This window comes from Mariniphaga sp. (genome assembly GCF_041687215.1).
GTDB lineage: Bacteria > Bacteroidota > Bacteroidia > Bacteroidales > Prolixibacteraceae > Mariniphaga.
On record NZ_JAWLCI010000003.1, the window covers coordinates 1 to 57,671 of the forward strand.

The 57,671-nt window shown below is 42.3% G+C and carries 47 protein-coding genes (1 of these 47 running past the window's edge); 22 read left to right on the plus strand and 25 right to left on the minus strand.

The features are described from left to right. Positions 1 to 7: 7 nt before the first annotated feature. Entirely contained in the window at positions 8 to 1,330 is a 1,323-nt protein-coding gene (omp85, locus tag ACESMA_RS02130; protein ID WP_372947108.1) for an Omp85 family outer membrane protein, read from the minus strand. A gap of 231 nt (positions 1,331 to 1,561) precedes the next feature. Between omp85 and ACESMA_RS02135 the strand changes: the two genes are divergently transcribed. After that, positions 1,562 to 3,025, plus strand: a complete 1,464-nt coding sequence (locus ACESMA_RS02135; protein ID WP_372947109.1) for a Gfo/Idh/MocA family protein — start codon at positions 1,562 to 1,564, stop codon at positions 3,023 to 3,025. 86 nt (positions 3,026 to 3,111) lie between these two features. On the opposite strand, the gene ACESMA_RS02140 is transcribed toward ACESMA_RS02135, so the two are convergent. The 4 genes from ACESMA_RS02140 to ACESMA_RS02155 all read right to left on the minus strand — a co-directional run bounded on the left by ACESMA_RS02140 (position 3,112) and on the right by ACESMA_RS02155 (position 11,479). After that, a complete protein-coding gene (locus tag ACESMA_RS02140; protein ID WP_372947110.1) occupies positions 3,112 to 4,833 on the minus strand; it encodes a PNGase F N-terminal domain-containing protein in 1,722 nt (573 codons plus the stop codon). Between the two features lie 99 nt (positions 4,834 to 4,932). After that, a complete protein-coding gene (locus ACESMA_RS02145) occupies positions 4,933 to 6,786 on the minus strand; it encodes a SusD/RagB family nutrient-binding outer membrane lipoprotein (RefSeq protein WP_372947111.1) in 1,854 nt (617 codons plus the stop codon). Positions 6,787 to 6,806: 20 nt separating this feature from the next. Next, the gene (locus ACESMA_RS02150) at positions 6,807 to 10,199 is read right to left on the minus strand and encodes a SusC/RagA family TonB-linked outer membrane protein (RefSeq protein ID WP_372947112.1); all 3,393 of its coding nucleotides are present in this window, start codon (positions 10,197 to 10,199) and stop codon (positions 6,807 to 6,809) included. 53 nt (positions 10,200 to 10,252) lie between these two features. Next, positions 10,253 to 11,479 carry an ROK family transcriptional regulator gene (locus ACESMA_RS02155; protein ID WP_372947113.1) on the minus strand — a complete coding sequence of 409 codons (1,227 nt, stop codon included), beginning with the start codon at positions 11,477 to 11,479 and terminating at the stop codon, positions 10,253 to 10,255. Between the two features lie 263 nt (positions 11,480 to 11,742). Here ACESMA_RS02155 and ACESMA_RS02160 point away from each other — a divergent pair, with 263 nt between their 5' ends. Together ACESMA_RS02160 and ACESMA_RS02165 are read left to right on the plus strand one after the other, a co-directional pair. Continuing rightward, complete coding sequence (locus ACESMA_RS02160) at positions 11,743 to 13,701, plus strand: sialate O-acetylesterase (protein WP_372947114.1); 1,959 nt, start codon at positions 11,743 to 11,745, stop codon at positions 13,699 to 13,701. A gap of 24 nt (positions 13,702 to 13,725) precedes the next feature. After that, the gene (locus tag ACESMA_RS02165) at positions 13,726 to 14,589 is read left to right on the plus strand and encodes an N-acetylmuramoyl-L-alanine amidase-like domain-containing protein (protein WP_372947115.1); all 864 of its coding nucleotides are present in this window, start codon (positions 13,726 to 13,728) and stop codon (positions 14,587 to 14,589) included. A 17-nt stretch (positions 14,590 to 14,606) separates the two neighbouring features. Here the strand turns inward: ACESMA_RS02165 and ACESMA_RS02170 are convergent, their stop codons facing one another. The 4 genes from ACESMA_RS02170 to ACESMA_RS02185 all read right to left on the minus strand — a co-directional run bounded on the left by ACESMA_RS02170 (position 14,607) and on the right by ACESMA_RS02185 (position 19,320). Then, positions 14,607 to 15,875, minus strand: a complete 1,269-nt coding sequence (locus ACESMA_RS02170) for a polysaccharide lyase family 1 protein (RefSeq protein WP_372947116.1) — start codon at positions 15,873 to 15,875, stop codon at positions 14,607 to 14,609. 52 nt (positions 15,876 to 15,927) lie between these two features. Further along, complete coding sequence (locus tag ACESMA_RS02175) at positions 15,928 to 16,788, minus strand: sugar phosphate isomerase/epimerase family protein (protein ID WP_372947117.1); 861 nt, start codon at positions 16,786 to 16,788, stop codon at positions 15,928 to 15,930. Positions 16,789 to 16,888: 100 nt separating this feature from the next. Continuing rightward, a complete protein-coding gene (locus tag ACESMA_RS02180) occupies positions 16,889 to 18,454 on the minus strand; it encodes a Gfo/Idh/MocA family protein (protein ID WP_372947118.1) in 1,566 nt (521 codons plus the stop codon). Positions 18,455 to 18,528: 74 nt separating this feature from the next. Then, positions 18,529 to 19,320, minus strand: a complete 792-nt coding sequence (locus ACESMA_RS02185; RefSeq protein WP_372947119.1) for an XRE family transcriptional regulator — start codon at positions 19,318 to 19,320, stop codon at positions 18,529 to 18,531. Between the two features lie 151 nt (positions 19,321 to 19,471). Here ACESMA_RS02185 and ACESMA_RS02190 point away from each other — a divergent pair, with 151 nt between their 5' ends. The 5 genes from ACESMA_RS02190 to ACESMA_RS02210 all read left to right on the plus strand — a co-directional run bounded on the left by ACESMA_RS02190 (position 19,472) and on the right by ACESMA_RS02210 (position 24,918). Beyond that, positions 19,472 to 19,879 carry a HEPN domain-containing protein gene (locus ACESMA_RS02190; RefSeq protein WP_372947120.1) on the plus strand — a complete coding sequence of 136 codons (408 nt, stop codon included), beginning with the start codon at positions 19,472 to 19,474 and terminating at the stop codon, positions 19,877 to 19,879. Continuing rightward, the gene (locus ACESMA_RS02195) at positions 19,858 to 20,178 is read left to right on the plus strand and encodes a nucleotidyltransferase domain-containing protein (RefSeq protein ID WP_372947121.1); all 321 of its coding nucleotides are present in this window, start codon (positions 19,858 to 19,860) and stop codon (positions 20,176 to 20,178) included. Before ACESMA_RS02190 ends, ACESMA_RS02195 begins: the two co-directional genes overlap by 22 nt. 365 nt (positions 20,179 to 20,543) lie before the next feature. After that, positions 20,544 to 21,707, plus strand: coding sequence for a DNA polymerase IV (gene dinB, locus ACESMA_RS02200; protein ID WP_372947122.1), 1,164 nt, complete (start codon positions 20,544 to 20,546; stop codon positions 21,705 to 21,707). Positions 21,708 to 21,709: 2 nt separating this feature from the next. Then, positions 21,710 to 24,649: a DNA polymerase III subunit alpha gene (locus ACESMA_RS02205; RefSeq protein ID WP_372947123.1), complete on the plus strand. Its 2,940-nt coding sequence runs from the start codon at positions 21,710 to 21,712 to the stop codon at positions 24,647 to 24,649. 71 nt (positions 24,650 to 24,720) lie between these two features. Then, positions 24,721 to 24,918, plus strand: coding sequence for a hypothetical protein (locus ACESMA_RS02210; protein WP_372947124.1), 198 nt, complete (start codon positions 24,721 to 24,723; stop codon positions 24,916 to 24,918). Positions 24,919 to 24,967: 49 nt separating this feature from the next. Here ACESMA_RS02210 and ACESMA_RS02215 read toward each other — a convergent pair whose 3' ends face one another. Then, positions 24,968 to 25,786, minus strand: a complete 819-nt coding sequence (locus ACESMA_RS02215) for an SOS response-associated peptidase (protein WP_372947125.1) — start codon at positions 25,784 to 25,786, stop codon at positions 24,968 to 24,970. Positions 25,787 to 25,926: 140 nt separating this feature from the next. On the opposite strand from ACESMA_RS02215, the gene ACESMA_RS02220 reads away from it, so the two are divergent. The 4 genes from ACESMA_RS02220 (at position 25,927) to ACESMA_RS02235 (ending at position 31,362) form a co-directional block, all read left to right on the plus strand. Beyond that, entirely contained in the window at positions 25,927 to 28,377 is a 2,451-nt protein-coding gene (locus ACESMA_RS02220) for a glycoside hydrolase family 2 TIM barrel-domain containing protein (RefSeq protein ID WP_372947126.1), read from the plus strand. Between the two features lie 189 nt (positions 28,378 to 28,566). Next, complete coding sequence (gene ffh / locus ACESMA_RS02225; protein WP_372947127.1) at positions 28,567 to 29,907, plus strand: signal recognition particle protein; 1,341 nt, start codon at positions 28,567 to 28,569, stop codon at positions 29,905 to 29,907. Between the two features lie 74 nt (positions 29,908 to 29,981). Continuing rightward, a complete protein-coding gene (folD, locus tag ACESMA_RS02230) occupies positions 29,982 to 30,857 on the plus strand; it encodes a bifunctional methylenetetrahydrofolate dehydrogenase/methenyltetrahydrofolate cyclohydrolase FolD (RefSeq protein ID WP_372947128.1) in 876 nt (291 codons plus the stop codon). Between the two features lie 100 nt (positions 30,858 to 30,957). After that, positions 30,958 to 31,362 carry a DUF3276 family protein gene (locus tag ACESMA_RS02235; RefSeq protein WP_372947129.1) on the plus strand — a complete coding sequence of 135 codons (405 nt, stop codon included), beginning with the start codon at positions 30,958 to 30,960 and terminating at the stop codon, positions 31,360 to 31,362. Between the two features lie 61 nt (positions 31,363 to 31,423). On the opposite strand, the gene ACESMA_RS02240 is transcribed toward ACESMA_RS02235, so the two are convergent. Continuing rightward, positions 31,424 to 33,307 (minus strand): ABC-F family ATP-binding cassette domain-containing protein, encoded by a 1,884-nt coding sequence (locus ACESMA_RS02240; protein WP_372947130.1) that lies wholly within the window; start codon positions 33,305 to 33,307, stop codon positions 31,424 to 31,426. 211 nt (positions 33,308 to 33,518) lie between these two features. Here ACESMA_RS02240 and nth point away from each other — a divergent pair, with 211 nt between their 5' ends. Then, positions 33,519 to 34,160 (plus strand): endonuclease III, encoded by a 642-nt coding sequence (gene nth / locus ACESMA_RS02245; protein WP_372947131.1) that lies wholly within the window; start codon positions 33,519 to 33,521, stop codon positions 34,158 to 34,160. On the opposite strand, the gene zupT is transcribed toward nth, so the two are convergent. Next, positions 34,149 to 34,973 carry a zinc transporter ZupT gene (gene zupT / locus ACESMA_RS02250; protein ID WP_372947132.1) on the minus strand — a complete coding sequence of 275 codons (825 nt, stop codon included), beginning with the start codon at positions 34,971 to 34,973 and terminating at the stop codon, positions 34,149 to 34,151. The two genes, nth and zupT, sit on opposite strands and share 12 nt — an antisense overlap. 199 nt (positions 34,974 to 35,172) lie before the next feature. On the opposite strand from zupT, the gene ACESMA_RS02255 reads away from it, so the two are divergent. After that, on the plus strand, positions 35,173 to 35,343 hold the full coding sequence (locus ACESMA_RS02255) for a 4Fe-4S binding protein (RefSeq protein ID WP_213437864.1): 171 nt from the start codon (positions 35,173 to 35,175) through the stop codon (positions 35,341 to 35,343). 54 nt (positions 35,344 to 35,397) lie between these two features. On the opposite strand, the gene ACESMA_RS02260 is transcribed toward ACESMA_RS02255, so the two are convergent. Further along, the gene (locus ACESMA_RS02260) at positions 35,398 to 36,993 is read right to left on the minus strand and encodes a YfcC family protein (protein ID WP_372947133.1); all 1,596 of its coding nucleotides are present in this window, start codon (positions 36,991 to 36,993) and stop codon (positions 35,398 to 35,400) included. 287 nt (positions 36,994 to 37,280) lie between these two features. Between ACESMA_RS02260 and hutI the strand changes: the two genes are divergently transcribed. Beyond that, complete coding sequence (hutI, locus tag ACESMA_RS02265) at positions 37,281 to 38,534, plus strand: imidazolonepropionase (RefSeq protein ID WP_372947134.1); 1,254 nt, start codon at positions 37,281 to 37,283, stop codon at positions 38,532 to 38,534. Between the two features lie 108 nt (positions 38,535 to 38,642). Continuing rightward, entirely contained in the window at positions 38,643 to 40,334 is a 1,692-nt protein-coding gene (gene ftcD / locus ACESMA_RS02270; RefSeq protein WP_372947135.1) for a glutamate formimidoyltransferase, read from the plus strand. Between the two features lie 36 nt (positions 40,335 to 40,370). Here the strand turns inward: ftcD and ACESMA_RS02275 are convergent, their stop codons facing one another. From ACESMA_RS02275 to ACESMA_RS02285, 3 genes are all read right to left on the minus strand, one after another. Further along, complete coding sequence (locus ACESMA_RS02275; protein WP_372947136.1) at positions 40,371 to 40,697, minus strand: hypothetical protein; 327 nt, start codon at positions 40,695 to 40,697, stop codon at positions 40,371 to 40,373. 23 nt (positions 40,698 to 40,720) lie between these two features. Further along, positions 40,721 to 41,191, minus strand: a complete 471-nt coding sequence (locus tag ACESMA_RS02280; protein ID WP_372947137.1) for a hypothetical protein — start codon at positions 41,189 to 41,191, stop codon at positions 40,721 to 40,723. A 170-nt stretch (positions 41,192 to 41,361) separates the two neighbouring features. Next, complete coding sequence (locus tag ACESMA_RS02285; protein WP_372947138.1) at positions 41,362 to 41,781, minus strand: nucleoside-diphosphate kinase; 420 nt, start codon at positions 41,779 to 41,781, stop codon at positions 41,362 to 41,364. Between the two features lie 113 nt (positions 41,782 to 41,894). Between ACESMA_RS02285 and ACESMA_RS02290 the strand changes: the two genes are divergently transcribed. Genes ACESMA_RS02290 through ACESMA_RS02305 form a run of 4 tightly spaced genes read left to right on the plus strand, consistent with a single transcriptional unit; the run spans position 41,895 to position 45,105 of the window. Continuing rightward, positions 41,895 to 42,929 carry a DHH family phosphoesterase gene (locus ACESMA_RS02290; protein WP_372947139.1) on the plus strand — a complete coding sequence of 345 codons (1,035 nt, stop codon included), beginning with the start codon at positions 41,895 to 41,897 and terminating at the stop codon, positions 42,927 to 42,929. Positions 42,930 to 42,941: 12 nt separating this feature from the next. After that, the gene (locus tag ACESMA_RS02295) at positions 42,942 to 43,457 is read left to right on the plus strand and encodes an FKBP-type peptidyl-prolyl cis-trans isomerase (protein WP_372947140.1); all 516 of its coding nucleotides are present in this window, start codon (positions 42,942 to 42,944) and stop codon (positions 43,455 to 43,457) included. A gap of 28 nt (positions 43,458 to 43,485) precedes the next feature. Further along, positions 43,486 to 44,019: an FKBP-type peptidyl-prolyl cis-trans isomerase gene (locus ACESMA_RS02300; RefSeq protein WP_372947141.1), complete on the plus strand. Its 534-nt coding sequence runs from the start codon at positions 43,486 to 43,488 to the stop codon at positions 44,017 to 44,019. An 18-nt stretch (positions 44,020 to 44,037) separates the two neighbouring features. Further along, positions 44,038 to 45,105 carry an NUDIX domain-containing protein gene (locus ACESMA_RS02305; RefSeq protein ID WP_372947142.1) on the plus strand — a complete coding sequence of 356 codons (1,068 nt, stop codon included), beginning with the start codon at positions 44,038 to 44,040 and terminating at the stop codon, positions 45,103 to 45,105. A 15-nt stretch (positions 45,106 to 45,120) separates the two neighbouring features. Here the strand turns inward: ACESMA_RS02305 and ACESMA_RS02310 are convergent, their stop codons facing one another. After that, positions 45,121 to 45,822 carry an SAM-dependent methyltransferase gene (locus ACESMA_RS02310; protein WP_372947143.1) on the minus strand — a complete coding sequence of 234 codons (702 nt, stop codon included), beginning with the start codon at positions 45,820 to 45,822 and terminating at the stop codon, positions 45,121 to 45,123. Between the two features lie 64 nt (positions 45,823 to 45,886). Between ACESMA_RS02310 and ACESMA_RS02315 the strand changes: the two genes are divergently transcribed. Beyond that, positions 45,887 to 46,684 (plus strand): MBL fold metallo-hydrolase, encoded by a 798-nt coding sequence (locus tag ACESMA_RS02315; protein ID WP_372947144.1) that lies wholly within the window; start codon positions 45,887 to 45,889, stop codon positions 46,682 to 46,684. 61 nt (positions 46,685 to 46,745) lie between these two features. On the opposite strand, the gene ACESMA_RS02320 is transcribed toward ACESMA_RS02315, so the two are convergent. The 8 genes from ACESMA_RS02320 to nhaC form a co-directional block, all read right to left on the minus strand. Further along, positions 46,746 to 48,395 carry a sodium ion-translocating decarboxylase subunit beta gene (locus ACESMA_RS02320; RefSeq protein WP_372947145.1) on the minus strand — a complete coding sequence of 550 codons (1,650 nt, stop codon included), beginning with the start codon at positions 48,393 to 48,395 and terminating at the stop codon, positions 46,746 to 46,748. Positions 48,396 to 48,415: 20 nt separating this feature from the next. Beyond that, positions 48,416 to 48,841, minus strand: a complete 426-nt coding sequence (locus tag ACESMA_RS02325) for a biotin/lipoyl-containing protein (RefSeq protein WP_372947146.1) — start codon at positions 48,839 to 48,841, stop codon at positions 48,416 to 48,418. 12 nt (positions 48,842 to 48,853) lie between these two features. Then, a complete protein-coding gene (locus tag ACESMA_RS02330; RefSeq protein WP_372947147.1) occupies positions 48,854 to 49,219 on the minus strand; it encodes an OadG family protein in 366 nt (121 codons plus the stop codon). Positions 49,220 to 49,231: 12 nt separating this feature from the next. After that, positions 49,232 to 50,791, minus strand: a complete 1,560-nt coding sequence (locus tag ACESMA_RS02335; protein ID WP_372947148.1) for an acyl-CoA carboxylase subunit beta — start codon at positions 50,789 to 50,791, stop codon at positions 49,232 to 49,234. Positions 50,792 to 50,829: 38 nt separating this feature from the next. Beyond that, positions 50,830 to 51,231 carry a methylmalonyl-CoA epimerase gene (gene mce / locus ACESMA_RS02340; protein WP_372947149.1) on the minus strand — a complete coding sequence of 134 codons (402 nt, stop codon included), beginning with the start codon at positions 51,229 to 51,231 and terminating at the stop codon, positions 50,830 to 50,832. 14 nt (positions 51,232 to 51,245) lie between these two features. Continuing rightward, the gene (locus ACESMA_RS02345) at positions 51,246 to 52,565 is read right to left on the minus strand and encodes an acetyl-CoA hydrolase/transferase family protein (RefSeq protein WP_372947150.1); all 1,320 of its coding nucleotides are present in this window, start codon (positions 52,563 to 52,565) and stop codon (positions 51,246 to 51,248) included. A 335-nt stretch (positions 52,566 to 52,900) separates the two neighbouring features. Continuing rightward, a complete protein-coding gene (locus tag ACESMA_RS02350; RefSeq protein WP_372947151.1) occupies positions 52,901 to 53,707 on the minus strand; it encodes a PhzF family phenazine biosynthesis protein in 807 nt (268 codons plus the stop codon). A gap of 20 nt (positions 53,708 to 53,727) precedes the next feature. Continuing rightward, complete coding sequence (gene nhaC / locus ACESMA_RS02355) at positions 53,728 to 55,194, minus strand: Na+/H+ antiporter NhaC (RefSeq protein WP_372947152.1); 1,467 nt, start codon at positions 55,192 to 55,194, stop codon at positions 53,728 to 53,730. Between the two features lie 160 nt (positions 55,195 to 55,354). Between nhaC and ACESMA_RS02360 the strand changes: the two genes are divergently transcribed. Further along, a protein-coding gene (locus ACESMA_RS02360; protein WP_372947153.1) for a tetratricopeptide repeat protein crosses the window boundary here: on the plus strand, positions 55,355 to 57,671 show its start. Its footprint extends 3,686 nt past the window's final position; 2,317 of the gene's 6,003 nt are visible here — the first part of the coding sequence; it begins with the start codon at positions 55,355 to 55,357; the stop codon falls past the right edge of the window.

The window sequence follows — 57,671 nt, forward strand, 5'->3', positions numbered from 1 at the left end:
TGATATTTTAAAAGAGATAGTTTAATCCAATGTAAAGGCCTGAATCGCCATCGCGTTCGTCGGCAGCAAAACCGTAATCCACAGCAATTACAAAATTCTGGTTCATTACAATACGCAAGCCTGCTCCGTATGAAAAGTGCATTTTTTCGGCATCATTATCAAAATATCCTTCCGGTTCAGGAATAAACCCATCAGGCGAAGTATTATCTATTTTTTTGGTCACCTGTCCGAAATCGGTGAACCCATTTAACCCGAGGTAAAAGTTGTTGTTGATAAACCTGAACCGGGCAAATTTCCACCGGGCTTCAAGGTTACCGTAGAAAAAACCATCGCCCACAATGCGGTTGCGGCGAACACCGCGTATTGACTTGGCGCCACCCATGCCTTCGGAGGCTGCACCTTTCAGTTCAGAAACAATAACCTGGGTTTGGTAGTAAAATGGTGCATGGCCGGCAATGGTGGTTTGGTAAGCCAGCCGGTAAGCCAGCGATAAATCGTTGGGAATGAGTGTAAAATATTGCCTGTGCGTTAGGCTCAGTTTGGCAAAACCGCTTTCGGCGCCCAAAAATTCAGGGGCTCCAACCAGCACGGCTTCGGTCCAGATTCCTTTCATGGGATTGGGCCGGTTGTCACGTGTATCATAAACCAAACCGGCTTTTAGTTCGGGAACAAAACCACCATCGGCTTCTTCAACCGAAATAATTCCCCAGTCCTGATATTTTTGGTATAATCCGTCCACATCGGGTAAAACTTCGTCGCCTTCTTTACCTTTGTTCAGTTTTTCCAAATCAACCTTGCCAATATTAAAATTCAGCAGATTCACGCCGGTGGCCCATTTGAGCTTTTCTCCGGAAATCTTTCCCTGCAGGTCCATTTTAAAACGGAACATTTTGCGATCGTATTTGTAAAACATGCGGGTTTTATAAGTATCATCTGGTTGAGTATCGTCAATCCAATCCGGATTTACAACGGCATCGAATCCATTAAATCCGTAGAAATCGTAAGCCTGATCAGAAAGAAAACTAATATCCAGTGAAGTTTGCAGTCCAGGAATAAGCTGGTCAGAATCGTAGTAAAACCGGTTAATTCCGCTACCTTTGGTAAATCGCGACACCTCAAAATAAAGTGAATGATTGTAATTTGGATAGCGGCTGCCATCTCCATAATTATAAAGATTTACCAGAGCGCCATACTGAAATCCTAAATCAGTATCGAAAGTAATTGTAGGCAGCGCACCAAAGTTCCAGCCTGTTTTAGTTACTTCTTCTTCCTGGGCAAAAATCTGCAAAGAAAAAAGCGATATGAAACATAGTAATCCAAGTTTTTTCATTGTAATTCAGTTTAATAAGTTGATTAATGAAAATACATATTCAAACGGTTTAAGAAAAGTGAATAAAAGTAATTTGCTATTTTTTAGCGTTCTAAGATAGAAAAAAGTAAATTCAGGCTTCGATTTTTATCTAAAAAAATGGAAGATAATATTTTAATTCCTATTTTTAAACTTTTTACATTAAGACAAAACACTTTTGAAATAAATTCAAAACTTAAAACCAGGTATAAAATGAAAACAAACAGAAGGAAATTTTTTCAGATTGCAGGAGTTGCCGGTGCAGGTGTAATTTCAGGAGGATTTGCATCGTGCAGTAAACCAACCGGAACAGAAGAATCGGTCCTGGCTGCAATTAAAGAGGCTGCAGGAAGACAGCACCCACAGCAGTTTAACATGTGTGGTTACGCCGCACCCAAACTTGAAACAGTGCGCATTGGTTTTATTGGTTTGGGAAATCGTGGTCCCGGAGCAGTAGAACGCATTTCGAACATCGAAGGAGTAGAGATTACTGCTTTATGTGATAAAAATCCGGAAGGTGTAGCGCGTTGCCAGCGAATTCTGGAAAAACATGGTTTGCCAAAAGCCAAAGAATATACCGGCAGTGAAGATGCCTGGCAAAAGTTGTGCGAGAGTCCGGATGTGGATTTGGTTTACATAGCTACCCCGTGGAGTTTGCATACACCTATGTGTGTTTATGCCATGGAAAACGGCAAACATGCAGCCACCGAAGTTCCGGCTGCAGTAACCGTTGAAGAAGCCTGGCAACTGGTTGAAACATCTGAACGCACCAAAAAGCACTGCATGATGCTTGAAAACTGCTGTTACGATTTTTTCGAATTACTTACACTAAACATGGCCCGTCAGGGATTTTTTGGTGAGGTTGTTCATACCGAAGGAGCTTATATCCACGATTTGCTTCAAAGCAATTTTGGAAAAGATTCCTATTCCGACATGTGGCGGCTCAGGGAAAACCAGCAACGAAACGGAAGCCTTTATCCAACGCATGGATTGGGCCCGGTTTGTCAGGTTCTGAACGTTAACCGTGGTGATAAAATGGATTACCTCACTTCCATGTCAACCAACGATTTTCAGATGGGAAAAATGGCTCGGGAACTGGCTGCTGAAGACGGTTTTTTTGAATCGTTTGCCACCGACAGTTACCGCGGAAACATGAATACCACCACCATTCGCACGCATAAAGGAAAAACCATCATGATTCAGCATGATGTTACCAGTCCACGGCCTTATTCGCGCATTCATCTGGTTAGTGGCACCGAAGGTTTTGCCCGGAAATATCCGCTTCCCGGGAAAATTGCCAAAGGACACAGTTGGTTTGATGCTGATGAAATGAAAGTGCTTGAGGAACAATATACACCGGAAATTGTAAAACTGGTAGGCGACATGGCAAAAAAAGTCGGTGGCCACGGTGGAATGGACTTTATGATGGACTGGCGGTTGATTGACTGCCTGCGCAACGGTATTCCACTTGATCAGGATGTTTACGATGCAGCCCTTTGGAGTGTGGTTGCCCCGCTCAGCGAATGGTCGGTGGCCAACCGTTCCAATTCGATTGACGTACCAGATTTTACCAACGGAAAATGGGAAACCAACGAACCGGTGGATGTGGAACTGAAACGGGGCGGAAATACCAGCGTGCGAGTGGCTGCCGAAGCTGAAAGTCAGTTGAATGTTTAGCAGATTTTCAAAAATCAATATAAAAAGAAAGCTATCGGGAAAACACTCCTGATAGCTTCTTATTTGTGAATCTAAAGCAAATTGAGCTATTTCTCTCCAATCAGCACTCCGGAAATATTCCAGTGGCTGAAACTGTTTCCCTGCCACTCTCCAATAGGGATTGCAATTTTCATGACATGTTTTCCTGGTTTCAGGTTTTTAAGCGGAATAAAAACAGGATTGGTGGCTTCTCCCGGGCACCAGCCTGAGCGGCTGTAATCGCTTGATGTTACCCCGTTCCAAAAATTACCCGAAGATGGATTGTACTTCCGGTAGGCGCCGCAATTGGCATTCCAGGGGATGTAGCTGTCCACAAACTGGTCATCGATAAAAATTTCATTCAGCTTTTGGTTGAACTCATCGCCACCACCCCAGCCACCATGGCCGGTTGAAATGTAACGCAGCGTAAGGTTTTCAACACCTTCGGGCACTTCGAAAGCAATTTTCAGCGAATCGTTTTTAAACATGGTTCCGTACTCCTGTCCGGCCATTTCCATAATATTCAGTGTGTTGAACAACGGATAAATCCAGGACTCTTTTTCGTTTTCCTTTTCGCGCACCACTCGGCTGCCAGGGTAATATTTCAAGTCAAGACTTACTTTGTGACCTCCTTTGTCGTAATTGCCAATAAAAACACCAATCCAGACTTCGCCTTTAAAAAGCGGCAAAAGATCTGAAATATCCTGTTTGTAATACGCTTTTTCTTCCCACTCTTGACCGTAAACCTGCACCTGCTCGTTAAAATGATTCACGCCGAATGGGGTAAAAAAGCGCACCAGTTCAACTGCCGGGGCAAAATCGGGTGTGGCAATTGTTCCGTGGTAACTTTTTCCGTTTGCCGCCTGAAATGCCGGGACGGTTTCCACGCCATTTTCCAGCGCATCGAAAAACGATATTTCCTTGTTTTCAGGAATAATAAAAACGGTTCCGGTGCGGTCGTAAGCATCTCCGTTGGAATATTGCTCCAGTTCGGCAAATACCAGATAATCGGAAGTAACCTCCGGCAGTTTCACTTTTTTGGCAATGATTGTTCCTCCGGCATATTTGTATGTTTTTTCTAATTGAATACCATCCGGATTTTCGATGGGATTTCCCCAACTGATTTGCTCGTCGTCAAAAACCTCAACAGTTGTGATAAAACTGCTGGTGAGCAAATGCCGGTAAAGCGGAGCATCTGTTTTTTCTCCCAGGTTTTCAGGGAAAATAGGTTCTGCATCCCGGTTTTTTATTTCTTCGATATTGGTTGCAACTAAACCATAATTGCCATTTCTCACTACTTTTAGAATCAAACCGTCAACAATGCCGTGGCTCATCAGCGGCGTACCTTTTGCGTTAAGTTCCGCGGTGTACCAGATTTCTATGGAATTGGAACGCAGCGAACCTTTTACTTTTTTACAGGTGTAGCCCAGTATTTCTTCCTTTTCGCTGGTTTCTTCCAATGCGGGATATTCAGAAAAAGGAGTTTGTGCGTAAATTCGTCGCCCGTCAAAAAGATCGGCAACCTGGTAGGTAAGTTCTTCTTTGAAGTCGATGTAGCTGGTTTCCTCAGGTGTTTGCGGAATTAGCTCCACGCCGGGGTTTTCGGAGAATGACCTTGATGCTTCTGTTCCCGCCACCACAATTGTATTTCCGCCCCTGTCACTAATTTCCCCGTTTACAAGGGTTTGGTAGATGATTTTTAGCTGGCCTTTGTTATTCCCGTAAACCTGTGTAAAACTCATAAAAACAAATAGCACCAGGAATGTTGTTAATTTTTTTAACGTCATCATATTATGTATTTTATAAAAAAACAAGAGCCACCAGGAAAACCGGCAGCTCTTGAATCTCTCTAAACCAATATTAAACAATAACAATTGATTTTTTAATTTTTATTTTGGACCGGCACCGTATTGCGGATTTTGTTTGTCGAACCATAATCTTTCAGTGTTCAAAATAACAGGATCCGAAGTTCCTGATGTGAATCCCTGTTCCTGAACAGCCTGCAACTGGTTTGCGTAGTTTTTGCTGTCTTCTGTAGGAGTTCCCACTGTAAATCTTCTGGGCAGTGTCAATTCGTTGCCCGAGGCAAGTAAGGGATCCCAAGCCAGGTAATTACTGTTCTTTTTCGGAATACCTGAACGACGCACTACTGCCCAAACATCGCCGGGTGTATTGGCGAAGTTGATATACTGCTGAATGTAAACTTTTTCCAGACCATCGGTACTTAGGTCATAAGCTGGTTGAGCCAGCAATGCATCAATTTCACCAGCTTTCAACTGAGTTGAAGCCGCTGCTGCTTCTGCCGCATCGAGGTAAACCGGATCACTTTCGTAGTAGGGCATCTGGTTATTTTCTGCCAGCGCATCGGCACGGCGGATTGACAATTCAACACCGCGGTTGAAATATTCCTGGGCTGTTTTTGGAAGGTTTGCACCTAACAGTTTGAATTCGGCCAGGTACAAGTTGGTTTCTGCAGCAGTTCCAAGAATAACGTGCAACGGTGGATCATTGTCTTGTAATTGAATTACACGTCCGCCCGGTTTGGTTGGATAGGTGTAATTGTAGGTTGTTCGAACCAGTTTTTCAGAGTAAAGTGAGGTTGAAGAATAGGTTTTTTCCACACCATTCAAAGAAATACGGTTTAAGGTACCCTGGTTGAAATAGATATCATTTTCGCCGGCAAGAGTAGCATCGGGAGCCAGCGGAACGCCGTGGTATCTCACCCATGGTTCACCGGGACCTTTCCAGCCTGCAAAATTACCTTCGCCATCAAATTCTACAAGTTCTTCCACATATGGAGGCAGGTCTTTTCCTGCATCAATAAATGCCTGAACAACTTCTGCATTAAAGTGGTTTTTCTCGAAAATAAAACGCAAGCGTGGATCTCTGTTTTCTACCAAAAAGTCAACGATATTTCTACCGGCATAGCCAATCCACATTGCGTTTCCTGTTCCATAATATTTTACACCACGGTTGTAAACAAAATCATCATCCAGGTTATCCATATAACCGGCAGAAGAATTAGCTACTTCCTGGGCAATCTGCATCGCTTTGGCGTTATCAATATTCACCAGGCGAGCTGCAATTTTTAATTTTAGCAGGTTACAGAATTTTGCCCATTTGGTGTAATCTCCACCATAAATTACATCCTGATTGCCTAATACAACCTGGTTTTGAGCAGTGGTAAGTGTAGCAATTGCATTATCCAATTCAGTTAACCAGGTATTAAACAGAGTTTCCTGGTTATCGTACTTAGGAGTAATAAGCGGCGGAGTTGTGTAAGGTGCCATACCAGCTTCGGTATAAACCATTGAACCGGTAAAGTCGGTAACTGTAATTGCCGGCTGAATTTGAATGGCATAAGTAATGGCTTTTAAAGATTGATAAATCGCCTTATCACTTTCCTCCATAGCATCAATGCGATGACGGACATCCATCGTTTGAGGAATCAGTCCGGAATAAATATTCTGCGATCCGTAAGGACCCATTTCAGCCATAGCAGGTCCGTTTCCTCCCTGAACCGTAGTAATTTGTGACCATGGGTAAATGTACTGGAAGTTGGAATAAAACCAGTTGGTATAATCGTTACCATACATTTGTTCAACCGCTTTGGTAATTGAATACCTCAGGTCGGGCTCTGATAAACTGGAAGGATTGGAGTTTAAGTCAGCAAATTGATCTTTGTCGCAACCCCATGCCATCAGAAAAATCAAAGCAAATATTATCTTAAATTTATTTTTCATTGTTTCCTAATTTTAATGGATTAAAAGTCAACAGATAATGTAAAAGTATAAGTTGCCGTATATGGCATTACAGAACGTTGCAGGAAGCTGGCATCACTTGTTGTTCCGCGGAAACTTTCCGGGTTCATATTATTGGGCATGGTATTGTACAGGTAGCCCAGGTTTCTTGCATTGAATCCAACATAAAGATTTTCAGCTTTCAGGCTTTGTGCCACCGATTTTGGCAGTGTATAGCCTATCGAGATATTTCTCAGTGCAATGTAGCTTAGTTCGTTATACCAGCTATCGTTAATTACACCCTGTCCCCACGAGTTGGTAAAGTAGTGATAGAATCCTGCATGTGTTGGTTCAACATGACCCGCATCAAAAGCTTCCTGATAAGTCATTCCGCCTACATTAACCTGTTGTCCGTTTGGTGCTGTAACCATTTGGCCATCAGCAAAAACTCCTTCCGGAATAATACCGTCAGTATAAGTTCTGCCATTTGTGTCACCATATTTTGAAGTCCAGGTTTCACCACCAAATTCAGGATCACGTCCTTCGAGAGAAGTATCGAGCCATCCGTAAGAAGTACCGTAGCGGTTGGCATAAGATGCTACATGACCGCCAAATCTGGCATCGAGAAGAATTGACATCGACACGTTTTTGTAAGTGAATGAGTTATCCCAGGAACCTTCAAAGTCGGGTTGAATTTTGCCAATTTCCTCTACCTCGTAACTACGTTGGTAATAGGCACCTCTTCGTGCATCACTCCATGCCAGTACAGGCATTCCGTTTTTCGGATCGTTTGGGTTGTCAGCTTCATATTTTAATGGAAGAATATCTGACATCAATACACCATATTCACCACCTTCGAAAGCAACAGAACCAATTCGGTAGTTACCGTAGTTAACATAGGTGTCGCCCAAAACTTTGTATGCTCCAAAGTCCGGATGCAATTCGGTTACAGTAGTTTTGTTGTTCCAGTAATTAAATGAGGATTTCCAGGTAAAATTAGCAGTTCTAACCGGTGTTACATCCACTTTTAATTCAAAACCTTGGTTTTTAAGCGAACCTACGTTGGTAAGCAGGTTCGAAACGCCAGATTCCTGGGGAATTGGCACTTGGCCAATCTGGTTGTTAATGTTTTCGTTGTAGTAAGCAACATCAAAACCTAAACGACCACTGAACAAACGAAGATCTAAACCTACTTCCAAAGAGTTTTTCTTTTCAGGTTGTATATCTCTGTCAACAGATGTTGTGCTTTTGGTATTGTTGTACACGAAACTTCCGTTAGAAAGTTCGTAGTTGCCAATAGAGTAACCCGGGTTTAGGAAATAGGGAGCAGTGTCGTTACCAACCTGTGCCCACGATAAACGAATTTTACCGAATGATAACCAGTCTGGCATGGCTAAAGATTCACTAAATAGCCATGAGGTACTAACTGACGGATAAAAATATGAATTGTTACCGGTTCCGTCTGAGTAAACCAGGGCAGAAGACCAGTCATTACGTCCGGTTATATCCAGGAACAATGCGTCTTTCCAGCCAAAGTTAGCCAAAAAGTAAAGTGAGTTAATTTGTTTAGTTGCACTTACACTGCCAGAGCCAATTTTTGTTCTTTTTGAGTTATCCAGGAAGAAACGTCCGGGAACAATCAGTCCACCATCAGTTCTAACACTTGTGTATGACCTTTCCTGTTTCCAAAGTTCACCACCAATCATAATATTTGATGAAATATCAGTGGTTAATTGTTTGGTAATGTTTGCAACTACTTTTCCGGTTTGGCTCAGGTCTTTGTCATGCCTTAGTTCGTAATATCCACCTTCATTGGCATAACCTGTTCCCAAATCTTTTTGCTCATAATTTACAGTATATGAGTTCATGTTTCCTTCAACACGTAGCGATAACCAATCGGTTAAATTGGCAGTCAAACCAACTATGGGTCTGATAACCTGTTCTTCGCGTGAGCTTGAATTTAAGTTATAGGAAAACCATGTTCCGTTTGAAGGAACATAAACATAATCATCTCCGTAAGCTGAACTGGGAACACCACCATGTGATGCCTGCCAAACTTCACGTTTTTTCCATTTATTTGTATCATACCAGTTTGTCCAGGTACCGGAAGTGAAAAGTTCGGCCAGGTCATTCCGCGGGTTTTGCGGATTTGATGTTGTAAATGAAATAGATGCATCGGCTTCGATCCAACTGGCCATTTTATGCGTACCGGTGAACATCAAGGAGTTCCTGGTGAATTTGTTTGAAGGGAAAACACCGGTTCTGTGGTTGTATGAATCCGAAAGATAAAAGGTGCTCTTTTCGTTTCCACCGCTTACAGCCACAGACGTATTGCTGTTAAATCCAAGGTCGTATGCATCAAGCATGTTACCTCTTGCCGGGCTGAAACTGGTTGTTGAGCCATCGTAATCAATAATATCACGACCATCGAATTTTGGTCCGAATCCCATCCATTCCCATCCAAATCCTTGTTTGGTTGGTTGTCCGTTGGCATTCAGAAAGAATTGATTACTGGAATACCGGTAATAATTGCCGTTGCTGTCTTTTTCACCATAATCAACGTAACCCGGCATTGCACCCGGACCATATTCATACTGTAAATCGGGTTGAGCAAAAGCATGGTCGATACCAAATGACTGGGTAACTTTTACACCCAGACCTCTTTTACCCATACCATCTTTTGTTTTAATTACAATAGCTCCGTTAATACCACGCGAACCATAAAGTGCAGTTGCAGCAGCACCTTTCAAAACCGAAATCGACTCGTAATCATCGGGGTTCAGGTTTTTTAGCTGGTTCCCGAAGTCGTTTGAGCTGCCCGACCAGTCAGCGTGTGCGGCTGAAACATCGTTATCCAGAATAACCCCGTCAATAACAAATATTGGTTGGTTATTTCTTGAATTTAGGACCGATACCCCACGAATTTGAATTTTTGTGTTACCAAAAAGACCACCGTCAGAAGCACCAATACTCATACCGGCTGATTTACCCTGCAAAGCCTGTACTGTGTTTACAGTGTTGAGTGCAGCAACTTCTTCGCCATCTACTTCGGTAAAAGCATAACCAATTTTTTTGGTTTCACGTTTAATCCCCAGCGCGGTTACCACTACCTCGTCGAGGCCAATGGCATCAACGGTAAGCGTTACATTCACTGTGGAGCGGTTGTCTACCGGAACTTCCATCGTTGACATTCCAACAAATGAAAATACCAAAACCGCATCTCCCGAAGAAACATTCAACGTGTAATTACCATCCACATTGGTAACTGTTCCGTTTGCCGTTCCTTTTTCAATCACTGTGGCGCCGGGAATCCCGACCCCGTCTGCATCAGTAACAGTTCCTGTTACTGCCTGCTGTGCCATTGCTCCTGCTACCAGGGCAAAGCACATGGTAAGTGTTAATAAAATCTTTCGCATAGATTTTTAATTTAAATTAGAAATTAGACTCTCTCTCTTCATCGATTATATATTTAACTGTGTAAATCACTAAAAAGCTTTTGATATAACATGGCTGTAACGCCTAATAAACCAGACTGTTCCCAAATTTCAGAAACAACAATTTTTGTATTGGAATAAATTTGTTCCAGGCAATATTTATTAAGTGATTGTTGGATGGAAGTAAGTACAAACTGGTTGGCTGCTGAAATTGGCCCGCCAAGAACAATAATATCGGGGTTTAAAAGCTGAAGTGTTACTGAAAGTCCTTTACCCAGTGCAAGTCCAACCTGATGGAGCAGGTGAATGGAAAATTCATCGCCGGCCCTGGCTGCGCTAATTACATCTTCAGGTTTTAAATCTTCAGGATGATTTGTAAACTGCCCGGTGAGTTGGGAAATTCTGTTCTCCTTTATTCCAATTTTAGCTTCCCTGACTAAAACATATGCCGATGCCACTGTTTCGAGGCATCCTCGTTTTCCGCAAATACACAGGTTTCCGTCTTCCACAAGTTGTATATGCGAAAGCTCTCCTGCAAATCCGCTGGCCCCGTTATACAATTTTCCATCAATAATAATTCCCAGGCCAACCCCGTAACTCCAGGTAACCACAATGGCGTTTTTATGCCCTTTTGCTGCTCCAAAAATATATTCGCCATAAGCCTGCATCCGGGCATCGTTGTTAACGTAAACCAGTTTCCCAAATTTATCTTCGAGGCGTTTTTTCACATTTTGGTAAGCCTTGTTTTTTATAGTAAAGTTCATTCCCTGAACTTCGTCAATCAAACCGGGCATTGTAATGCCAACTCCCAAAATTCGCTTTTCGTCTATTTTGTTATCTTTTATCAGATGTTTGGCATGTTGATGTATTTTATCTACCAGTTGATCGTCATCTATTGACGTTTCAAATTTAACAAGTGGTGTAACTGCCTGGTTGTTTGAATTGTATATGATTATTTTGGCGCGGTAACGTTCAATTTCACATGCTATAATAAATATTGAATTATTAGATAACCCGAAAAGTGTGGGCTTTCTGCCTCCGCGCGACTCTCCTGTACCTCGTTGTTCAATATATTTTAAATCGGTAAGTTCATTTAACAGCGAAATTGCTGTAGGAAGGCTTACTCCAATACGTTTACTGATTATTGGCCCCGAAAGTGTTTCGTGTTTGTACAACAGGTTCAGTATTTTCTTTTTTTGCTGATATTTTTTCAGCATGTTACCTGATAGTTCATCTTTTTTAATATCGCCATTTAGTATCATAGCACTTATTGAAAAACAGGTGCAAGTTAAATAAAGAATTTCGTTAAATGCAAATAATTATTAAAAAATTTTAAAAAGAATTTATTTTTGGCAAAATTAAGATTAAGATTTTGAGTTTTTCCGAAAAAAAATAAGTAAGACATTTCACTCTGTTATTTCATTTTAACACTTTTCAATCCTAATCGTATCCATTCTTCTTTAATTTTAATTTTAACGAACACAAAAAAATAATAGCTTTGGCTGTATATTAAAGTTCAATCACAATGAAACATGTAAATAAATTAATTCTGGCAACAACTATTTTGGCTTTATCTTATTTCAATGTGTTTGCCGATGTAAAACTTCCCAAAATATTCAGTTCCAACATGGTTTTGCAACAGGGAATTGAAATCCCGGTTTGGGGTTGGGCCGATCAGGGTGAGCGGATTTCCGTAACTTTTAACGGACAAACTGTTCGAACAAGAGCAACCAGAGAGGGGAATTGGAGAGTGAATTTGCCTGAACAGAATTATGGCGGACCTTATGATCTTATTATAAAAGGTAAAAATACCATTGAGCTGCAAAATGTGATGATAGGGGAGGTCTGGATTTGTTCAGGCCAGTCGAACATGCAGTGGAGGGTTGATCAAAGCAACAATCCTGAAGAGGAGATAGCCGCTGCCAATTACCCGAACATCAGGCTTTTTACTGTTCCAAGAGCTGTTGCGCAATCTCCGCAGGATGATATTTCTGATGGGGAATGGGTAGAATGTTCACCGGAAACCGTGGCAGGTTTTTCTGCTGTGGGTTATTTTTTCGGAAGGGATTTACATCAGGAATTAAATGTTCCCATCGGACTCATTCACACTTCCTGGGGTGGAACAGTGGCTGAAACGTGGATAAGTCCGAACACGATTAGTAACGACCCTGATCTCAAGGAAAAACTGGTTGAATTGCAGCAGATGAATTTGGAAAGCTACCGAAAAACCCGTCTCGACCAGGTGAAAGAATTGCTGGGCGGTGAAATACCAACCGAAGACAAAGGAATAGTTGACGGTGAACCGGTTTGGGCAGGCCTCAATTACAGCGACGGACACTGGCGCAGCATTAAAACACCCATGTACTGGGAAAATCAGGGATACATTGATATTGACGGGATTGGCTGGTACCGCAAAGAGATTCAACTCAACGAAGAATACACCAACGCCAACCTCACGCTTCATTTGGGAAAAGTGGACGATTCGGACATTACCTTTATTAATGGTATAGAAATCGGTCGCACCGAAAACAAATATGACGAGGACCGCATTTACACCATCGATAAAAAATATTTGAACCCCGGCAAAAACATGATTGTTGTGCGTGTGCAGGACACCGGTGGAAATGGTGGCATTTGGGGCGATCCTGAAGAACAGTTTCTTGCTATCGGAAATGAAAAAATAGATATTTCAGGCGATTGGAAGTTCCGGATTGCAAAAGCTGAAGTGGCTTCTGTTAATGTGGGCCCCAATTCTTATCCCACGCTGCTTTTTAATGCCATGATTAATCCCATAATTCCTTTCGGAATAAAAGGCGCCATCTGGTATCAGGGCGAATCAAATGCCGGGCGGGCAAAGCAGTATCAGCGCGTTTTCCCTTCGCTTATAAACGACTGGCGCAACCACTGGCAGCAGGGCGATTTTCCTTTTTTGTTTGTTTCGCTGGCCAATTACACACAGCCGCCACAGGAGCCCGGCGAAAGCGATTGGGCCGAACTGCGCGAGGCACAAACCAAAACCCTGGCACTGCCCAACACTGGAATGGCGCTGGCCATCGACATTGGCGAGGCCGACGACATTCACCCACGCAACAAACAGGATGTAGGAAAACGCCTGGCACTGAATGCTTTTAAAATTGCCTACAAAAAAAATGTGGTGCACTCAGGTCCCATGTACGATTCAGTTGAATTTAAAAATGGAAAAGCTTACATATCCTTTTCTGAAACTGGCTCCGGACTGGAAATAAAAGACCGTTACGGTTACCTGAAAGGTTTTACTCTGGCCGGCCCCGACCGGAAATTTCACTGGGCAAAAGCAGAACTGGTTGACGACGAAACAGTGGTGGTTTATTCCGAAGAAGTTTCGAATCCGGTATCGGTGCGTTACGGCTGGGCCAACAATCCGGATGATGTGAATCTTTATAACAAGGAAGGGCTTCCTGCCAATCCGTTCCGCACCGACGATTGGCCGGGAATTACCAAATAATTATTCATTCAAATTTAATTACCAATGCGAATCCTGATATTATCTGTTTTTTACTTCCTGCTGACAAGTTGTACCTTCAAAGGAAATGTGGAAACCGAAGAATTCAAAACCATTTCTACTGAAGAGGACAAGGAAATTGTAGAGCAGATTTTTGAATTGTTTGCAGACGAAAAAGGTTCACCCACTTCGGTTTTAATGGTGAAGTTGGGAACCTATTTTATGGAAACGCCTTATGTGGCCCACACACTCGAAAAAGGCGATGAGGAACAACTGGTGGTCAATCTGCGCGGACTGGATTGCACCACACTGGTGGAAAACTGTCTGGCACTAACCAAAACCATTCAAAGTGGCGAGCATACATTTGAGCAGTTTACCAAAGAGTTGAAAAACGTACGGTACCGCAGTGGAAAAATTGACGGTTATCCTTCACGGCTGCATTATACTACCGACTGGATTTTCGATAACCAGCAGAAAAAACTGGTAAGAAATCTTTCCAAAGAAATTGGAGCCACTCCCTATCCAAAGGAAATCAATTTTATGAGCACGCATCCTGATAGTTATCGGCAGTTGAAAGACAGCAGCCACCTGGTGGAGATTATTGCTCAAAAAGAAAGGGACATCAATTCGCGGCAGCATTTTTACATACCCGAAGAAAAACTGGCTGAAGTGGAAGATCAGTTGATGGACGGCGATATTGTGGGAATTACCACCAGCATTGAAGGGCTCGACATTTCGCACATGGGAATTCTGATTCGCAAAGGAGGACGGATTCATCTGCTGCATGCTTCTTCGGCAGCCGAAAAAGTGGTTCTTTCAGAAGAAACCCTGGAAGAATATCTGCTGAGCAGCAAATCGGCAACAGGAATTATGGTAGCCAGGCCGCTGTGAAACCTGGTGCCGTAAATTTATTTTCCTTCTACCTCCCTACCCATTTTATCCAGCCACTCCTGTATATTTTCTTTCGGAATTTCTAATTTTCTGTAAACAGGAGCGTAATCCGGATAACCTCCAACCTCGTTTTGACTGTCAATAATCCGGCCTTGTTTTTTCTTTACACTGTTAATAATTCGTTGGTCGATGGGATCCCGGTCGGCAGGTCGTGCCCCTGCATTGGTCAGAATGTAGTCGGTCACTTTGCCGGAAGTCATTAACCCTGCCGGTTGAAATGGCGGCGAATCTGTTTCTTTAAACGTTCCGGCAGTCAGTGGAATTCCGGAGGAATTGTTTTCGATATAATTTTCCCTAAGGAAAAGTTCTGCATGGTCTCCGTTAATGAAGGCTTTGATTTTTGTGTCGTTGCCCGGAATGAGTACATTACCTGCAATTGCAATTTTCGCAAGTGGAGGTTCAGGATGGCCTTCCCATTCACTTTTTACCCAATGCGTATGAATGGCAGCATTTCCCGGGTTGTAGATGAGGTTGTTGGCAATAATTCCTGTGGCTGCAGTTTTGAAATAAGGATTTCGTTGTTTGTTGTGGGCAAACAAATTTCGCTGAACGGTTATTTCCCGGCAATTATCATGTATCAGGCTTCCCTTGGAGTGTTCACCTTTGGCATGGGTTGAATTGCTCAAACATTCAGCAATAAGGCAGTTAGAAATAGTTACCCTGTGCGATGTATTTTCAGGTCCTTCCAGTCTTGGCCCGGAAGCACTTATGTTTTCATCAACCGACCAGGTAACGGAACAATGATCAATTAAAATATTGTAGGCATTGCCTCCCGATGTTGCAATACCGTCAGGCTCCCAGCCACTTTTTTTAGGTTCTCCGGCATCGCCCGGCCTGACCATTATATGCTGAATGATTACATCATGCGTAGTAACAGAAATTCCGCCACGGATAAAGGTAATTCCGGGCGAGGGTGCTGTTTGCCCGGCAATGGTTACGTGAGGTTTGTCAATAATAATTCTGCTTTTGCCCAGATCGATTACGCCGCCAACCTCAAACACAATTATCCGGGGACCATCCGAATTCACCGCTTCACGGAATGAACCATCGCCACTTGAATTCAAGTTGGTTACTTTTATAATTTTACCTCCTTGCCCACCTTTTGTAATCGCTGGGATTTCATTAACGGTTGTTGCATTATTGCCGCCAGTGTAATTTTGAATCGAAAAAATTAAACCCGGAAACGCCCAAAAAAGTATTACGAGAAGAACCTTATTTATCATCATAACATAACAATTTTTTATCCATGCTGCCTTTTATTTTTCAGCCAGATGCTTATTAAACTTTTTTCAGAAATTCTGCACTTGGCCCGAAGGTTTCCGGCGCCATTTCCACGTAAAAATTTTTGATGCCGCCGGTTTGGGCTGCTTCAAAAAAGTCGTCCCAGTCCACGTCGCCTTGCCCGATGGGTACCTGGGCATCTTTTGCAGATGACCAGTCGGCCAGGTGAGCCGAAATAAAACGGCCAGGGTATTTGCGAAAATAGTCAGCAGCCTTGTAGCCGATATTCACCACAGCCACCTGGAACTGCATTTTTACCAGGTCAGGATCGAACTGGTCGAGCAGGGCATCGTAAATCAGTTCATTGTCACGTTTTTCAAATTCCATGTGGTGGTTGTGAAATCCCATTTGAATTCCGGCTTTTTTGGTTTTTTCGCCAATGGCATTGAGTTCGTCGGCAGTCCGTCGGAAATCGTCAACCGAAGCATCTTTGGGCAACCAGAAACTGGCTGCCATCATTTGTTTCATGCCGAGCCCGTGTGCCCACTCAATGCGGTTTTCCAAATGATCGCGCAGTTCGCCCATATTAAAATGTGAGCTGGTGCATTTCAACCCGGTATCTTTAATAATTTTTTTCATTTCCCTGCCACTCATGAGGTTCAGCGGCTCAAAACCAGCATTGGAATACCCCAGCGGTGAACACATTTCCACCTCTTTGTATCCTAAACCTGCCATCATTTTTAACGTACCCGGAAAATCTTCAATCAATTTTTCCCGGATGGTCCACACCTGAAAACCAAACGATTCCGGTTTTTTTGAACCGAAACCGAACACATTTAACGGAAGTTGGCTCATCAGCACAGCAGCACCAATTGAAGCGCCAGTTGTTTTTATGAAATTTCTTCTGGAATAATTCATGATATTTTCTTTAAACTTTTAACATTAAACTTTGAACTTTTCCCTGTGAGATAATGCGAAGCATTAAATCGAAGATTTATTTCAAAGGGTGAACTTTAAACTAAATCTCCTCAAAACTCCATCCTTTCCTGTATTCTCGTGTCAGATAAAAATTCGCATCGGAGGCATTTGTAATTTCCTTTTTCTGCGCATTGTATTTCAGGGTTTTCCCCGACCGAAGTGCAGCCGCATACAAATTAACCGCTTCGGTTATGGGCCAGGCTTCGCGGAAACTTCCCGGAAGTTGTTCGTCACTTTTTACGGCATCGATAAACCGTTTAATTCCGGAAACCTGAATATATGGGTCGTCAATTTTCAAATCTTCGGCCAGTTTTAAATCGCCCGAAAGCACATACGGTTCGCGCACATTAAACGACGACGACATGATGATGCCTTTGTCGCCGGTGAACATCATTCCTTCGATAGGCAGTTCCTTGTTCTGTTCGTAAAATTCTGCCGGAACCGGTGGCCGCATCCCGCCGTCGTAACAAATTAAATCAACCGCAGGCCTTGCACCTTTCGCCGGGTACTTAAAACGTACTTTCGATGCAAACGGAAAAGCATAATCGTTATGCAGACGGTAAGCTGTTGCATTTTCGCGAAGTCCGCAAACATGACTCAGGTTCGGTTCAACAGCAGTCGGATTTTCCAGCTCCAGTGCTTTGAAAACCGTCCACAAACTGTAATGACCCATGTCGGCCATAGCGCCGCCGCCAAAGTCGTACCAGCCTCTGAAAACCATGTTGGTGTAATGCGGATGGTAAGGACGGGCAGCTTCCGGTCCCAGCCACAAATCCCAGTCGAAACCTTTGGGCAGTGGTGGTTTGTCAGCCGGTATTTCAGCGTATTGCGGCCACACCGGGCGGTTCGACCAGTTGTGTACCTCGCGCAGCGTTCCAATCACCCCGCCGTTTATCCAGGTTAGAATCTGTTTCATGGGGCCGTTCGATTCCCAGGGAATAAAGTGCGTAATCACATCTGACTTTTTGGCCATTTCAATCACTTCAAATCCTTCCTGCAAGCGGTTGGCTATAGGTTTGTGCATGGTAATGTGGATACCCCGTTTTATGGCTGCGGCAGCCATCACTCCATGTAAATGGTCAGTGGCCATCACTTTCACGGCATCAATGCCTTTTACTTTTTCCAGCATTTCGCGGAAATCGGCATAGGCAGCACAACCTTTGGAACTTCCCAATGCCGATGATTTGGCGTAAAAAGCATCTACAATCTGTTTCCCGTTGTCGAGGCCGCCCGGGATTTTGTTGTCTCCACCGGGTTTCCAGTTGGGATTGTCAATGGTTTTTCTGAGTTCGTTGAGCAGCCCGTTGGGACTCCAGTCGTAATACCCGATGGCTTCCTTTTGCGGGTCGCACACGGCTACCACCTGTGCCTCAGGGATTTGCAACAGGGCAGGCAATTCGCGTAATCCCTGCGTTCCGGTGCCAATGTAGGCCACATTTACCTTGTCGCTGGGCGCCACGTATTTGCTGCCACCCAAAACGTGCGCTGGTACAATGGTTAAACCTACTGCTGCCGAGGTTACTCCGCCAATAAAACTGCGCCGGTTGAGTGAAAAGGTGTTGGATGGGCTTCCGGAGGTTGAACCGGAATCTGAATTTTGGTTCATGGTATTCTGGTTTAGAATTATTAAAGATGTTTCCGGCTAAATTAGCGTATATTTTTAAAAATGACAACGCGCTTTTACAACTTTCTTTTTATCTGTTCCAGTTCCTTTTTTATGGATTTTATTTGATGATGCAAATGCTCGGTTTCGGTGGGTTCCGGTACCTCAGAAGAAATATAGTGAACGAACTTCCATACTTCGCGTATTTCAGCCAGCGGCAAATCGTAAGGGGCATATTCCGGATTGGTGGAAATCATTCGAAGCGAGCCTTTCTCTTTTAACTCATTTTTAACCTTTTTGAAAACAATTCCCTCGTTCAATGTCAAAATGATATACAGTTCATCGTTTTTTATGTCGCTCAAATCCTGTACATATTCGCCGGTTACCCAGCTTTTGTCGGGAATGGGCAGCATGGAGTCGCCCGAAACCTGGAATGTACGGTATTTTTTCTCTTTGGAAAGAAATGGCAGTTGAAAAACCGGAAGCCCCGCAATAAATTCGGGGTCGAAATAACCGGTGGTGTAACCGGCCTTTGCTTTTATTGAAACCAGCTCGATGTTGTCCTGGTTGCGGCTGTTTACGGTGGTGGTGAGCACCCGCAGCTCGTTGCCTTTTACAAACACGTCGGAGCCGTTTTCAATCAGGTACATCTGGCTCTCCCGAAGTTTCGAAAGGTTTATCCGCAACAGCGTGTCAATGGAAATGTGAAACAGGTCGGAAAGGGCAATCAGCACGTTCACCGGCGGAATAACCGAGCCGTTTTCGTAGTTGTTTACACCTGAACGGTTGATTTCCAGCACTTCAGCCAGTCCGCTTTGCGTAAGCCGTTTTCTTTTTCGTAAAAATCTGATGTTGGACGACAGGTACATTTTGTTGTTTTTAAATTATTGACTAATTTATAATCATATAATAAGATTAAGAAACAGTCAAAAATACGTTGTTTTTTTGGATTGTGCAACAGGAATGAAGGAAACAACCTGACTTAAAATTGTTATATTTGAGTTCAAAAACAATGAATTAATGAGAGACAACAAATCAAATATTGATGTTAATAAGATTGTTAAACACTGGATTGAAACATCAGACGATGACTTTAATACAATGTTGACTTTATATAATTCAAAATCATACGGGTGGTCATTGTTTCTCGGACATATTTCAACTGAGAAATTACTTAAAGCCCTCTATGTTAAGAAATTTAAAGAACATGCCCCATTTACCCATAATTTATATAGGTTGGGTGAGTTAATTGGATTGGAAATGTCGGATGAATTTTCTGACTGGCTTGACGAGATTACATCGTTTAACCTGAATGCCAGATACGATGATTACAAAAAGGAGTTTTACAGTTTGTGTACTCCTGATTACACCCAAAACTGGATTGAGAAAATAAAAATTATTCGGACATGGATAAAAGAGATGCTCTAGATATAGCTGCAAAATATGCAAATGCTGTAAAGTCAAAATATGATTTTGTAAAAATTATTCTTTTTGGCTCTTATGCAAAGGGCAACTACAATGAGGATAGCGATATTGATATTGCCGTGATTTTAAAAGATTACAGCAATCTGATTGATATACAATTGGATTTGATGAGACTAAGAAGGAAAATTGACAGTCGGATTGAGCCACATCCTTTCAGAGAAAAAGATTTCGAAGCAACCAATCCGATAGTAAATGAGATTATTAAATACGGACAAGATATTGAAATCAATGTGGCCAAATAAACAGAACCTCTGAGCAGTCGGCATGACCGACCCGTCGATGAATTTCAGCCAGCAATCAGGACTGTCAGCACTTAAATGGTTCAAACAGTCTTTAAAAGTTATGGTTGAATTGCGGACAGAAAAAAACCTTATTTCCATTTCCTTACCTTAGTAATCAGGCCAATTCATACACCCCTGACCTTATTATCTTCTTTAAGAAATCGAACCAACCGGCGAGTCTTTCTATGTTGTAATCTGTTTTACACTTCAATTTTTTGCCATTTCCAAACTAATGACTAATTTATAATTGCTAATTTAGATTGAAATATAGTCAAATTTTGTGGCAGAAACCAGAAAGATAACGGATTGGACGGGAGGAAAACAAAATGCAGTTTCAGGACAGAACGATTGTACACATGGATTTGGATACCTTTTTTGTGTCGGTTGAGCGGTTAATCGATTCAACCCTGGAAGGCAAGCCTGTTATTATTGGCGGGCTTTCCGACCGCGGGGTGGTGGCCAGTTGCAGCTACGAGGCCCGGCAGTTTGGCGTGTATTCGGCCATGCCCATGAAAATGGCGCTGAACCTTTGCCGCGATGCCACCGTCATCAGGGGCGACATGGATTTGTACAGCAAATACTCGCGGCTGGTAACCGATATTATTGCTGAAAAGGCGCCACTTTACGAAAAAGCTTCGGTTGACGAACATTACCTCGACATTACCGGAATAGACCGGTTCTGGGGGGCGCTGAAATGGACACATGAATTGCGGCAGGCCATTATCCGCGAAACCGGGTTGCCCATCTCCTACGGATTGTCAGTAAACAAAACCGTTTCGAAAATTGCCACCGGCGAAGCCAAACCCAATGGCGAAAAAGAGGTGGACCGGGCAAATGTGCAATCGTTTCTGAACCCGCTTTCCATTAAAAAAATTCCGATGATTGGCCCGAAAACCTACCAGCTTTTGCGGTCGATGGGCGTGGGCAACATTGCAACGTTGAGCGCTATTCCGGTGGAAATGCTGGAAAGCGTGCTGGGAAAAAACGGCATTGAAATCTGGCGACGGGCCAACGGCATCGATTTCAGTCCGGTGGTTCCTTATTCCGAAGAAAAATCCATGAGCTCGGAACGCACCTTTGAAACCGATACCATCGACGTGCAGATGCTGGAGCGCCTGCTCACCACCATGACCGAAAAACTCTGTTTTAAACTGCGCAAAAAAGAGAAGCTGGCCTCGGTGGTCACCGTAAAAATACGGTACGCCAACTACGACACGCACACCCTGCAACAGAAAATGGCCTACACCGCTTTCGACCATACGCTGATTGAAACGGCCCGGTCGCTTTTCCGGCGGCTTTACCAGCGACGCATGCTGGTGCGGCTCATTGGCGTAAAACTGGGCGGATTGGTGCACGGCGCCCAGCAACTGAACCTGTTCGAAAACAACGAAAAGCAAGTGAAACTGTACCTGTCGATGGATAAAATCAGGCGCCGCTACGGGGTTGAACTTATTCAACGGGCTTCGGGAGTTTTGTATAAAAAAAAGTAACTATGTATCTGAATGTCCATTCATATTTCAGCCTGCGCTACGGAACGCTCAAAATTGAAGAGCTGCTGGCACTTGCCCGGCAAAACGGCGTGGAAGTCATGGCACTTACCGATATCAACACTACCATGGGCATTCCGGAATTTGTAAAAAAAGCTGCCGAAGCGGGCATAAAACCCGTTGCCGGTATGGAAATTCGGAACGGTGATGAATTGCTGTGTATCGCTTTGGCAAAAAACAACACCGGATTTAAAGAGTTGAACGATTACATCTCCTGGCACAACCTGAACAAAAAGGAATTTTCCATCGAAGGCTGGCCGTTTAGTCATGTGGCGGTGATTTACCCGTTTGGGCTGAAAAAGCCGCGTGAGTTGAAAGATTACGAATTTACCGGTATAAAACCCGGGCAGGTGAACCGGCTCATCACTTCCGAATACCGCAATTTTCAAGATAAATTGCTGGTTTGGCAGCCGGTGACGTTTCGCAACCAGACGGGCTGGTTTCTTCACAAAAGTCTGCGGGCCATCGGGCACAACACGCTTATCAGCAAGCTGCAGCCTAGTCAGTTTGCCGGTCAGGATGAAATAATGGTTCCGTCCGCCTTGCTGAAAAGTGCTTTTGAACAGTATCCGGCCATTCTGAAAAACACCGAAAAATTATTAAATGAATGCACCATCGGTTTTGAGTTTTCTGTCATAAAAAACAAAAAAACGTTCAGTCAGTCGGCTTACGACGATAAGCTGTTGCTGGAAAAACTGGCCATGGACGGCATGGTTTACCGCTACGGAAAAAACAATCCGCTGGCACGGGAGCGGGTGCAACACGAACTGCAAATCATCGACAAGCTCGGGTTCTCGGCCTATTTTCTCATCGCATGGGACATCATCCGTTACAGCATGTCGCGCGGGTTTTACCACGTGGGGCGGGGAAGCGGCGCCAACAGCGTGGTGGCCTACTGCCTCCGGATTACCGATGTGGACCCCATCAAACTCAACCTCTATTTCGAACGGTTTCTGAATCCCAAACGAAGCAGTCCGCCCGATTTCGACATCGACTACTCGTGGCGCGACCGCGATGAGGTGCAGGATTACATTTTTAAACGGTACGGAAGGGAACACACTGCCCTGCTGGGAGCCACCTCCACGTTTAAAAACCGGTCAATTATGCGCGAGCTGGGGAAAGTGTTCGGGCTGCCCAAAGAGGAAATTGACCTGCTGGTGAACGACCCCGAAAACGACTACAATAAAAACAATATTACAGCGCTCATTACCACGCTGAGTAGTCAGATGAAGGAATTTCCCAACCTGCGTACCATTCATGCCGGGGGAATTCTAATTTCGGAAAAACCCATTACCTGTTACACTGCGCTTGACCTGCCGCCCAAAGGGTTTCCCACCACCCACTGGGATATGTACATTGCCGAAGAAATGGGGTTCGAAAAACTGGACATTCTGAGCCAGCGCGGCATCGGGCACATCAAGGAAGCCGTGGAAATTATCAGCGAAAATCGCGGCGAGGAGGTTGATATTCACCGGGTAGATAAATTTTTCGAAGATGAAAAAGTAAAACAGCAGCTCAAAACCGGTGAAACCAACGGCTGTTTTTACATTGAAAGTCCGGCCATGCGCGGATTGCTGAAGAAATTGAAATGCAGCGACTACATTACGCTGGTGGCGGCCAGCTCCATCATCCGGCCGGGTGTGGCCAAATCGGGTATGATGAAAGAGTACATCCGGCGGTTTCACAATCCCGATAAATTTGAATACATCCACCCGGTGATGAAGGAACAACTGGCCGAAACTTATGGCGTGATGGTTTACCAGGAGGACGTGATTAAGGTGGCGCACCATTTTGCCGGGCTCGATTTGGCCGAAGCTGATGTGCTGCGCCGGGCCATGTCGGGCAAATATCGCTCGCTAAAGGAGTTCAGCCGCATCGAGGAGAAATATTTTGTCAACTGCAAAAAGCGGGGGTATCCCGAAAATATTTCGCGGGAGGTTTGGCGGCAGATTGAGTCGTTTGCCGGCTACTCTTTTTCCAAAGCGCACTCGGCGTCGTACGCGGTGGAAAGTTTCCAGAGCCTTTACCTGAAAGCGCACTATCCGCTGGAGTTTCAGGTGGCGGTTATTAACAATTTCGGCGGGTTTTATTCTGCGTGGGTTTATGTGAACGAAGCCCGGCGGAAAGGCGCCACCATTGAGCTGCCGTGTGTGAACAACAGCAACAATGCCACGTGCATTACCGGCACAACCATTTACCTGGGATTTGTGCACGTGCAAAACCTGGAGCAAACCACCATCAACCTGATTGTAAGCGAACGAAACTGCCACGGTCCGTACCGTTCGCTTGCCGATTTTACAGAACGGGTGCCGGTTTCCAAAGAGCAATTGGTACTGCTCATCCGGCTGGGGGCGTTCCGGTTTACCGGAAAGGAAAAATCGAACCTGCTGTGGGAGGCCCACTTACTGCTGAAAAAACCGGCAAAAACAGCCACATCGTTTGCCCTGTTTCAGGCGCCGGCCAGAAATTTCAGCTTGCCCCAACTTCAGCACGAAAAACTGGAAGATGCGTACGACGAAATCGAACTGCTGGGTTTTCCGGTGAGCATGAACATTTTCGACATGCTGCAAACCGGTTTCCGGGGCGAAATTCAGGCTAAAGATTTAATGCACCATTTGGGAAAAAAGGTGCGGATGCTCGGGCGGCTGGTTACTATAAAATGCGTGCACACGGTAAAAAAGGAGATTATGCATTTTGGCACGTTCCTCGATTCCACCGGCGAGTTTTTCGATACGGTACATTTTCCGCAGTCGCTGAAAAATTACCCGTTCCGCGGCGACGGCATTTACCTGGTACTGGGCAAAGTGGTGGAGGAATTCGGGTTCCCTTCGCTGGAAGTGGAAAAGATGGCGAAACTGCCATACAGGCCCAGTCCCAAAGCGTGAAAATGATGAGTTCGGTTTCATAAATTTTCATAAATTTGTGATTCAACAATATTACAGGTAAATAGAAAACAATGTCACAAGAAAATTTCATAGTAGATAAAAAGGGGCGCAAAATTGCTGTTCAAATTCCGGTCAGTGTTTATGAAAAACTCATTGCTGATTCCGAAGAGTTGGACGACATCAAAGAATACCGCAATGCCAAAAAGCATAAAGGTGAACCGATTCCTTTCAACCAGGCATTTAAAGAGATTGAAAACGGGTTGGGATGAGGTATCGAATTTATATTGAACGATATGCCCAAAAGCAAATTCTGAATTTTTAAAATAATTTTCCCTGCCTCCCCAACGGGTCCTCTTTTCGGCGGTTGCGGCCCATTCCCTCCAGTTTCAGGTCTTTTTTAACGGTGGAATCGTATTGGGTGGTGCTTCCGTGATCAACCGGAATCAGCAGGTCGCGGCCTTTTTTTTTGGGGTCTTTTACGCGGATGGAAACCGGATCGGCTTTAAAATCATCGCCCGGATAAGGTTTTAGCAGTCCGAGCACTTCTTCCAGCGGAAGAGAATCGTCGAGCCATTTGTGTTCGTCTTTTTTATCCAGAATGACAGGTGAGCGGTGATGTCCGATTTCTTTTGTAATGTTGCTGGCGACGGTTGTGATAATGGAAAACGAATGCACTACTTCGCCGGTGGTGTTGTTTGCCCAGGTATCCCAGATTCCTGCGAAAGTGAACACTTCCTGGTACTTTTTGTGAATGTGAAACGGTTTGCTCAACCGCTCTTTTTCAGGCCCTTCGAAATAGCCGTTGGCAATTACCAGACACCTCTTTGATTTTATGGCCGTTCGGAAAGCCGGCTTTTTAGAAATGCCCAGTTCACCCGAATAATTCACATCGTTTTCCTTGTTCAAATCACCTTCGGAACGGGCATTAATCAGGTACATCGGATTTTTTGCCCAGTGCGGTGTCAGTCCAAACTGAAATGCCTGCAACTCGTCAGGTTTATCGTTGGTAATTACATACGCCAAATCGCCCGGCGCTACATTAAAATTATCCTGAACACGAATTTCAGTTGGATTTTTTACTCCAAACCTTTTTACAAACAACTCGATGTCAATAATTTGAACAAACCGGCCACACATAATTCATCATCTTTTTTCCAAAAAAATATGTTGTTTCAAAATTAGAATTTTCAGAAACAGTTTAAATGATTTTTTTTGAATTCTTTTTTCAATCCACTTTGAATGTTATTTTTACTCTTGAATATAAAACTTCAATGTATATGAAATCTAAACCTATAATTATGGTTCTTCTGGCAACTTTTCCTGTTTTCTTTTCAAGCTGCGACAAACCGGGAAAAGACAGTATTTTTATCAATCAACCGCGGCAGGAAGTCCTATTCGATTTTGACTGGAGATTTCACCGGGGAGATGCAGAAAATGCGCAATTAGCTGAATATGATGATTCTGCCTGGCGCACGCTGGATTTACCTCATGACTGGAGTATCGAAGACATTCCCGGAACAGATTCACCGTTGATTCCAACAGCTATTGGTGGAATTAGCACAGGATATTATCTTGGCGGAACCAGTTGGTACCGTAAAACCTTTAATGTACCTGCCAAACTGGAAGGGAAAAAGGTTAGTATTATGTTTGAAGGTGTTTACATGAACAGCGATATCTGGCTGAACGGGGTTCATCTTGGAAACCACCCTTACGGTTATACAGCTTTTGAGTTTGATTTAACTGAATTGATAAAATTTGGTGAAGAAAATGTGCTGGCGGTTCAGGTAAAAAATGAAGGTCGCAACAGCCGCTGGTATTCCGGTTCGGGCATTTATCGCCACGTTTGGCTAAATGTTACTGAGCCTGTTCATATTAAAATCTGGGGTGTGGGAATAACTACGCCGGAAATATCCGCAGAAAATGCTACTGTAAATATCACCACAGAAATTGTGAATAAAAGCGAAGTCATTCAACCAGTTGAAATAAGCGGAACTGTTTTCGATTCAGATGGAAAAAAAGTAGCTGAATTTAGCAGCGATATTGAAATAGGAGCAGGTAATGAAATTTCAGACGTTCAAACGGTTCAGGTAAATTCCCCAAATTTGTGGTCGCCCGAAGCGCCGGATTTATACCAAACGGTAATCGAATTAAAAAACAAAAAAGGCAAAATCATTGATAAAAAAGCAGAACATTTTGGAATTCGAACCATTGAATTTAGCGTTGAAAATGGATTTTTACTGAACGGCAAACCGGTTTTGATGAGAGGCGCCTGCGTTCATCATGATAACGGGCCTTTGGGATCAGCCGCATTCGACCGGGCCGAAGAACGTCGTGTGGAGCTGCTTAAAGCCAGTGGTTTTAATGCCATCCGGTGTGCGCACAATCCGCCCTCGGTGGCTTTTCTCGATGCCTGCGACCGGTTGGGAATGTTGGTTATCGACGAATCTTTTGACATGTGGCAGCGGCCAAAAAATCCGCAGGATTACAGCAATTACTTCGACGAATGGTGGCAAACAGATATTGAAGCAATGGTTCTTCGCGACCGCAATCACCCGTCAATTATTATGTGGAGTACCGGAAATGAGATTCCTGAGCGGGGAGAGCCGGAAGGTGCTGAAACCTCAAAAATGCTTGCTGAGTATGTTCGAAAACTTGACCCAACACGACCGGTAACTGCGGCTGTGAACGGACTAAATCCGGACAAAGACCCTTATTTTGCCACACTCGATATTTCGGGTTACAATTATTCCTTTGGCGGCGACCACGGGAAACAGAGTATTTTTGAAATGGACCACGAACGGGTGCCGGACCGGATTATGTATTGTGCAGAATCTTATCCGCTTGAGGCTTTTGGTGCCTGGATGGATGTCGTAAATCATTCCTATGTTTTGGGCGATTTTGTGTGGACCGGCTTCGATTATTTGGGAGAAGCCAGTATTGGCTGGCGCGGTTATCCGCACGATGAGAATTTTTATCCGTGGAACCATGCATATTGCGGCGACATTGACATTTGCGGGTTTAAACGCCCGCAGTCGTTTTACCGCGATGTGCTTTGGGAAGTGGGCGATCAGCTTTCCATATTTGTAAAACCGCCGGTTTCTTCATTTCCTGAAAAAGAAAACCGGGCAAGCTGGAGCAAATGGCACTGGCACGACCATGTGGCCGATTGGAACTGGGAAGGGTATGAAAATCAAAACCTTGAAGTGAATGTTTATTCCGGCCACGAGAAAGTGGAACTTTTCCTGAATGGTGAATCTTTGGGAATAAAAGAAACGAATACTGATAATGAGTTTATTGCAGTTTGGAGTGTGACTTACCAAACTGGCGAGTTGAAAGCTGTTGCAACAGATGGCGAAACCGTAAAAGCTGAACATATTTTAAAATCGGCAGAAAATCCTGTTAAAATTTTACTTTCTGCCGACCGGACCAAACTTTTAGCCACCGGACAGGATTTGAGTTACATCACTTTTGAATTGGTTGATGAGAACGGCATCAGAAATCCGAAAGCTGAAAATTTGCTTCAGTTTGAAATGGAGGGGCCCGGCGAAATTATTGCAGTGGCCAGTGCAAATCCCATGAGTACCGAAAGTTTTCAGCAGCCTCAAAGAAAAGCCTGGCAGGGCAGGGGACTGGTCATAATAAGATCGCAGAAAAATGCGGGTGAAATTGTTTTGCGTGTAAAATCAGATGGAATTGAATCTGCTGAAATTAATATTGATTCAAATTGACAAAGCATTGGAGTTAAAAGGGAACAGATTGTTTTATGCAAAAACTGGTATTTTTTCAATCCTGAATTAATCGATTGGACATATCAATAATTTCATTGTTTAAATGGTTGATCTGGTTTTCAAACTGTTTTGCCTTCTCACAATTTCCTTGTATTTTTGCGGCTCATTTTCAAAAGAAAATTAAACAACATGTTTGAAAATTTATCTGACAAGCTCGAGCGGTCTTTTCAGTTGTTGAAAGGACAAGGGAAAATTTCAGAAATTAACGTGGCGGAAACCCTGAAAGAAATTCGCCGTGCACTGCTCGATGCCGACGTCAATTTTAAAATAGCCAAAACTTTTACTGATGATGTAAAGGAAAAAGCCCTGGGGCAAAACGTGCTTACTGCCGTTAAGCCGGGCCAGTTGATGGTGAAAATTGTAAAAGATGAGCTGGCCGAACTGATGGGCGGCGAATCGGTTGACATCGATTTAAGCGGTTCACCTTCAGTAATTTTAATGGCTGGTTTACAGGGTTCGGGTAAAACAACTTTCTCGGGCAAACTGGCCAACATGCTCAAACGCAAAAAGGGCCGGCATCCGTTGCTGGTTGCGGGCGACGTTTATCGTCCGGCTGCAATTGAACAGTTGAAGGTGCTTGCCGAACAAATTGGCGTTCCGGTTTATACCGAAGAAGGAAACATGAACCCGGTGCAAATTGCCCAGTCGGCCATAAAAGAAGCCAAAAGAGCGGGCAACGACGTGGTGATTATTGATACCGCCGGTCGTCTGGCTATTGACGAGCAGATGATGAATGAAATTTCAGCCATTAAAAAAGCGGTAAATCCCAACGAAATTTTGTTCGTGGTCGATTCCATGACCGGTCAGGATGCAGTGAACACAGCCAAGGAATTTAACGACAGGCTGGACTTTAATGGGGTGGTGCTTACCAAACTCGACGGAGATACCCGTGGTGGTGCAGCCCTTTCCATTCGTTCGGTTGTTACAAAACCCATCAAATTTGTTGGAACTGGAGAAAAGCTCGACGCCATCGATGTTTTTCATCCCGCCCGAATGGCCGACCGTATTCTGGGCATGGGCGACATTGTTTCGCTGGTTGAAAAAGCCCAGGAACAATACGACGAAGAAGAGGCCCGCAGGCTACAGAAAAAACTGGCAAAAAACACCTTCAATTTTAACGATTTCCTGAAACAGATTAACCAGATTAAAAAAATGGGTGATCTGAAAGATGTGGTTTCTATGATTCCGGGTATGGGAAAAGCCATGAAAAACATGGACCTCGACGACGATGCATTTAAACACATTGAAGCCATTATTTATTCCATGACTCCGGCTGAACGCGAAGATCCGGCACTGATTAACGGAAGCCGCCGAAAAAGAATTGCTGACGGTTCAGGAACTAATATTCAGGAAGTTAACCGGCTGTTGAAACAATTTTCTGAAACACGTAAAATGATGAAAATGGTTTCGCAAGGCAAAAATATTCAGCGCATGATGGGCGGAATGAAACAACCCGGAGGAAGGTTTTGACAGTTTCAGGTTTCAGGTTCCGAGTTCAAAGTTTAAAGTTCAAAGAATTTACTGATTAAAATAAAAAACAACGGATGATTCTAATCGATGGTAAAAAAGTGGCAGCAGAAATGAAGGAAGAAATTGCTGCAAAGGTTAAAGTTTTAAAAGAAAGCGGGGCAAAAACTCCTCACCTGGCAGCAGTTTTGGTGGGTCACGATGGAGGAAGCGAAACTTACGTGGCTTACAAAATTAAAGATTGTGAAGCCGTTGGTTACAAGTCATCGCTTATTCGTTATGAAGATGATGTTACCGAAGATGAGTTACTTGCCAAGGTTAATGAATTGAATGAAGATCCTGATATCGATGGTTTTATTGTTCAGTTACCTTTGCCTGCTCACATTTCGGAGCAAAAAGTAATTGAAGCAATCGATCCGAAAAAGGATGTTGATGGTTTTCATCCGGAAAATGTTGGACGGATGGTTATTGGTCTTCCATCTTTTGTTTCGGCTACCCCATTCGGAATAGTTGAATTATTAAAACGATACAACATTGAAACCAGCGGAAAAAACTGTGTGATTGTTGGCCGCAGCAATATTGTTGGCCGTCCGCTGAGTATTTTAATGTCGCAAAAAGCCATAAACGCTACCGTTACCGTTGCTCACAGCCGAACCAAAAATCTGGAGGAATTGTGCCGGAGTGCTGATATTCTGGTTGCTGCCATTGGAGTTCCCGAATTTGTAAAAGGAAATATGGTTAAAGAAGGCGCGGTTGTAATCGACGTAGGTACTACTCGGGTGAAGTCTGATCAAACCAAATCGGGTTGGAAACTGAAAGGGGATGTGCTGTTTGATGAAGTTGCACCAAAATGTTCATATATAACCCCGGTACCTGGTGGAGTTGGCCCAATGACCCGCGTTTCGTTGCTTTACAATACGCTGCTGGCGGCTACGGGAGAAATTTATAAATAGTTAAAATCCTGAAATATTCAGTTTCATTGAAAACCGGGTACTTTTTATAATTATTTTTTTATTTTTGAACTTCTAACCAAAAATCGAAAAATTAAGCAGGATGGAAAGCGTTGACAACAAGGAAGAAAAGAAAAAACCAGAGGACAATTCCAAGCCAGGAATATTTTCAAAAACAATTCGTGCCGGAAAAAGGACCTACTTTTTTGATGTAAAAAGCACCCGAAACGACGAATATTATTTAACAATAACAGAAAGCAAAAGAAAATTTCTCGATAACGGAAATTTCAGGTACGAAAAGCATAAATTGTTTTTATATCCTGAAGATTTTGAAAAGTTTTCCGAATCACTTGAAGAAATTATCAAATATATTCACAAAAATCAACCCGAATTGAAATCCGAAACTTCAGAAGAAGTTTTTAAGGAAAAGACCGAAGAAGTAACTGTTGAAGTTGAATCTGAATTAACAGGCAAAGATTTTAGTGATATTGATTTTGAAAATATTTAAACTACTCTTTTTGAAAAAACAACTTGTCCCTTCCTGTCATTTTTGCGGGAAGGGATTTTTTTTATTCAAGCTCACTCAATTCCAGCCAGCGCAGCTCTTTTTCATCTAATAAAGATTTGATTTGCATCAACATATTCGACTTGACATGAAGTTGTTCGTGGCCTAAATCGCCCGAGTGTAAATCCGTTTCCAGTTGTTCTTTTTCGGCTTCAAGTTTTTCCATTTCAGTTTCCAATTGCTCCATCTCCCGTTTTTCTTTAAAAGAAAGTTTCTTTTTTGCATGGACTTCATCAGGCTTAACTTTGAATTCTGGTTTTACTTTTTTATCTGAATTTTTATCCTGAGTTTTTTGTTCCTGCCGGTTTTTTTCTTCCAGCTCGTTTCGATAAATCGTATAATTTCCCGGAAAGTCGGAGATCAAACCGTCGCCTTCAAAAACAAAAAGATGGTCCACAATTTTATCCATAAAAAAACGATCGTGCGAAACCACAACCACGCATCCTTCAAAAGCTTTCAGGTAATCTTCCAAAACATTCAGGGTGAGAATATCCAAATCGTTGGTTGGTTCATCCAGAATGAGAAAATTCGGGTTCTGCATCAAAACCGTGCATAAATAGAGTCTGCGTTGTTCTCCGCCACTTAGCTTTTCAATATAATTGTATTGCGTTTCGGGAGGAAACAAAAACCGGGTGAGCAACTGAGAGCTAGTCATCCGCGAATCGTCTTCAAAAATGATAAATTCTGCAATTTTGTTTACCGCATCAATTACGCGTTCCCGCGGATTAAAATTAATTCCATCCTGTTTGTAATACCCAAATTTTATAGTTTGGCCAATTTCAATTTTCCCTATATCAGGTTGCATGATTCCGGTAATCAGATTTAAGAAAGTGGTTTTTCCGGTTCCGTTTTTTCCAACAATTCCAACCTTTTCAAATCTTGAGAATTTATAAGAAAAATCTTCAATTAGTTTCACCCCCGGAAAACCTTTGGAAAGGTGTTCTATTTCAACAATTTTTTTTCCCAGCCGGGCAGATTTTACGCTCAAATCCACACTTTCTTCTGTGAAATTCTGGCTGGCTTTTTCTTTTATTTCCTGAAACGAATCCACTCTGTATTTTGCTTTGTGGCTGCGGGCTTTGGGCATCCGGCGCATCCATTCCTGTTCGGTGCGCAACAGGTTTTTTGCTTTGGTAACCGATGCCTGTTGCATTTCAATTCGTTCACTTCTTTTCTGTAAAAAATATGAATAGTTTCCCTGGTAACGATAGATTTGGTTGTCTTCCATTTCAATAATTTCGGTACAAACCCGGTCGAGAAAATAGCGGTCGTGGGTAACCATTAACAAAGTTGATTTTGTTTTTCCCAGGTAGGCTTCAAGCCATTCAATCATTTCCAAATCGAGGTGGTTGGTGGGTTCATCCAGAATTAGCAAATCTGGTTTTTGAACCAAAACTTTTGCCAGTGCCAGCCTTTTTTGCTGTCCGCCGGAGAGCTGACCAACCGGTTGTTCCAGATTGAAAATTTTTAGCTGGGTTAAAACCTGTTTTATTTCTACTTCTGCATCCCAGGCGCCCAGTTCGTCCATTTTTTCAGAAATTTCAGCAATTTTTTGCTGATTGTTTTTTGCCACTGCCAGTTCAAATTCTTTTACTGTTCTGAGTTTTTCGCTATCCGATTGAAAAACTTCCTCCAAAACCGTATGGTCGGGATTTAGGCGGGGAATCTGTTCGAAATACCCGATATTTATGTTGTTGGTCACGGTAACCGAACCCTCTTCAGGTGAATCTTTACCGGCTAAAAGGTCGAGTAGTGTTGACTTCCCTGCTCCATTTCGGGCAATCAGAGCTACTTTTTGTCCTTCGGAAACAGTAAACGAAATGTTCTCGAAAAGCATTAGCTCGCCCCAGCGTTTCGAAAGATTTTCAGCCTGAATAAATGGTCTCATGAACTAAATTTTGGCAAAAATAGTAAATACAAAGAAAAAAAGCCGGTCAATACCGGCTTTTCCAGGTCTGTTTAATTACTAACTTAAAACTATTTCTTTTGATGGGGAGAAACAGTTCTTAAAATAAACTTCTTATATATGACAAGACAGATGCAGAATTGTTACACCTATTTTCCAAAAAATTCATTTATTTTGACAAAAACACAAATTCATGCGTAAAAAAGAACTTTTTGAAAAAGTAATCCAATATTTTAAGGAAACAATGCCTGTGGCCGAAACCGAGTTGGTGTACAAAAATCCGTTTCATCTGATTGTTGCAGTAATTCTTTCTGCCCAGTGTACTGATAAGAGGGTAAACCAAATTACTCCCGATTTATTGAAAAGATATCCGACTCCCGAAAAAATGGCGGAAGCCGAGCTGGCAGAAGTTTTTGAATATATAAAAAGCTGTTCGTACCCCAATAATAAGGCAAAACATTTGGTTGGCATGGCGCGTAAGTTAATGGAACTATTTGACGGACAGGTTCCTGACGATGTTGTTGAATTGCAAAAATTGCCGGGAGTTGGCAGGAAAACAGCAAATGTAATTGCTTCTGTAGTTTTTAATAAACCCGCTCTGGCGGTTGATACTCATGTTTTCAGAGTAGCTGCCCGAATTGGGCTGACAACAAATGCCAAAACACCTCTGGCAACCGAGTTGCAATTGATGAAATACATTCCGGTAGAATTGGTTCCAAAAGCCCACCACTGGCTGATTTTACACGGACGATACACTTGCGTGGCACGAAAACCAAAATGTGAAAAATGTGGCCTGACTGATATTTGCAGGTATTATTTAAGATTAACTAAGTAGTAATAAACTTACCGCCATTATTGCCATTCCTCCAACAAGTCCGTAAATTCCCCAGTGATGTTCTCCGTATTCTTCGGCTGATGGCAGCAATTCGTCGAGCGAAATAAAAACCATAATGCCGGCCACAGCGGCCATGGTTGAGGCGTAAATTGCGTCGGAATTTCCTGACGTAAGAAATGGCATAAGTAAAAGGTAGGCAAGTATGGCTCCAACCGGCTCGGCAAGCCCCGAAAGGAAGGAGTACAAAAATGCTTTTTTGCGGCTTCCGGTTGCGTAATATATTGGAACAGAAACGGCAATCCCCTCAGGAATGTTGTGAATAGCGACCGCTATTGCAATGGCAATACCAATTGTGGGATCATTCATGGCCGTCATAAAAGTGGCAATGCCTTCCGGAAAGTTATGAATGGCAACTACCAAAGCAGTGAAAATTCCTGTTCGGTACAGACTATTTTTTGATTTTTTTCTTTTTACGTCTGTCAATTCTTCAATTGCATGCATTTCGTGGGGGTTTTCAAATGAAGGAATGAATTTATCGATTAACCCAATCAGAAGTATTCCCCCAAAAAAAGCTGCAATAGTGTAAAATGTACCGTTGAATTCACCAAATCCATGGATAAATGTTTCTTTGGCCTCTGCAAAAATTTCCACAAAAGAAATGTAAATCATTACACCTGCCGAAAAACCTAGTGAAACAGTTAGTAGTTTGGTATTTGTTCTTTTTGCCATAAATGCGATGGCGCTTCCAATACCTGTTGATAAACCTGCAAATGCAGTTAACATCAAGGCAAACATTACGTTAGATGTGTCCATGAAATTTCGTTTTGAACCCAAAAGTAACAAAAAGAAGGTTAATTCAACTTAATGAAGTTTTTTTTTGCCTAATTGGTTTATAATTAACAAGATATAGTGATACTGTTAAGCCGGCTGCAAATATATGATACAGGTTCTTTGTTATTTTATCAAACTTTGTACTTTTGTGGCTTACTGTTAAACTTTAAAGTTCATTGCTATGGCATATAAAATTTCTGATGAATGTATTGCATGTGGTACTTGTATAGACGAATGTCCGGTGGATGCAATTTCCGAAGGTGATATTTATGTAATTGACCCCGATCTTTGCACCGACTGTGGTTCATGTGCTGAAGTTTGCCCGGTAGATGCTATTTCTATAGACGAATAATCCGGACGACATAAAAAACTTAAGGCCTGGCTTTTTTGGAAGTCAGGCTTTTTTTTAAAATCCGTTCAAATCCATTAATACCGTTGGCAGCAAAAGCAGAAATCCCAGAATACCCAAAATCAGAATAAATGGTGCTACCCATTTTACCCACTTTTCGTATGGAATGCGGGCTATTCCCAGCACACCAATTAAAACGCCCGAAGTGGGAGTAATCATGTTGGTAAATCCATCGCCCAGTTGAAATGCCACAACGGTGGCCTGCCGCGAAATGCCAATTAAATCGGAAAACTGTGACATCATGGGCATGGTAAGCGCTGCTTTACCTGAACCTGACGGAATGAAAATATTCAGAAAAGTCTGAATGACATACATTACACTTACCGAACCAACTTTACCCAAATCTTCCATGGTTTGCGAAACATAAAAAAGGATGGTGTCGATAATTTTACCGTCTTCCAGAATAACCACAATTCCTCCTGCCAAACCTACTACCAGTGCTGCTCCCAAAATATCTTTAGCCCCTTCAATAAACGATTTGGTAATTTCGTTAGCGGTTTTTCCCGAAGCAATTCCGGCAAAAATACCCAGAGCAAGAAACAAGGTGGCAATTTCCATCACGTACCAGCCGTAGCCCATTACACCAATAATGAGAAAAACTATGGTAAAAGTGAGCAAACTTAGAACAAAGTAATGAAATGATTTTCTCAAAGTTAGAACCCCGAAAACAATAAAAAGTACTGATGCTACCGGAACAGCGGGCAGAACAATTTCGTTATTGCCGATTTTCAGATTGCTAATGGGGTAGAAAACCGAAAAGAGGATTAAAAATATTGATAGTGAAAGAAATGAAACCCATGCTCCGCGAGGAACTGACGGTTTAAATTCCATATTGGAATTTTCGTTTCGGTGCCGCCAGTATTCATCTTCTTCGTAAACCAGCGATTTTTCAGGATTTTTATGAATTTTGGCTGCGTACCTTAAAATGAATGTAAAACCAACTACATTTATTACCAGCCACATAAACAGCCGGTATTCAATGCCGGAAAAAAGCGGAATGTTGGATAATCCCTGAGCAATACCAACGGTAAACGGATTCAGAAACGCACCCGCAAAACCAAGTGCTGCGGCCACAAAACACAACGAAACGCCCACAATGGAATCATATCCCATGGAAATGGCCAGCGGAACAAAAATTATGGTAAAGGCAATGGTTTCCTCGCTCATTCCAAAAACTGCTCCAAACAAACTGAATATAAACATGATACCAACGAGAATAATGTTGTTTACACCTAACTTCCGTAAAAGCTTTGAACGTTCCCATTTTTTGGCAAATTTCAGAAATGAATAAATGCCAATATCTATTGATTTACTTTCGTTCAGAATCCAAAATGCACCGCCAATCATTAAAATAAAAGCTATAATATTTGCCGTGTTTACAAATCCATCGAAAAAAGCTGAAAATACCTGCCAGGTTTGCTGCTGACTTTCAATAAACTGAAACGAACCGGGCTTAATCACTTCCCGCTCCACGTTGTTCACCACAATGGTTTCACGTTCAAATTCACCGCCTGGAATAAACCAGGTACATACGGCACAAAAAACGATTAAAATAAAAATGATAACATAGGTGTGTGGTACTTTCTTCAGCATATTTTTTTAGTTTAATGGTCCGAAAATAATAAATACTGCCGGCTTCAGCTTCTTTTTAAGAAAGTTTGTGAAACATTGAAATATTAAAGCCATGGTGGCATTGATTTTAAAAACTAATTTGTAACTTAAAGAAATTAAAATTAAATCGATGAAACGAGCATCTCGCCATGGCGGGACAAAAGAAAAAAAATAAATTGCTCATGCGAGTTCCATGGGCCATGAAAGAAAATCATATTCTTGATGTTATAATTAATTAGATCGCGAGACATTAAATACAATTTATTCGAATGAAATTACTGCTCGAAAATATAAAAGAACTGGTTCAGGTCGAGGAGGTTCCGGTTCAGTTTAAATCTGGCAAACAAATGGCTCAGTTAAATACAGTAAAAGATGCTTTTTTGATCATCAGGGATGAACTGATTCAGGATTTTGGCCCAATGAGTAAACTAAAGGATGTTTATAAAGATGACGATTTTCTAATTGAAATCGACTGTTCAAACCGGCTGGTTTATCCGTCTTATTGCGATTCGCATACTCATTTGGTTTACCCGGCGCCACGCGAAAAAGAGTTTGTTGATCGCATTCAGGGACTTTCTTATGAAGAAATTGCACGCAAGGGTGGAGGTATTCTAAATTCAGCAAAACTCCTGCACAACACTCCCGACGAAAAACTCTATTATAGTGCCATGGAGCGTATTTTTGAAATGATTAAAACCGGAACCGGGGCCATAGAAATAAAGAGTGGTTACGGACTAAATACTAAGGACGAAATACGGATGCTAAAAATTATCAAGTGGATTAAAGAAACAGCACCTGTTTGTGTTCGTTCAACTTTTTTGGGCGCTCACTCAATTCCGGAACAATATAAAAATAACGTTTCGGCTTATGTAGATTTGGTAGTAAACGAAATGATTCCGCAGGTGGCAGCAGAAGAACTGGCCGATTTTATCGATGTTTTTTGCGATAAAGGTTTTTTTTCGGTTGAGGATACCGAACGCATTTTAATGGCCGGACTAAAATATGGGCTGCGACCAAAGCTGCATGCCAACGAGTTGGGTCTTACCGGCGGAGTGCAAACCGGTGTAAAATACAATGCACTTTCAGTAGATCATTTGGAATTTATGGGGCCGGATGAAATTGAAAGTTTAAAAAATACCGGCACCATGCCAACAATTTTGCCGGGCGCAGCATTTTTTCTGGGAATGAAGCTTTCGCCGGTGCGCGAAATGATTGAAGCCGGATTACCTGTTGCGTTGGCGTCTGATTTTAATCCGGGTTCTTCGCCCAGCGGTAACATGAATTTCATTTCGTCGCTGGGGTGCATCAATTATAAAATGCTGCCTGAGGAGGTGATAAATGCCACGACCATAAATACGGCCTATGCCATGGGAATCAGCGACCGATTGGGGAGCATTGCCCGTGGGAAAACTGCAAACCTTTTTATTACTTCCGAAATGCCGGGAATTGAATATCTGCCATACTCATTTGGCTCGAACCTGGTGGAAACAGTTATTCTTAACGGCGAAGTGCAGTCGTTTTAGTTTCTGCTGAATTTAATCATATCCTTTCCAGAATCAGTTTTTTATTTTTGATTTCTGAATGAAAAGGGTAGAATGTTTTGTTTTTCCCAAATTTTAAATTATCCTGAAATGAAAAAGATACTCGAATGTGTTCCAAATTTTTCAGAAGGAAAAGATTCAAGAATTATAAAGGAAATAACGGATTCCATTGAAAGTGTTGAAGGTATAAAACTGCTTGATGTAGATCCGGGAAAAGCTACAAACCGAACAGTAGTAACTTTTGTAGGTGAACCTGAGTCAGTTATTGAAGCTGCGTTCAGAGGAATAAAAAAAGCAGCTCAGGTTATTGACATGAATAAACACCACGGCGAGCATCCGCGGTTTGGCGCTACTGATGTTTGTCCGCTGGTACCGGTGGCCAATATTTCTATGGAAGAAACCTTGGAATATGCACGAAAACTGGCCGAACGGGTGGGGAAGGAGCTTTCCATTCCGGTGTATTGTTACGAATTTGCAGCTTTTACCGATGTTCGCAAAAGCCTGGCAAACTGCCGCTCAGGTGAATACGAAGAATTAAAAGAAAAAATTTCAACAAAAAAATGGAAACCGGATTTTGGTCCGGCCGAATGGTCGGAAAAGATTGCAAAAAGCGGAGCAACAGCAATAGGTGCACGCAATTTTCTGGTGGCCTACAATGTAAATTTGAATACTACCTCCACGCGCAGAGCAAATGCCATCGCTTTTGATGTACGCGAAGCCGGACGCGTAAAACGTGAAGGCGACCCGATTACCGGAAAAATTGTAACCGATGAAAACGGCGAACTGGTGCGAATTCCCGGAACATTGAAAAAAACGCGTGCCATTGGCTGGTTTATTGAAGAATATGGCATTGCACAAATTTCGATGAATCTGACTGACATTACGGTAACTCCGGTTCATGCGGTATTTGACGAAGTAAGCGAAAAAGCCCGTGAACGTGGAATTCGCGTAACGGGTTCCGAACTGGTTGGTTTAATTCCGTTGCAGGCCATGCTCGATGCCGGAAAATATTTCCTGCGCAAACAGCAACGGTCAGCCGGAATTTCAGACGAGGAAATCATTAAAATTGCCATTAAATCAATGGGTCTCGACGAGTTGCATCCATTCGATCCGAAAAAGAAAATAATTGAATATCTGATAGAAGAAAATACCAGCGAAAAGCTGATTGACAAAACCGTTCAGGGGTTTGTACACGAAACTGCTTCCGAATCGCCTGCGCCGGGTGGAGGTTCGGTTTCGGCGGCAGTGGGCGCGTTTGGGGCTGCCCTTGGAACCATGGTGGCCAATCTTTCAGCACACAAACGTGGCTGGGACCACCGCTGGGAAGAGTTTTCCTTTTGGGCAGAAAAAGGGAAAAAATACCACGATGAACTGCTGAAATGTGTGGACGAAGATAGCGAAGCATTCAATGAAATTATGGCTGCATTTGGGCTTCCAAAATCGAATGAAAAGGAAAAGGCAGAACGTAAACAAGCCATTCAAAAAGCAACCAAACAAGCCATGGAAGTACCGTTGAAAGTAATGCAATTGGCTCATGATTCGCTGGAGGTGATGCAGGCCATGGCAGAAAAGGGCAATCCCAATTCGGTTTCCGATGCCGGCGTTGGTGCACTTTGCGCTCGCACTGCCGTTGAAGGTGCTTACCTGAACGTAAAAATTAACGCCTCGGGCTGCGACGACAAACCATTTGTGGAAGAAATTCTGAAAAAAGCAGAATCGTATTTGGTTTCAGCCAAAAAGAAAGAGGCTGAGATTTTAAAACTGGTGAAAGAAAAAATTTGATTCTCTGATTTTCCAATGTTGTCCTTTCCGGGCATTTCAAAACGCTGATGAAATGGCCTTAAAAACAGCTTTTTCAAGTACATTGATTGCTGCATTTGCTGCATTTTGAGCAATGGCTTTTGAAATAACCTGCAATGCATTTAATTCAGCCTCAAGTATCAGTTTTTCATCTTCGAGCCTGCTTTTAAATTTTTCCTTGCTCAGTTCGCCGCTAATGCGCAACTGGGCCAGCAATCCGATTCTTTCTTTTCGGTTTTGAAGAAACTGAAGGGTTACTGATTTGGTTTCATCCCAATTTTCTGCTACAGTATCTTTTACTGCTGAACCCATGTCGGCCAAAACGGTATGTATATCGAAACTCATAATTTTCTTTTTTTATTATTGATTTATTGAGGCGGTTTTGTTACCAATTTTTTTCCTTCTTCTGCCACCTGCATGGCGAAAAAAAGATCGGCAAATGTTTGCCTGTTCAGCCTGATTAGTCCGTTACTCAAGGTGTTGTCTGTTTTATGTTCTTCCTTATATTTTTGCCAAAGTTCGAGTGTAATTTCACAAATTCGGGTGGAGTTCCCGTTCAATGGTTTAATTTTGTTCTGGTTCAGTAAAGAATTTATTTCTACCTCAATTTCAACATATTGCCCGGCAAATTTATCATAACTTCTTCCGTTGTTTTCTGCCGATGTGGTTTCATACATCATTAGAAAAAATTTATCAACCTGCTTTGCTGTTTTTTCGATATTTTTTGAAATTTCAGCATTATATTCGGGCAGTAATGTTACCCGGCACGAGAATAAAATTAACAGACTAATTGTAAAAAACAACCTGATTTTTAAACTGTTTTGATTAAGTGGCTTCATTTCAACCGTATTCAAATGTTCATTAATAAATCACTACAAATTAGTTCTTTCATTTGAGATTTTCAATACCTGAGGGACTGGAAATTTGGAATAATGTAAAAATTGCGTAGCAGGATGTCTGAATATCATCTTTACTACGCAATTAAACAGAGAAAAAAATATTCTGAAAATTAAAATCTTTCCATTTTTGAGAAAAAGAAATCGGCCTCAATAATGGCATTTTCATCACTGTCTGAACCATGCACAGCATTTTGTTGCAGGCTGGTTCCGTACAATTTGCGAATGGTCCCTTCGGCTGCGTTTTCCGGATTGGTGGCGCCAATAAAATTCCGGAAAGCTTCCACAGCATTTTCTTTTTCAAGAATCATAGCCACAATGGGCCCTAAACTCATAAACTCAATAAGTGAGTCGTAAAAGGGTTTACCTTCGTGCACAGCATAAAATAGAGCTGCCTGGTCGCGTGTTAACCGGACCAATTTTAAAGCTTTAATTTCAAATCCGGCTTCATTAATCATTTTAATAATTGCGCCCGTGAAATTCTTTCTGACTGCCGTGGGCTTAATCATAGTGAACGTTTGGTTTCCTGCCATTTTATAAAGTTTTTTAAAATTTATTCCTGTTACAATATTAACAAAATTTGAGGAAAGATGCCTTTGCACGCGTGGCAGATTTCTTATCTTTGTCCATTCAAATTTTAGAGGTTTTGAAAAACACTGGAAATGAGATTTTTACATCTTTGGAAGCTTTAATTAAAGTTCCAAAGCAAAAAGTGACGTTGGTAACCCATGAGAACCCCGACGGTGATGCCATTGGCTCAGCGATTGGGTTGGGGGAAGTGTTGAAAAATTTTGGTCATGAGGTAAAAATCATTGTACCCAACAGTTATCCGGAATTTTTGCATTGGTTTTCTACTGACATAGAAATTGTGGTTTACGACAGAAAGAAAAACCGCGGAAAAGCTATTTTACAGGAAACACAAATTTTGTTTTGCCTGGATTTTAACGAAGCCAAACGCACAGCCCGAATGGAAAAAAAGGTGCTCGAATTTTCAAAACTTAAAGTGCTTATCGACCACCATCCATACCCAACTGATTTTTGCGATTTGATGATTTCAGAAACGGAATACAGCTCAACTGCCGAACTGATTTTCGATGTAATTCAACTAATTAATCTGGGTGAGTTTATTAATCATGATGCTGCTGAGGCTTTATTCGCAGGAATTATGACCGACACCGGTTCTTTTGCCCACAACATTTCGCGGCCAAATACATTTCAGGTTGTTGCTAAATTAATGGAGTGGGGAATTGATACCGAAAAAATTCATGCTGCGGTTTACCATAATTTTTCTGCCCATCGCATGAAACTGTTGGGTCACTGTTTAGGCGAAAAAATGGAAGTATTTCCTGAATATCGTTCTGCTGTTATTTGGCTTTCGCAAAAAGAACTGGAGAAGTTTGAATTTCAGCCCGGAGACACCGAAGGGTTCGTAAATTATCCGCTTTCAATAAATAATATTGTATTTAGTGCGTTCTTTGTTGAAAAGAAAGACCACGTGAAAGTCTCGTTCAGATCAAAAGGGAATTTTGAATGTAATGCCTTTTCGCGCGATCATTTTTCCGGCGGTGGACATAAAAATGCTGCCGGTGGTGAAACAAAACTATCACTTGAAGCGGCTGTTGAAAAGTTCACGCAACTTTTAGGCGACTATAAGCATCTGCTATTGGAAACAACAATTTAGAAAAATAGAAAAATGAAGATAAAATTATTGATGAACCTGCTAATCGCAGTTATGGTAGCCCTGGTTATTTCTTCGTGTTTAAAAACTGAAGATGAAAAAGTTTACACTGCTGCTGAAGAAATTATGCTTAGAGAAGCTTATCTGGATACTTTGGCAGCAAGGGGTCACGATATTGACACCCTCGAAAATGAAATCTATTATGTTATGATGGATGATGAAAGCGAAGGCGATTTGGCTAAGGCAGGTGACACTTTAACTATTGGCTATGCCGGGTATTTTATTGATGGCGTTTTGTTCGATTCATCAGAACTGAGCAGCACAAATGGTAAAATGACTTTTATACTTGAACATGAAGAACACCGAATGATTCCGGGATTTGAAACAGCAATGAAGGTGTTGAATAAAGGTGCCCGTGCACAGTTTATCATTCCTTCTGAACTGGCATACGGAAGTAGCGGGAGTGGACGAATTCCTCCATATCAAACCCTGATTTTTGTAATAAAAATGTATGAAATAAAACCTTCGTAGTTTTATTATTTATTAAACAAGGAAACAGATGAAACGTATTATAACATTATTTCTTTTAGCAGTTGTGGCTTCAGCTTTTTTCTCATGTAAAGAAAACAGCCTCGAAAAACAGAGACAAAACGAATTGAAAAAGCTGGATGAATTTATTCGCGCACATTATGCCGAGGTGGATCGCAAGCCTTCCGGATTGTATTATATTGAACTGGAAGAAGGCACCGGAGATTCAATTAAAATGGGCGATCAGGTTCAGGTTTTTTATGAAATTCAAACACTTGACAGCTTAGGTACAATTGGAACAGGAAATTATGAACCCCTTCAGCTAACTGTACTTCCGCCAACAGAATTGCCATCAACGGCCACCTACGTTAATGAACTGAAAGCGCTTCATGAAGCGTTAACATATATGAAAAAAGGCTCCAAAGCACGTCTGATATTCGATTCTCAACTTGGTTTCGGGCAGTATGGTTCGTATGGTTTTTCTGGTTTCACTCCACTGATGATGGAAGTAGAAGTCTATAAAGTTTATCCGGCCGAGGTTCCTGAAGAGGAAATTACAGAATAACCGGTTGAATTCTTTCTCATGCACAGGACTGAACTCCTGAAAAAACTGCTGCCCGGGTTTATTCCGCTTTTCGTTTTTATTGCAGCCGACGAAATTTGGGGAACCAAAACCGGTTTGTTTGTTGCCGTTGGAGTTGGTGTTGTTGAAATGATTTGGGTAGCTGTTCGCGAAAAACGATTCGACAAATTTATTCTTTTCGACACGGTTCTTCTTGTTGCACTTGGTGCAGTATCCATTTTGCTCGACAATGATTTGTTTTTTAAACTAAAACCCGGGCTCATTGAACTTATTTTGGTAGCTGTTTTTGCGGTTTCTGCTTTTTCAAAAGTGAATATTATTGGTTTGATGGGAAAACGCTACCTTAAAGACGTTCAGCTTAATGAAGTGCAGGCAGCTCAAATTCGAAAAAGCCTGAAAACACTGTTTTTTGTTTTTGCAGCACATACCATTCTGGTTTTTTATGCCACCTTTTTTATGAGCAAAGAAGCCTGGGCTTTTATCAGCGGCGGATTGTTTTACATTTTGTTTGGCGTTTATTTTTTTGTTGAGTTATTCAGACAAAAAAGGAAACAAAAAGCTTTGAAGAACGAAGAGTGGGTTCCACTGGTTGACGAAACGGGTAAAATTACCGGACAGGCGCCACGAAGTCACGTGCACAATGGCAGTAAACTTTTACATCCGGTGGTGCATATGCACGTGTTAAACCGAAATAAAGCCATTCTTCTACAAAAACGACCCGAGTCAAAACTCATTCAACCCGGAAAATGGGACACTGCCGTTGGAGGACATATTTCTGCCGGGGAAAACCTGGAACAAGCTCTGCAAAAAGAGGCCTGGGAAGAAATCGGGTTGAAAAATTTTTCTGCAAAACTGCTTCAGGTTTATAAATGGGAATCGGATGTGGAAGCTGAATTGGTTTATCTTTTTGTAACGCAAGATTTTAAAAATTACACCGTCCATTCTGATGAAGTTGTTGAAGCCCGTTTCTGGACTAAAAATAAGATAGAAAATCAACTGGGACAAAAGGTTTTTACGCCAAATTTCGAGCATGAATTTCAGCTTCTGAAAGAAAAAGGATTGGTTTAATTTCTGGTAATTTTTTCAGCATCCTAATAAAAATATAGCTGGCTGTTTGTGCAAGTCAGGCACATTCCCTTTCCACTGACTGATAGTTTTGGTGGCAATAAATTCATTTTCGCCGGTGAGATTGGCTGCAATACAAAGAAGGGTAGAGGTGGAACATGTTTTCAGTAAATCGGTAATGAGTTGATTATTGCGGTATGGTGTTTCAATAAAAATTTGAGTTTGCCCGTTACTTTTTACCAGCTTTTCAAGGTTCGAAATCGCTCTGGTGCGTTCGTTTGCCCTTACCGGAAGGTACCCGGAAAACGCAAAATTCTGGCCATTTAAACCCGAAGCCATCAGGGCAAGCACAATAGACGACGGCCCAACCAGCGGTACTACTTTGTATCCTTTCTGATGCGCAATTTTTACTATTTCGGCTCCCGGGTCAGCAATTCCCGGGCAACCAGCTTCTGAAATAACAGCCACATTTTCACCCTGCTCCAACGGTTTTAAAAAAGCGGGAAGTTCATTTTGGTCAGTATATTTGTTCAATTCAAAAAATGTTAACTGGTCAATATTTATTTCCCTGTTCACTTGTTTCAGAAATCTACGGGCTGTTCTAATATTTTCAACAATATAAAAACGGGTATTTGTTACCAACTTAAAAACCTGCGCCGGCAGTACATTTTGCCAGTCGTTTTCACTTAAAACATTGGGTAGAAGATAAAGTGCTGCCATTTGAAAATTTTTGGTAAAATTAAAGATAATCGTGGTTTAGCCAACCTTTTGCTAATTTTGCAGCATGTTAAGCCAAAATAAATATGAGATTGAAGCAATTCTGCTTGGTACCGGAACTTCGCAGGGAGTGCCTGTAATTGGCTGCGATTGTCCGGTTTGCCAGTCGGAAGATGAAAAGGACAAACGCCTGCGCTCATCGCTGTTGCTAAAAATTAACGGACAAAACTTTGTGATTGACGCCGGGCCTGATTTCAGGCAGCAGATGTTACGGGAAAAAGTAAAAACGCTTAGGGCAATTCTGATTACACACGAACATGTTGACCACATATTTGGGCTGGATGATATCCGGTCGTTTAACTGGCTTCAAAAGCATCCTACTGATATTTATGCTGAAAAACGGGTTCAGGAGTCCATTAAACGAATTTTCGATTATGTTTTTGCCGAACATAATTATCCCGGAATTCCCAGGATGATGCTACACGAATTAACCAATCAGCCATTTCAAATTGACGGAATTGAATTCATACCAATCCGTTGTTTTCATCATAAACTGCCGGTTTATGGGTTCAGGGTTGGAAATCTCAGTTACATTACCGATACCAACTTCATTCCTGACGAAGGTATTGAAAAACTGAAAGGTTCCCGAATTCTGATAATTAATGCGCTACGTGAAAAAAAGCACATTTCTCATTTTAATCTTCTTGAGGCCTTGGATATTATAGATAAAATCAAACCAGAAAAAGCTTTTTTAACACATATCAGTCATGAATTTGGAACCCACGAAAAAATTCAATCCATGCTACCCGAAAATGTTTTTGTAGCTTTTGACGGGCAAAAAATACAATTGAAGGATTTTGAGTGAACAAAAAAGTCATGTTCACAAGTATGAAAACATGACTTTTTTGAAAATCTTCTCCCAGGAATTACATCAAAAAACTTAACAAAATACCCGCTGCAACAGCCGAGCCAATTACACCCGAAACATTGGGCGCCATGGCATGCATAAGCAGGTGGTTGGTTGGGTCTTCCTTTAAACCCATGTGCTGAACAACGCGCGCACTGTCGGGCACAGCAGAAACTCCGCTGGCGCCAATCATGGGGTTAATTTTGTTGTTTTTACTCATAAATACGTTCATGAGTTTGGCGCCTAAAACACCTCCTGCAGTTGCAATCACAAATGATGCTGCACCCAACGCAAATATTTTAATGGATGAAGGTGTTAGAAAAATATCAGCCTGGGTTGAAGCACCTACCGTTATACCCAACAAGATGGTAATTACATCAATCAGCGCATTACTTGCTGTATTTGCCAACCGCTTGGTAACGGTAGATTCTTTCAACAGGTTTCCGAAAAACAACATTCCCAGCAGTGGTAAAGCCGATGGCGCAATAAATGCAGTGAGCAGTAACCCCACAATGGGGAATAATATTTTTTCGAGTTTTGAAACCGCACGCGGAGGCTTCATTTTAATTCTGCGCTCTCTTTTAGAAGTAAGTAGTTTAATAACAGGCGGTTGAATTACGGGAACCAATGCCATGTATGAATACGCTGCAATGGCGATGGGGCCAATCAGGTTTTGCACTACCTGTCCGTTGGCCATCATGTTCATTCCGTTTGCCAGTTTCGATGATATAAAAATAGCTGTCGGACCATCTGCTCCACCAATAATTCCAATTGCACCAGCTTCTGGTGGGGCAAATCCCAACCAAAGCGCCCCCAAAAATGTGAGGAAAATACCTATTTGTGCAGCGGCACCAAGTAACATCAGTTTTGGGTTTGAAATGAGCGATGAAAAATCTGTCATGGCGCCAATTCCCAGAAAAATAAGCGGCGGATACCAACCCTGAACAACTCCCTGATAAAGGATATTTATAACTGAACCTGGTTCGTAAATACCAAGTTTCAGGTTGAAATCTGCTACCTGGAACATGGGAATATTTCCGATTAGAATTCCGAAACCAATAGGCACGAGCAGCAGAGGTTCAAATTCGTACCGGATTCCCAGATATATAAAAACTAACCCAACCAGAATCATCATCAGGTGTTTCCAGGTTACGTTGGCAAAGCCCGAAAATTCGTAAAAATTGAAAAGACCTGATATTGCACCGCTGTAATTTTTATACTCGAAACCATCGCCGGCTAATTTTCCGTCGGCATTAAGGTAAAGTGCCCGTTGCGGAAGTTTTACCGTTTCCTGTTCCGTTCTGTAATCGGTTGATGAAGTATTCGGATCCATGTTTTTACGCAGATGCGTTATTACAACCGGATTGAAATCAAGAATAATTTGATCCCCTGAAATGCTGTACCGGCCTGTGTAGCGCTGCTTGGCAGAATCGAGCGTAAACGTATTGTTCGACTCAAAACTAAATGTTTTATACCGTTTAACGGTTGTCAGTTTTTCGCCGGACAATGTCTCCTTCGGGTTATAAGTGGGCACAGGAACGTATCCATCGCTGTGATTCACCCATTTTCCATTGATAATTTGAGTTGAAATGTTTTTTTCATTTCCCCGGGTAGAAAAAGCAGAAAACAGTGCCGCAAAGATTATTAGTAGTTGAAATATTTTTCTCATTTTTTTTGAATGCTTTGCAGTTAACCAATTTCAATGAGAACATCATCCTGCTGAACGGAATCTCCCACGTTTACTTTAATGGCCAAAACTTCACCTCCTTTGGTTGTTTGTACCTGGTTTTCCATTTTCATGGCTTCCATAACCAAAAGGTTTTGTCCTTCGGAAACCATGTCGCCAACCGATATGTTCAGTTTTAAAATGGTTCCGGGAAGCGGTGCGGTAACCTCATGTTTTCCAGATGATTCTTTCTTTTTAATCTGGCCTTCGCCGGGCATTTTTTCCAATGGCTTACGAACCAGACGTGGCGTTTTAGAGGTTTTTATTTCGTTGTGCACTACTACCTCATAACGTGTACCGTTTACATCAACTTCAGCAATGTTGTCTTCAATGTCTTTGATGTGCACTTCGTAGTCGCTTCCGCTTATGGTAAATTTATATTTTTTCATTTTTTTGGGATTTTAATTTCTGGGCCAGTTTTGGGTTACGCTGTATATTTTTGAACTCCACGGAGAATAAGCCTTTCTGACCTGTTTTATGGTAACTATGTTGCTTTCTTCATCATGCATTTCATCAAAATACAGATGCAGGGCCAAACTGATGGCAGCAGTAACGTTTCCTTCAATATGTTGGTCCTGTTCGCCTGAAATAGCTGATTTTTCCTGTTCCCCTTTTTTCCTTTTAAATTTCAGGTTGATAATTTTCGGAAGTCTGGAAAAAACCACTGACAACAAGGTTAATGCTGAAAGAACAATCGCAAACCCAACTATTGCAACAGTAAAACCAAAGTCAAAAGGATTGACCAGAAGCATAAAAAGAATGTTCATTTTGTTTTTACTTTAAAGTGGAATATTGGAATGTTTTTTAGGCGGATTTACCAGTTTTTTGGTAGCCAGGCTTTGGAATCCGCGAATAATCCGGAAGCGGGTATTTCGTGGTTCTATAATATCATCAATGTAACCCAATGCTGCAGCCTGGTATGGATTGGCAAATTTTTCCTTGTATTCTTCTTCGTGGTCGGCAATAAATTTTGCCCTTTCCTCGGGGTTTTCAATTTCCGCCAGTTTTTTTCCGTGAAGAACTTCAACTGCGCCGGAAGCACCCATAACTGCAATTTCGGCAGTTGGCCAGGCATAGTTCAAATCGCCACGCAACTGTTTGCACGACATTACGTCATGCGCACCGCCGTATGATTTACGGAGAGTTACTGTAATTTTTGGAACGGTTGCTTCGCCATAGGCAAACATTAGTTTAGCTCCATGAATTATAATTCCGCCATACTCTTGCCGGCTGCCGGGCAGAAATCCGGGTACATCAACCAGCGTTAAAATTGGAATGTTAAAACTGTCGCAAAAACGCACAAAGCGGGCAGCTTTTCTCGATGCTTCTATGTCGAGTACACCGGCCAGATAATTGGGCTGGTTGGCAACAATTCCCACCGGATGACCATCGAATTTGGCAAATCCAATTACAATGTTCTTGGCATAATTGCGGTGTATTTCAAGGAATTCGGCATAATCAACAATGGAGCTGATTACATCAGTAACATCGTAGGGTTGATTGGTATTTTCCGGAATTATTTCATTCAGAAAATCATCCATACGATCTATGGGATCAGTATTTTCTGTAACAATAGGGTCTTCCAGGTTGTTTTGTGGCAGGAAAGTAAGGAGTTTACGGATAAGCATTAAACCCTCCTTTTCGTCTTCAACCAGAAAATGAGAAACACCGGATTTCGAAGCATGAATTTTTCCGCCGCCAAGGTCTTCCACCGAAATGTCTTCGCCGGTAACAGTTTTTACCACTTTTGGACCGGTAACGAACATGTAGGAATTCTGTTCGGTCATCATAATAAAATCGGTTAGTGCGGGCGAATAAACAGCACCGCCGGCACACGGCCCGAAAATGGCTGAAATTTGTGGAATAACGCCTGAGGCAAGAATATTCCGTTCAAAAATTTCGGCATATCCTGCCAGTGAAGTTACGCCTTCCTGAATTCTGGCGCCACCCGAATCATTTATTCCAATTAAGGGGGCTCCGGCTTTCATGGCCATGTCCATTACTTTGCAGATTTTTTGTGCAAAAGTTTCAGAAAGTGACCCGCCAAAAATGGTAAAGTCTTGCGAAAAAACATAAACTACACGTCCGTCAATTGTTCCGTGGCCGGTAACCACACCATCGCCAAGAAACTTTTTCTTTTCCATACCAAAGTTGGTGCAGCGGTGGGTAACAAACATGTCAAATTCTTCAAAGCTCCCTTCGTCGAGCAAAAGATCAATTCGTTCCCTTGCAGTGAATTTGCCTTTGCGGTGCTGGGCTTCAATCCTGTTCAAACCTCCGCCAAGTTTTGCCTCAGCCCGTAATTCAATCAGCTTTTTTACTTTATCCTGGGTACTCATTATAAAATCGGTTATTTGTGATTTTTGGTCCTTAAAAGTTATTTACTGCAAATTTCGGTTAAAACACCCAGGGTTGATTTTGGATGCAGAAATCCAATGTTAAGTCCTTCGGCGCCTTTGCGGCTTTTTTGGTCGATAAGACGAACTCCTTGCTCTTCAAGTTTTTTAAGCGATTCATCAACATTCTCAACTGCGTATGCAATGTGGTGGATTCCCGGGCCTTTTTTTTCTATGAATTTACCAATTGGTCCTTCCTGGTCAGTTGACTCCAGCAATTCAATTTTTGTTTGCCCCACCTGAAAAAAGGCAGTTTTAACTTTTTGGTCTTTTACTTCTTCTATTGCATAGCATTTTTGTCCCAGCATTTTTTCGTAAAAAGGAATGGCTTCGTCGAGACTGTTTACCGCTATGCCGATGTGTTCTATATGTGAAATACTCATAATTGTTTAATATATTAATCGTTACCGTTTTCGTCCCAAACAAAGTGGAAGTGAGGGCCAAAGCGTTCAAAAGCTGCTTTGTCGAGTTCTTCCTGGTGATCGGGATGTGCAATGGAAATAATAAGTTTGGCGCGGTCTTGTAAAGTTCTGCCATAAAGGTTAACCGCTCCAAATTCAGTTACCAGCCAGTGAATATTGGCACGTGTACTAACAACGCCGGCTCCGGGTGTTAAAATAGGTGCAATTTTGCTGATGCCTTTATTGGTAACCGATGGCATGGCAATAATCGGTTTTCCTCCGCTACTGAGCGAAGCACCGCGTAAAAAGTCAATTTGGCCACCTACACCCGAATAAAATTTAGTGCCAATGGAGTCGGCGCAAACCTGCCCTGTAATATCAATCTGAAGGGCTGAGTTTATTGCCGTTACTTTTGGGTTTTTGGCAATAACATTTACCCGGTTGGTGTATTTTACATCCTGCATGGATACACCCGGATTGTCGTCAATAAAATCATACAATTTTTTTGAACCCATTAAAAAGGTCGCAACCAGTTTGCCTTTGTCAATTTTTTTGTTTTTCCCGTTTACCACACCCTTGTCAACCAATGGTAAAATTCCGTCGGCAAACATTTCGGAGTGAACGCCCAAATCTTTGTGGTTGCCTAACATCGTAAGCACAGCATTTGGAATGGCTCCAATTCCCATTTGTAACGTTGCGCCATCTTCTACCAGTTCGGCCACATAACGTCCGATTTTACGGTCGGTTTCACCAATTGGTCCTGGTTCGGCTGCAATCAATTCGCTGTCGTCTTCTATAAACAAGTCAATTTCATTGATGTGAATCATGGCATCGCCAAATGCCCGCGGCACATTGGGGTTTACAATGGCAATTACCGTATCTGCTTTTTCCACAGCGGCAAGGGTGGCATCAACCGAAGTCCCCAAAGAGGCATAACCAAATTTGTCGGGAACAGAAATCTGAATCATGGCCACATTTACCTTAAGATAACCTTCGCGGATGAGGCGTTGGGTTTCCTGCAAAAATACCGGGATGTAATCGGCAAAACCGGCCTGGGTTTGTTTCCTTACGTTATGTCCCACGAAAAATGATTCCAACTGAAATATTCCCTCAAACTCTGGATTTGCATAGGGTGCATCTCCTTCGGTATGAATATGTTGGATTCGCACATTTCGGAATTCTTTGTTCCGGCCCCTTTCACACATGGCCTGAATTAACGGATGAGGTGTTACTGCAACACTGTGAAGGTGAACACGGTCGTTTGATTTAATAACCTTAACTGCTTCTTTGGCGCTAATAAATTTAATATTTTTCATAGTATCAATTAATTGTCCTCAGTGGAATTCGATGTAATTTGCCAGAAAATCAGGCTTTATAGAAAAATATTTTTGACTATTTTTCATGGCTCATTTCATGGTTTTCCGGTAATTTTCGGGTATTCAATTTAAGGCCGCAAATATACAAAAACTATAGGCCATAAAAACTTTCGAATATCATTATTGGTTGTTCAAAAGGTTTTGTAAAGTATTTGTTAAAAATGGTTTGCTACAATGTTAATCGCTGGGAAAAAATCATGTTTTCGCTCGTGTTTTGCGAAAAATACAGCCTTTTTTATTTGTTTGAAATCTGATTTTCCAATCGTTTTTTCGAATTATGCTGTAGAACATAAATCGTTAATAATTGAAATTTCTCCTGTCATATAGGTTTGTGCATTGCCCCCAATTTCAACACGATTTTCTGCATATTTACAATACAGAACTCCGCCACGTTTTGAAATTTGTTTGGCAACCAGTTTGGTTTTTCCAAGTTTTTCTGCCCAGTAGGGAATCAGCATGGTGTGCGCCGAACCGGTTACCGGATCTTCGTCTATTCCTTCGCGTGGGGCAAAAAAACGCGACACAAAATCAAACTCACCAGAAGGTGCTGTGGCAATAATTCCACGCATTTCAAGTGTTTTCAGAAAGCTGAAATCAGGTTTAAGGTTTTGAATCTCTCCCTGATTTCGGAATACAAACATCAAATCTTCCCGGCCTTTAAAACATTTTTGCGGTTTTATTCCGAAAGCTTTTTCAATATTTGGTTGGAACTCAACTCCTTTTACTTCAGAAGTTGGAAAATCAAGCACTATCAGCTCTCCATCTTTTGTTACTTTCAAAAGGCCACTTTTCGATTGAAAACGAATTTCTTTTTCCTGATAATTCAGATGATGAAAAAGCACAAACGCAGAGGCCAGAGTCGCATGTCCGCAAAGATTTACTTCAGTTGCCGGCGTAAACCACCGGATATGAAAACCGTTTTCAGCAGGAATAAAAAAAGCAGTTTCCGAAAGATTGTTTTCCAGGGCAATGTTTTGCATGGTTTTATCAGGTAGCCACTTTTGCAAAGGAACCACTGCTGCCGGGTTGCCGCTAAAAACTTTGTCAGCAAATGCATCTATCTGGTAAATCGGTATTTTCATTTTTCTGATTTTTCTGTTTTTTAATCAACCGGAACACTTGGCTTTTCACCGGGTTTTTCATCTTTTCCATATCGTCTTATTTTAATATTTAAATAGGCAAAAAGTATCGTCATTATTGGGCTGATTAAATTGAAAAAAGCATAAGGAGCGTACGTGAATGTGTCCACACCCAAAACCCTCGATTGTGTTGCCCCACAGGTGTTCCAGGGAATTAGAACTGAAGTCATGGTGCCGCTGTCTTCAAGTGTGCGGCTCAGAACTTCAGGTTTCAAACCTTTTTCTTCATAAGTTTTGCGAAACATCCGGCCAGGAACAACAATGGAAATATACTGATCGGATGCCGTGGTATTAAAGAAAATACAAGTTCCAACGGTTGATGCAACCAAACTGCCGGTACTTTTTGCATAGCGAACAATGGGCTGAGTAATCCGGCGCAACAAACCAGCCGATTCCATTACGCCTCCAAAAACCATGGCCGAAAGAATGAGCCAAACAGTATCAAGCATTCCGCGCATTCCCGACGTACTTAAAAGTTCATTTACTTTGGAATCGGCTGTGGTGAGTGACACATCCCCAAACATGGCCTGCATCACACCAACGTAGGATGCCTGAATGTAGTTGTCAGTTATTCCTGCCACTTCGCGAATAATTTCGGGTTGAAATATAATGGCAAAAATTCCTCCCAAAAGTGAACCTGCAAGCAACGATGGCAAAGGAGGGACTTTCAGAATAATTATGGTGAGAAGGATGGCCGGTACGAGAAACAATAGTGGATTTGTGCTAAATGTACCATCAATGGCGGTTTTTACAGCTTGGACATTATCAAGTGCACCGGAATGGTCGCCGCTGAAACCGATAACCAAAAAAATGATTAGGGTGATGGTAAGCGAAGGCACAGTGGTATAAAACATGTACCTGATGTGAGTGAACAAATCGGTTCCGGCCATGGCAGGCGCCAGGTTGGTGGTGTCGCTTAGCGGAGAAACTTTATCACCAAAATAGGCGCCGCTAATGATGGCGCCGGCTACCACCGCTTCACTCATGCCCAGTGCTTTTCCAATGCCCAGCAAGGCAACTCCAATAGTTGCAATGGTTGACCACGAACTTCCGGTGGCCACACTAACTATGGCGCTGGTCACAACTGCTGTAAACAAAAACATTTTCGGACTTATAATATCCAAACCGTAATAAATCATGGCAGGAACCACGCCGCTTATCATCCATGTTCCGGCAAGTGAGCCAATGAGCAGCAGAATTAATATGGAAGGCATGGCAGAACCGATTGTGCTGACAATTTTTTCGCGAATTTTATTCCACGGCAATCCCAGCCTAATGGAAATAATGCCGGCAAGCGCTGCCGCAAGCAATAAAGCAATCTGGTTTGCTCCTGTCAGTGTATCTTCAAACAGGAAAACGTTGGATGTCAGCAGAGCAATTAATACCAGAATGGGCAACAGTGCAAAAAACAGGCTTGCTTCACGCTTCATTTAAATACTTTTGTTCGGTTAAAGCGGAAAACTAATACATTTTAGCCAAAAAAAGGGAAAGAATCAGAAAATTTTCATGCTTTAAAACAAGCAATTTAAAATAACGTTTCTCAAATAATTAAATGTTCCTATTTTCGTTTCGTTTTAGTTAGGGTCTTTTATGAAAGTACGATATCAGAGATTATTTATAATTGTTTTGATTTTAATGGGTGTTGGCTCGCAGGCATCCGCCCAAAGAAGCAATGGTCTTACCGTGGAAGGAACGGTGGGCGTGGAAGAAGGTTCGGTTGACGGCGCTGTGATTCAAATGTTTCAGGATGGCCGCAGACTTGACAATTATGGCATTGGTTCAAACGGCAATTACAAGGTTGAGCTGAATTATAATCATGAATTTACATTAATTTTTTCCCGTTCCGGAAACTTCCCACAAAAAATTGTAGTCAACACTCAAGTTCCCAGGCAGGTGTTACAGTCTGACCCGCTATTTCCACCATTTCCAGTAAACATCAGATTATTTACTGAAATTCAGGGAATTGACCGCACTTTCTCGGAAAATACGGTAATGAAGATTTATTACAGTGAAAACGTAGATAACTTTATTTCTGACCTGTATTATAACGATGCACAGATTAAACACCTGATCGATCAGGCTATTTTGCAATCACAACAAATAGGGCAGGAAGCAGATTATTTGGCAGGACTTACAAAAGCGGAGCTGGCCGAACTCCGGAAAGAGTATGACCAGCATATTAAAGAGGCTGAAAATGAATACAGAAATGAAGAGTTTTTAAAAGCGCTGGATGGATACCAGGCAGCCAGCAAAATTTTTCCCAAAGAACAATACCCAAAGGACCGTATTGCTGAAATAAATGATTTACTTGGTTTGTTAATGGTTGCAGATGAAATGCAACTGGCACGAGCCGAGAGATTGGCAGCGCTGATTGAACAGGCCGATGCTTTGTACGCTGAGAAAAAATATTCTGAGGCGCGAAATGCCTACCATCGAGCATTATCTGTTGACCCGAACAATGCGCATGCACAACAAAGGGCAGATGAAATCAATGATATCATCCGTCAGCAGCAAATTGACCAGGAATACCGTAACTTAATTGTTCAGGCCGATAACGCTTTTAAGGAATTGTTGTACGTTGAATCGAAAGATTTTTTTCAAAAAGCTTTGGAAATCAAGCATAATGAATCGTATCCCAAACAAAAGATTGATGAAATTGATGTAATTCTGGGCCGGCTTGAACAAAATGCAGAACAACTTAAAAATTACGAAGATGCTGTTTTTCAGGCAGAACTGAATTTCGAAAAACAGTTTTATGAAAGAGCCATCTCTTTTTATGAAAGTGCACTTTCCCAAAAGCCGGGAGATGAGAAAGCCACCAGCAGAATTCAGGAAATTAAGGATTTAATGAATGAACTGGCCAACCGAACCATGTATGACAAGCTGATAAAATCTGCTGACCGGTCTTTTCAGCGGAAACAATACATCGATGCATTACCAGATTATGAACATGCTGCCGAATTGTTACCAAAAGAAGATTATCCTCAAAATCAAATATCCCGGATTAACGAGATTTTTGCTGAACAAGCCCGACTTGCAGCGGAGGCGGAAGCTGCAGAACAGGCACGTTTGGCAGCACTTCAGGCCGAGCAGGACCGTCAATATGCGCAGGCCGTTTCACGTGGCGACAGTTTATTCAATCTGAATGAATATGAAATTTCGCGAACAGCTTACCAATCGGCATTGCAGGTAAAACCCGACGAAACATATCCACAGCAACGGATTAATGAAATTGGTAATTTACTGCAACAACTTGCCACAGCACAGCAAAACTACGATGCAGCCATTTCGCGAGCCGACCGCGACTTTCAAAGTGAATCTTTTGAAAGCGCCAAAACAGCTTATACCGAAGCACAACAGGCCAAGCCGGAAGAAATTTACCCGGCAGAACAAATCGCCAAAATCGACAGTATTGTGGAAACCCGCGCCCGGTTGGCAGCAGAGGCTGAAGCAGAAGCAGCCCGACTTGCAGCAGAAGCCGAAGCCTTAGAACAGGCTCGTCTGGCTGCACTTCAGGCCGAGCAAGACCGTCAATATGCGCAGGCTGTTTCACGAGGCGACAGTTTATTCAACCTGAATGAATACGAAACTTCCAAAACGGCTTATCAATCGGCATTGCAGGTAAAACCCGAAGAAAATTATCCACAGCAACGGATTGATGAAATTGGAAATTTACTGCAACAACTTGCCACAGCACAGCAAAACTACGATGCGGCCATTTCTCGAGCCGACCGCGATTTTCAAAGTGAAACTTTTGAAAGCGCCAAAGCAGCTTACACCGAAGCGCAACAGGCCAAGCCGGAAGAATTGTATCCGGCAGAACAAATCGCCAAAATCGACAGTATCATGGAAACCCGCGCCCGGCTGGCAGCCGAGGCTGAAGCAGAAGCCGCCCGGCTTGCAGCAG

What these genes read in the sequence shown, in the direction of transcription:
- ACESMA_RS02315 (WP_372947144.1), top strand. Translation starts at nt 45,887, where the DNA reads ATGTTAAGCCAAAATAAATATGAGATTGAAGCAATTCTGCTTGGTACC.
- omp85 (WP_372947108.1), bottom strand. Translation starts at nt 1,330, where the DNA reads ATGAAAAAACTTGGATTACTATGTTTCATATCGCTTTTTTCTTTGCAG.
- ACESMA_RS02335 (WP_372947148.1), bottom strand. Translation starts at nt 50,791, where the DNA reads ATGAGTACCCAGGATAAAGTAAAAAAGCTGATTGAATTACGGGCTGAG.
- ACESMA_RS02190 (WP_372947120.1), top strand. Translation starts at nt 19,472, where the DNA reads ATGAGAGACAACAAATCAAATATTGATGTTAATAAGATTGTTAAACAC.
- ACESMA_RS02260 (WP_372947133.1), bottom strand. Translation starts at nt 36,993, where the DNA reads ATGCTGAAGAAAGTACCACACACCTATGTTATCATTTTTATTTTAATC.
- zupT (WP_372947132.1), bottom strand. Translation starts at nt 34,973, where the DNA reads ATGGACACATCTAACGTAATGTTTGCCTTGATGTTAACTGCATTTGCA.
- ACESMA_RS02330 (WP_372947147.1), bottom strand. Translation starts at nt 49,219, where the DNA reads ATGAACATTCTTTTTATGCTTCTGGTCAATCCTTTTGACTTTGGTTTT.
- ACESMA_RS02170 (WP_372947116.1), bottom strand. Translation starts at nt 15,875, where the DNA reads ATGATGATAAATAAGGTTCTTCTCGTAATACTTTTTTGGGCGTTTCCG.
- folD (WP_372947128.1), top strand. Translation starts at nt 29,982, where the DNA reads ATGATTCTAATCGATGGTAAAAAAGTGGCAGCAGAAATGAAGGAAGAA.
- ACESMA_RS02240 (WP_372947130.1), bottom strand. Translation starts at nt 33,307, where the DNA reads ATGAGACCATTTATTCAGGCTGAAAATCTTTCGAAACGCTGGGGCGAG.
- ACESMA_RS02310 (WP_372947143.1), bottom strand. Translation starts at nt 45,822, where the DNA reads ATGGCAGCACTTTATCTTCTACCCAATGTTTTAAGTGAAAACGACTGG.
- ACESMA_RS02165 (WP_372947115.1), top strand. Translation starts at nt 13,726, where the DNA reads ATGCGAATCCTGATATTATCTGTTTTTTACTTCCTGCTGACAAGTTGT.
- ftcD (WP_372947135.1), top strand. Translation starts at nt 38,643, where the DNA reads ATGAAAAAGATACTCGAATGTGTTCCAAATTTTTCAGAAGGAAAAGAT.
- ACESMA_RS02235 (WP_372947129.1), top strand. Translation starts at nt 30,958, where the DNA reads ATGGAAAGCGTTGACAACAAGGAAGAAAAGAAAAAACCAGAGGACAAT.
- ACESMA_RS02280 (WP_372947137.1), bottom strand. Translation starts at nt 41,191, where the DNA reads ATGAAGCCACTTAATCAAAACAGTTTAAAAATCAGGTTGTTTTTTACA.
- ACESMA_RS02195 (WP_372947121.1), top strand. Translation starts at nt 19,858, where the DNA reads ATGGATAAAAGAGATGCTCTAGATATAGCTGCAAAATATGCAAATGCT.
- ACESMA_RS02255 (WP_213437864.1), top strand. Translation starts at nt 35,173, where the DNA reads ATGGCATATAAAATTTCTGATGAATGTATTGCATGTGGTACTTGTATA.
- ACESMA_RS02205 (WP_372947123.1), top strand. Translation starts at nt 21,710, where the DNA reads ATGTATCTGAATGTCCATTCATATTTCAGCCTGCGCTACGGAACGCTC.
- ACESMA_RS02320 (WP_372947145.1), bottom strand. Translation starts at nt 48,395, where the DNA reads ATGAGAAAAATATTTCAACTACTAATAATCTTTGCGGCACTGTTTTCT.
- nhaC (WP_372947152.1), bottom strand. Translation starts at nt 55,194, where the DNA reads ATGAAGCGTGAAGCAAGCCTGTTTTTTGCACTGTTGCCCATTCTGGTA.
- nth (WP_372947131.1), top strand. Translation starts at nt 33,519, where the DNA reads ATGCGTAAAAAAGAACTTTTTGAAAAAGTAATCCAATATTTTAAGGAA.
- ACESMA_RS02215 (WP_372947125.1), bottom strand. Translation starts at nt 25,786, where the DNA reads ATGTGTGGCCGGTTTGTTCAAATTATTGACATCGAGTTGTTTGTAAAA.
- ACESMA_RS02295 (WP_372947140.1), top strand. Translation starts at nt 42,942, where the DNA reads ATGAAGATAAAATTATTGATGAACCTGCTAATCGCAGTTATGGTAGCC.
- ACESMA_RS02220 (WP_372947126.1), top strand. Translation starts at nt 25,927, where the DNA reads ATGAAATCTAAACCTATAATTATGGTTCTTCTGGCAACTTTTCCTGTT.
- ACESMA_RS02140 (WP_372947110.1), bottom strand. Translation starts at nt 4,833, where the DNA reads ATGATGACGTTAAAAAAATTAACAACATTCCTGGTGCTATTTGTTTTT.
- ACESMA_RS02185 (WP_372947119.1), bottom strand. Translation starts at nt 19,320, where the DNA reads ATGTACCTGTCGTCCAACATCAGATTTTTACGAAAAAGAAAACGGCTT.
- ACESMA_RS02345 (WP_372947150.1), bottom strand. Translation starts at nt 52,565, where the DNA reads ATGAAAAATATTAAATTTATTAGCGCCAAAGAAGCAGTTAAGGTTATT.
- mce (WP_372947149.1), bottom strand. Translation starts at nt 51,231, where the DNA reads ATGAGTATTTCACATATAGAACACATCGGCATAGCGGTAAACAGTCTC.
- ACESMA_RS02150 (WP_372947112.1), bottom strand. Translation starts at nt 10,199, where the DNA reads ATGCGAAAGATTTTATTAACACTTACCATGTGCTTTGCCCTGGTAGCA.
- ACESMA_RS02175 (WP_372947117.1), bottom strand. Translation starts at nt 16,788, where the DNA reads ATGAATTATTCCAGAAGAAATTTCATAAAAACAACTGGCGCTTCAATT.
- ACESMA_RS02180 (WP_372947118.1), bottom strand. Translation starts at nt 18,454, where the DNA reads ATGAACCAAAATTCAGATTCCGGTTCAACCTCCGGAAGCCCATCCAAC.
- ACESMA_RS02300 (WP_372947141.1), top strand. Translation starts at nt 43,486, where the DNA reads ATGAAACGTATTATAACATTATTTCTTTTAGCAGTTGTGGCTTCAGCT.
- ACESMA_RS02325 (WP_372947146.1), bottom strand. Translation starts at nt 48,841, where the DNA reads ATGAAAAAATATAAATTTACCATAAGCGGAAGCGACTACGAAGTGCAC.
- ACESMA_RS02285 (WP_372947138.1), bottom strand. Translation starts at nt 41,781, where the DNA reads ATGGCAGGAAACCAAACGTTCACTATGATTAAGCCCACGGCAGTCAGA.
- hutI (WP_372947134.1), top strand. Translation starts at nt 37,281, where the DNA reads ATGAAATTACTGCTCGAAAATATAAAAGAACTGGTTCAGGTCGAGGAG.
- ACESMA_RS02305 (WP_372947142.1), top strand. Translation starts at nt 44,038, where the DNA reads ATGCACAGGACTGAACTCCTGAAAAAACTGCTGCCCGGGTTTATTCCG.
- ACESMA_RS02210 (WP_372947124.1), top strand. Translation starts at nt 24,721, where the DNA reads ATGTCACAAGAAAATTTCATAGTAGATAAAAAGGGGCGCAAAATTGCT.
- ACESMA_RS02135 (WP_372947109.1), top strand. Translation starts at nt 1,562, where the DNA reads ATGAAAACAAACAGAAGGAAATTTTTTCAGATTGCAGGAGTTGCCGGT.
- ACESMA_RS02275 (WP_372947136.1), bottom strand. Translation starts at nt 40,697, where the DNA reads ATGAGTTTCGATATACATACCGTTTTGGCCGACATGGGTTCAGCAGTA.
- dinB (WP_372947122.1), top strand. Translation starts at nt 20,544, where the DNA reads ATGCAGTTTCAGGACAGAACGATTGTACACATGGATTTGGATACCTTT.
- ACESMA_RS02350 (WP_372947151.1), bottom strand. Translation starts at nt 53,707, where the DNA reads ATGAAAATACCGATTTACCAGATAGATGCATTTGCTGACAAAGTTTTT.
- ffh (WP_372947127.1), top strand. Translation starts at nt 28,567, where the DNA reads ATGTTTGAAAATTTATCTGACAAGCTCGAGCGGTCTTTTCAGTTGTTG.
- ACESMA_RS02160 (WP_372947114.1), top strand. Translation starts at nt 11,743, where the DNA reads ATGAAACATGTAAATAAATTAATTCTGGCAACAACTATTTTGGCTTTA.
- ACESMA_RS02145 (WP_372947111.1), bottom strand. Translation starts at nt 6,786, where the DNA reads ATGAAAAATAAATTTAAGATAATATTTGCTTTGATTTTTCTGATGGCA.
- ACESMA_RS02155 (WP_372947113.1), bottom strand. Translation starts at nt 11,479, where the DNA reads ATGATACTAAATGGCGATATTAAAAAAGATGAACTATCAGGTAACATG.